Annotated in this window: 40 protein-coding genes (1 of these 40 only partly in view); 10 read left to right on the plus strand and 30 right to left on the minus strand. The window is 59.3% G+C overall.

What is annotated here, in order from left to right:
• Window positions 1-668, minus strand: the 5' portion of a protein-coding gene (locus ACTHUY_RS06965) for an RsmB/NOP family class I SAM-dependent RNA methyltransferase (RefSeq protein ID WP_441675279.1). 745 nt of this gene lie to the left of the window's left edge; the window shows 668 of its 1,413 coding nt (coding positions 1-668); the start codon lies at window positions 666-668; its stop codon lies beyond the left edge, outside the window.
• Complete coding sequence (fmt, locus tag ACTHUY_RS06970; RefSeq protein WP_441675277.1) at window positions 665-1,573, minus strand: methionyl-tRNA formyltransferase; 909 nt, start codon at window positions 1,571-1,573, stop codon at window positions 665-667. Before fmt ends, ACTHUY_RS06965 begins: the two co-directional genes overlap by 4 nt.
• A 333-nt stretch (window positions 1,574-1,906) precedes the next feature.
• Between fmt and ACTHUY_RS06975 the strand changes: the two genes are divergently transcribed.
• Window positions 1,907-2,527: a hypothetical protein gene (locus ACTHUY_RS06975; protein ID WP_441675275.1), complete on the plus strand. Its 621-nt coding sequence runs from the start codon at window positions 1,907-1,909 to the stop codon at window positions 2,525-2,527.
• Window positions 2,528-2,606: 79 nt separating this feature from the next.
• Here ACTHUY_RS06975 and ACTHUY_RS06980 read toward each other — a convergent pair whose 3' ends face one another.
• The 14 genes from ACTHUY_RS06980 to efp form a co-directional block, all read right to left on the minus strand.
• On the minus strand, window positions 2,607-4,589 hold the full coding sequence (locus ACTHUY_RS06980; RefSeq protein ID WP_441675273.1) for a hypothetical protein: 1,983 nt from the start codon (window positions 4,587-4,589) through the stop codon (window positions 2,607-2,609).
• 31 nt (window positions 4,590-4,620) lie between these two features.
• On the minus strand, window positions 4,621-5,811 hold the full coding sequence (metK, locus tag ACTHUY_RS06985) for a methionine adenosyltransferase (protein ID WP_441655735.1): 1,191 nt from the start codon (window positions 5,809-5,811) through the stop codon (window positions 4,621-4,623).
• Window positions 5,812-5,824: 13 nt separating this feature from the next.
• A complete protein-coding gene (gene coaBC / locus ACTHUY_RS06990) occupies window positions 5,825-7,066 on the minus strand; it encodes a bifunctional phosphopantothenoylcysteine decarboxylase/phosphopantothenate--cysteine ligase CoaBC (RefSeq protein WP_441655736.1) in 1,242 nt (413 codons plus the stop codon).
• Window positions 7,066-7,323 carry a DNA-directed RNA polymerase subunit omega gene (gene rpoZ / locus ACTHUY_RS06995; RefSeq protein WP_441655737.1) on the minus strand — a complete coding sequence of 86 codons (258 nt, stop codon included), beginning with the start codon at window positions 7,321-7,323 and terminating at the stop codon, window positions 7,066-7,068. Before rpoZ ends, coaBC begins: the two co-directional genes overlap by 1 nt.
• 43 nt (window positions 7,324-7,366) lie before the next feature.
• Window positions 7,367-7,918, minus strand: coding sequence for a guanylate kinase (gmk, locus tag ACTHUY_RS07000; RefSeq protein ID WP_441675271.1), 552 nt, complete (start codon window positions 7,916-7,918; stop codon window positions 7,367-7,369).
• Window positions 7,918-8,229, minus strand: coding sequence for an integration host factor, actinobacterial type (mihF, locus tag ACTHUY_RS07005; protein ID WP_441675270.1), 312 nt, complete (start codon window positions 8,227-8,229; stop codon window positions 7,918-7,920). The genes gmk and mihF overlap by 1 nt, the downstream gene beginning before the upstream one ends.
• A 98-nt stretch (window positions 8,230-8,327) precedes the next feature.
• Entirely contained in the window at window positions 8,328-9,131 is an 804-nt protein-coding gene (gene pyrF / locus ACTHUY_RS07010; protein ID WP_441675269.1) for an orotidine-5'-phosphate decarboxylase, read from the minus strand.
• On the minus strand, window positions 9,128-12,412 hold the full coding sequence (gene carB, locus ACTHUY_RS07015; RefSeq protein ID WP_441675268.1) for a carbamoyl-phosphate synthase large subunit: 3,285 nt from the start codon (window positions 12,410-12,412) through the stop codon (window positions 9,128-9,130). Before carB ends, pyrF begins: the two co-directional genes overlap by 4 nt.
• A complete protein-coding gene (carA, locus tag ACTHUY_RS07020; protein WP_441675267.1) occupies window positions 12,412-13,584 on the minus strand; it encodes a glutamine-hydrolyzing carbamoyl-phosphate synthase small subunit in 1,173 nt (390 codons plus the stop codon). Before carA ends, carB begins: the two co-directional genes overlap by 1 nt.
• Entirely contained in the window at window positions 13,581-14,867 is a 1,287-nt protein-coding gene (locus ACTHUY_RS07025) for a dihydroorotase (protein WP_441675266.1), read from the minus strand. The genes carA and ACTHUY_RS07025 overlap by 4 nt, the downstream gene beginning before the upstream one ends.
• The gene (locus tag ACTHUY_RS07030) at window positions 14,864-15,820 is read right to left on the minus strand and encodes an aspartate carbamoyltransferase catalytic subunit (protein ID WP_126703325.1); all 957 of its coding nucleotides are present in this window, start codon (window positions 15,818-15,820) and stop codon (window positions 14,864-14,866) included. The genes ACTHUY_RS07025 and ACTHUY_RS07030 overlap by 4 nt, the downstream gene beginning before the upstream one ends.
• Complete coding sequence (gene pyrR / locus ACTHUY_RS07035; RefSeq protein WP_126703324.1) at window positions 15,817-16,353, minus strand: bifunctional pyr operon transcriptional regulator/uracil phosphoribosyltransferase PyrR; 537 nt, start codon at window positions 16,351-16,353, stop codon at window positions 15,817-15,819. Before pyrR ends, ACTHUY_RS07030 begins: the two co-directional genes overlap by 4 nt.
• 154 nt (window positions 16,354-16,507) lie before the next feature.
• Entirely contained in the window at window positions 16,508-17,227 is a 720-nt protein-coding gene (locus tag ACTHUY_RS07040) for a transcription antitermination protein NusB (protein WP_441675265.1), read from the minus strand.
• Window positions 17,227-17,790: an elongation factor P gene (gene efp, locus ACTHUY_RS07045; protein ID WP_441675264.1), complete on the minus strand. Its 564-nt coding sequence runs from the start codon at window positions 17,788-17,790 to the stop codon at window positions 17,227-17,229. Before efp ends, ACTHUY_RS07040 begins: the two co-directional genes overlap by 1 nt.
• 685 nt (window positions 17,791-18,475) lie before the next feature.
• Between efp and ACTHUY_RS07050 the strand changes: the two genes are divergently transcribed.
• Window positions 18,476-18,757 (plus strand): hypothetical protein, encoded by a 282-nt coding sequence (locus ACTHUY_RS07050; RefSeq protein ID WP_441675263.1) that lies wholly within the window; start codon window positions 18,476-18,478, stop codon window positions 18,755-18,757.
• Window positions 18,758-18,943: 186 nt separating this feature from the next.
• On the opposite strand, the gene ACTHUY_RS07055 is transcribed toward ACTHUY_RS07050, so the two are convergent.
• The 11 genes from ACTHUY_RS07055 to ACTHUY_RS07105 all read right to left on the minus strand — a co-directional run bounded on the left by ACTHUY_RS07055 (window position 18,944) and on the right by ACTHUY_RS07105 (window position 30,593).
• A complete protein-coding gene (locus ACTHUY_RS07055; RefSeq protein WP_441675262.1) occupies window positions 18,944-19,459 on the minus strand; it encodes a shikimate kinase in 516 nt (171 codons plus the stop codon).
• Window positions 19,456-21,012 (minus strand): 3-dehydroquinate synthase, encoded by a 1,557-nt coding sequence (aroB, locus tag ACTHUY_RS07060; RefSeq protein WP_441675261.1) that lies wholly within the window; start codon window positions 21,010-21,012, stop codon window positions 19,456-19,458. Before aroB ends, ACTHUY_RS07055 begins: the two co-directional genes overlap by 4 nt.
• Window positions 21,009-22,211, minus strand: coding sequence for a chorismate synthase (aroC, locus tag ACTHUY_RS07065; RefSeq protein ID WP_206501779.1), 1,203 nt, complete (start codon window positions 22,209-22,211; stop codon window positions 21,009-21,011). The genes aroB and aroC overlap by 4 nt, the downstream gene beginning before the upstream one ends.
• 29 nt (window positions 22,212-22,240) lie before the next feature.
• Window positions 22,241-22,789 carry a prepilin peptidase gene (locus ACTHUY_RS07070; protein WP_441675260.1) on the minus strand — a complete coding sequence of 183 codons (549 nt, stop codon included), beginning with the start codon at window positions 22,787-22,789 and terminating at the stop codon, window positions 22,241-22,243.
• The gene (locus ACTHUY_RS07075) at window positions 22,786-23,619 is read right to left on the minus strand and encodes a shikimate dehydrogenase family protein (protein WP_441675259.1); all 834 of its coding nucleotides are present in this window, start codon (window positions 23,617-23,619) and stop codon (window positions 22,786-22,788) included. Before ACTHUY_RS07075 ends, ACTHUY_RS07070 begins: the two co-directional genes overlap by 4 nt.
• Window positions 23,616-24,848, minus strand: coding sequence for an endolytic transglycosylase MltG (gene mltG / locus ACTHUY_RS07080; RefSeq protein WP_441678234.1), 1,233 nt, complete (start codon window positions 24,846-24,848; stop codon window positions 23,616-23,618). Before mltG ends, ACTHUY_RS07075 begins: the two co-directional genes overlap by 4 nt.
• A complete protein-coding gene (gene ruvX / locus ACTHUY_RS07085) occupies window positions 24,832-25,305 on the minus strand; it encodes a Holliday junction resolvase RuvX (RefSeq protein ID WP_441655447.1) in 474 nt (157 codons plus the stop codon). Before ruvX ends, mltG begins: the two co-directional genes overlap by 17 nt.
• Before the next feature lie 14 nt (window positions 25,306-25,319).
• Window positions 25,320-27,989, minus strand: a complete 2,670-nt coding sequence (gene alaS, locus ACTHUY_RS07090) for an alanine--tRNA ligase (protein WP_441655446.1) — start codon at window positions 27,987-27,989, stop codon at window positions 25,320-25,322.
• A 126-nt stretch (window positions 27,990-28,115) separates the two neighbouring features.
• Window positions 28,116-28,457, minus strand: a complete 342-nt coding sequence (locus ACTHUY_RS07095) for a DUF948 domain-containing protein (protein WP_126703312.1) — start codon at window positions 28,455-28,457, stop codon at window positions 28,116-28,118.
• A 64-nt stretch (window positions 28,458-28,521) separates the two neighbouring features.
• Window positions 28,522-29,142, minus strand: coding sequence for a 30S ribosomal protein S4 (gene rpsD, locus ACTHUY_RS07100; protein ID WP_126703311.1), 621 nt, complete (start codon window positions 29,140-29,142; stop codon window positions 28,522-28,524).
• Between the two features lie 104 nt (window positions 29,143-29,246).
• On the minus strand, window positions 29,247-30,593 hold the full coding sequence (locus tag ACTHUY_RS07105; protein ID WP_441675256.1) for a replication-associated recombination protein A: 1,347 nt from the start codon (window positions 30,591-30,593) through the stop codon (window positions 29,247-29,249).
• Window positions 30,594-30,748: 155 nt separating this feature from the next.
• On the opposite strand from ACTHUY_RS07105, the gene ACTHUY_RS07110 reads away from it, so the two are divergent.
• The 3 genes from ACTHUY_RS07110 to wecC (ACTHUY_RS07120) all read left to right on the plus strand — a co-directional run bounded on the left by ACTHUY_RS07110 (window position 30,749) and on the right by wecC (ACTHUY_RS07120) (window position 36,185).
• Window positions 30,749-32,209 (plus strand): alanine/glycine:cation symporter family protein, encoded by a 1,461-nt coding sequence (locus ACTHUY_RS07110; protein WP_441678236.1) that lies wholly within the window; start codon window positions 30,749-30,751, stop codon window positions 32,207-32,209.
• Between the two features lie 781 nt (window positions 32,210-32,990).
• A complete protein-coding gene (locus ACTHUY_RS07115; protein ID WP_441675254.1) occupies window positions 32,991-34,898 on the plus strand; it encodes a glycosyltransferase family protein in 1,908 nt (635 codons plus the stop codon).
• A 21-nt stretch (window positions 34,899-34,919) separates the two neighbouring features.
• Window positions 34,920-36,185 (plus strand): UDP-N-acetyl-D-mannosamine dehydrogenase, encoded by a 1,266-nt coding sequence (gene wecC / locus ACTHUY_RS07120; RefSeq protein WP_441675253.1) that lies wholly within the window; start codon window positions 34,920-34,922, stop codon window positions 36,183-36,185.
• 156 nt (window positions 36,186-36,341) lie between these two features.
• On the opposite strand, the gene ACTHUY_RS07125 is transcribed toward wecC (ACTHUY_RS07120), so the two are convergent.
• The 3 genes from ACTHUY_RS07125 to wecC (ACTHUY_RS07135) are packed head-to-tail and all read right to left on the minus strand — an operon-like array spanning window position 36,342 to window position 41,281.
• Entirely contained in the window at window positions 36,342-37,850 is a 1,509-nt protein-coding gene (locus ACTHUY_RS07125; protein ID WP_441675252.1) for a hypothetical protein, read from the minus strand.
• A gap of 8 nt (window positions 37,851-37,858) precedes the next feature.
• Window positions 37,859-39,991, minus strand: a complete 2,133-nt coding sequence (locus ACTHUY_RS07130; RefSeq protein ID WP_441655440.1) for a glycosyltransferase family protein — start codon at window positions 39,989-39,991, stop codon at window positions 37,859-37,861.
• 36 nt (window positions 39,992-40,027) lie between these two features.
• A complete protein-coding gene (gene wecC, locus ACTHUY_RS07135; protein ID WP_441655439.1) occupies window positions 40,028-41,281 on the minus strand; it encodes a UDP-N-acetyl-D-mannosamine dehydrogenase in 1,254 nt (417 codons plus the stop codon).
• Window positions 41,282-41,940: 659 nt separating this feature from the next.
• Here wecC (ACTHUY_RS07135) and ACTHUY_RS07140 point away from each other — a divergent pair.
• From ACTHUY_RS07140 to ACTHUY_RS07160, 5 genes are all read left to right on the plus strand, one after another.
• Window positions 41,941-45,189 (plus strand): glycosyltransferase, encoded by a 3,249-nt coding sequence (locus ACTHUY_RS07140; RefSeq protein ID WP_441675251.1) that lies wholly within the window; start codon window positions 41,941-41,943, stop codon window positions 45,187-45,189.
• Window positions 45,190-45,293: 104 nt separating this feature from the next.
• Window positions 45,294-45,797, plus strand: a complete 504-nt coding sequence (locus ACTHUY_RS07145; protein ID WP_441655437.1) for a hypothetical protein — start codon at window positions 45,294-45,296, stop codon at window positions 45,795-45,797.
• Window positions 45,794-47,746, plus strand: a complete 1,953-nt coding sequence (locus ACTHUY_RS07150; protein WP_441675250.1) for a glycosyltransferase family 2 protein — start codon at window positions 45,794-45,796, stop codon at window positions 47,744-47,746. Before ACTHUY_RS07145 ends, ACTHUY_RS07150 begins: the two co-directional genes overlap by 4 nt.
• The gene (locus tag ACTHUY_RS07155; RefSeq protein WP_441655435.1) at window positions 47,743-48,396 is read left to right on the plus strand and encodes a hypothetical protein; all 654 of its coding nucleotides are present in this window, start codon (window positions 47,743-47,745) and stop codon (window positions 48,394-48,396) included. The genes ACTHUY_RS07150 and ACTHUY_RS07155 overlap by 4 nt, the downstream gene beginning before the upstream one ends.
• The gene (locus ACTHUY_RS07160) at window positions 48,393-49,463 is read left to right on the plus strand and encodes a glycosyltransferase family 4 protein (protein WP_441675249.1); all 1,071 of its coding nucleotides are present in this window, start codon (window positions 48,393-48,395) and stop codon (window positions 49,461-49,463) included. Before ACTHUY_RS07155 ends, ACTHUY_RS07160 begins: the two co-directional genes overlap by 4 nt.
• Window positions 49,464-49,637: the final 174 nt, after the last annotated feature.

The raw sequence follows: 49,637 nt of genomic DNA on the forward strand, positions 1-49,637 counted from the left end.
GCTTCTTCAGCATCGGCAAGAACTGTCTCGCGGGAAACAGCGCGGGCGGAAATAGCAACACGTGCGGGTTCGTTGTTGGCCGCGAGCAGGTCGCCGAGATCCTCGGTCGTGCGACCCGATGCTTCAAGGGATTTCTCGTACACGTCAAGAATCCACGCAGGGTGGGAGGTCTGTGCACCAAGAACAGCGTGAGGTCCCTCGTCTCCCAGGACTTCCGCGAGAACCTGGTCCCACTCCTCGTTTGTCCGCTCGGAAATGCGGTGCATAACGGCGTTGACGAAGCCGGAGGCACCAGAGCCAACCTCGTTGCGGGCGAGGTTCACGGTCTCGTTCATCGCGGCATGGATCGGCACGTCGAGTCCAAGGATCTGGTGGGCACCGAGCCGCAGGATGTCGACAACAAGGGGATCAATCTCATCGAAAGGACGGCCCTGAACGCACTGGGAGATAATCGCATCCCACCGCCCCTGCATGCGTAGCGTGCCATACGTTAGGTTCGTGGCAAAGCCGCGTCCCCGGCCCCGAACGTCCGCTCGTCTAAGAGTCGCGGGAAGCGCAATGTTCGCGTATGCCCCATCGCGTACCTGTTCGAGGACATCGAGGGCAACAACTCGGGCGGGATCGGATTGCATGCGCGCGGGGCGCCAGTTATCGGGGCGTTCAGTCATGAGTTCCAGACTACCGTCTCACGCACTCCACGGCCCCAGTCCCCCGCATCCATCCAGGGTTTTCCAGGAGGAGCTATCTTCTCCAAACGAAGCGCACCTTCACCAGTGCCGAGGAGAACGTCATCGCCAATCAGGATTTCACCAACGGAAAGATCAACATCCACGGGTTCAGCTGGACCAACCTTGACCCGGTCACCATTCCACGTCGTCCAACATCCCGGAGCTGGCGTAAATCCGCGGATTTGTGCGTCAAGCTCCCGAGCCGAACGAGTTAAATCAAGCCTGCCATCGGCTGCCCTCAGCTGCGGTGCGTGAGTCGGCTCCCCCTCCTGAGGAACCGGGTTTGCCGTTCCGTCTTCAATGCTCTTCATCGTTCTCGACAGCAGATCGGCGCCCTGTACCGAAAGCCTTTCCAGCAGATCTCCAGCGGTCTCTCGGTGACCGATCTCAACTTTCTCCATGTCGAAAACCGGACCAGTATCTAGGCCCTTCTCGATCTGGAAGGTCGCTATGCCCGTCTCGGACTGGCCGGCGGCAACCGCGTACTGGACCGGTGCAGCACCGCGCCACTGCGGGAGACGCGAGAAGTGTAGGTTCACCCAGCCGTGAGTAGGCACATCGAGCAGTGCCGGTGGAATTAACAAACCGTAAGCCACAACTGCCACAGCATCAGGGGCCAGTTCTTTAATGGATTCCTGAATCTCCTCATCACGGAGAGACTTGGGAGTGAGCACGTCGATGCCGAGTTCACGAGCGCGCTGCTCAACGGGAGATGGCGTGAGAACACGCTTCCGTCCAACAGGAGCAGGCGCCCTCGCCAAAACAGCAATAACCTCGTGCTCAGAGGCAAGCCGATCTAGCGATGGAACGGCGGTAACAGGTGTACCGGCAAAGATGATGCGCATGAGTTAAGTCTAATGGGCGTTCACAACTCGAAACATTTTGCCGCTCTTGGCAAGCGGTGCAAGAGCCGCTGAAACACCTGCCCAGTCATGATTGTCCACCGAAGCAATCTCCGCAACACCGGCCATTCCGCAACATAAATTTGCGTAACTCACCAAGCTCCGAATGCATCGAAGATATCCGATCGAGCAAGTCTCACCTCTGACTTAAATAGCACCTCCAAATGGGATAATCTCGGCGTATCGCAACGAGGCGAGAGTTGAAGCCTAGTCCGGGCGAGAAAGTCTAATGAGGAGGCCGCTGTGTCTGACCCAGCGTCAAAGGAGTCCAGAGAAATGAAAGTAGTATTGGCGAAGTACTGGGTCCCGATCGCAGCGGGCCTGATCATCCTCGGCCTATTACTCGGTTTCGCCGTCAACACCGGTGTCAGGAACATCTTCGGGATTGGCCAAGAGTCGCATAACACTCAGGTTGTTCACTCTCTCGACCGCGAGGAAGAGGTTGTTCTGCTAAGCCTCGGTATCCAAGGCATCGACGAGCGGCGAGAAACTCGACAGGCATTTGGACAAGATATTCCCGGCACGGGAAGAACTCTATTTCTTCAGTACAACTACCGAGCCAAGCTCGGATTAGACGGTCAGGAAGTCGTAATTGAAGAGAAAGGTGAGGACGTCCTGCTCGTCCGTATCCCCGAGTTCAAGTTCATCGGGCACGACCAGGTCGAGTTTAAGACTGCCCTCGAAGACAATGGCCTGATCAGCTGGGTCACGCCCGATATTGACACTCCAGATCTCATCACTGAACTGTTGAATGACGATGTCATGTATCAGCACGTGAATGACAACCGGGACCTTCTCGAAGAGCAGGCACGTGTTTTCTACACCGGGATCATCCATTCAGTTGATCCTGAAATTGAGATCATATTTGAGTTCGCTGATCCCACCCGGGCCGACTGAAACAAGCCATACAAAGTACATCCGCAAAGCGGCTCTCTTGTGATACCGCACTTCGGGCCTGCTGAACATCACCAGTTTTCTACAGAATCGGATCCGCCTCCACACGAACCGCAAGCTGTCCGAGGTGCTGGAATGAGTCCCTGAGTGCGCGGGCAAGTCTCTTGGATGGCGTTCTCTCATGCAGGTAGAGGCTGAGGCCGGTCTCATCCTCGGTAGGACCCACGAGGTGAATACCTTCTGCGAAGACTTGGCGGCCTCCGCCAGAAAGTAGTGCGGCGATGCCCTGCTCCGGTGGCGCTTCTCCTTCGAGCCTCGCGGCTACTTCTCCAAGCAGCCGCTGAATATCGGGTTTCTTGCCAGATACGTGGAACCACCGGTGGAACGGCGGCTGTCCAAGAACTTCCCGCTCTTCCAGTAATGGCGTGAGAAACCCTAGGTCCCTATTGGCGAGCGCATGTGCCAGGTGCGGGGGTACTCCCCCAGCTAGCAAAAGATGATCCGAAACTTTCATCGCAACCCTGGTCCACCGTCCAATCGCTTCGATCTCTGCATCGAGAGCGAGGCTTGCGAGCCGTGCCCCAGCATCAATAATCACACCAGCGGAGAACTCCCGGTCGGGTTCGGCTCCCGGGGTGGCGATGACAATCGGGGACCCCGATGATTCGGTTCCCGATCGGATCGAATCGACCTCAACACTGGGGAAAGCACGCGCAATTTCCTGGGCAAGACGCTGGGAGCCACGAGCTACGGCACGGAGTTTGGTTGAGCCGCAGGAACACCGCCACTGCCCTGTTCCGCACCGGGTACATGATGCGTTGCTTCCTGCCTTGGGCACTGCGATGGAGGAGCCGCAGTCTTGGCACACGGCTCGCTTCCCGCAACTGGCACACGCGAGGGCGGGAACGTAGCCTGCTCGGGGTGCCGAGATCAGAACAGCACCCGACTCGAGGCCCTTACGAATGGTCTCGAAGGCCGCATTGGGAAGAATGCCCCGCTGATCCCCGGCCCACTGTTCGGCACGAGTCACCTTGGGCCATTCACCGCCGGTGACAACCCCGGACTCGTTCAGCGTGAGTCTGGGAGGGTAGCTGAACCGCAGTAGCGTCCTCTCCCCCATGCCCAGATGTTCACCGATCTGTTTCCGTGCCCGGAGGACGTCATCTGCCCACAGGTACGGGCTCCTCTTGTCCCTCATGGCGCCGTTCTGTTCGTCGACAACGATCAGCAGACCAGCATTGATCGGAGTTGCCGCAGCCGCCCGCGTACCAATGACGATACGAGTGCGCCCCAGCAGCGCGGACAGGTAATGCCGGTAGCGGGTTTCCGCCGATGCGGAAGCTTCTATGAGTGCAATGGGTTCTTTGGGAAGAAGGTTCACAACTGCTTGGCGGCACTTCTTCACATCGAGGGATGTCGGGCAGACGATCAGAACCTTCACGTTCTTCGACAGCGCCAGTTGAGTGGATGCAGCTACCCGCTGCCACGTCGACCGGCCTGCCAGCAGAAGCTTCTCATGTCCATCAAGGAGATCGTGGGTGGGCAATGCTGTCGAAGAGGAAGCCTCACTTGATGAATCAGTGCTGTCGAAAGCACCACCCTGCATCTCAATTTCATCGAAGACCGGTGCCGGCAACTCGAGAATGGTCTTGGCCGCACGCGCATGACGGGGTGGAACGGCGCCCCGCAGGAAATCATGTACGGAGCAGACATTGTCGCGGGCCACCTGCTCTGCCAGCAGAAAGATCTCCTCCGTGACAACCGGCTCACCGAGGACGTTAACGAGGGGTCTGAGTCTGGGCGAATCAGTCGTGTTTGTTCGTTCCCTCAGGAAGCCGGTCAAACGCTTGGATCCAAACTCAACCCGTACGCGTGCACCGGGGAGGGCTTTCTCGTGAAGCTTCTCGGGGATCAGGTAGTCGTAGGACTTGTCCGGCCATGAGAATGGGGTATCGAGCACAACTCTCGCGACCGGGTCAGGGTGCTCCGATTCGACGGTGCGCACAGCCCGCTCTGCTTGTAACAGGGCGGGCTGGCTTGGAAGATCGAAGAGAGCGTCGGGCACCCTCCTAGTTCACCACGTTATTCGGTCAGATTCACATCGCGGCAAGGAGATCCTCAACGCGGTTGGTCTGCTCCCACGTGAACTCGGGGATCTCGCGACCAAAGTGGCCGTAGGCTGCCGTCTTCGCGTAGACCGGACGCTTGAGGTCAAGCTCATCGATAATGGCGAGTGGACGCAGGTCGAAGACCTTATTCACGGCGTTGACAATGGCATCAAGCGGTGCCTTGTTCGTGCCGAAGGCGTCAACGCGGACGGATACGGGGTTGGCCTGGCCGATCGCGTAGGCAACCTGCACCTCGCAACGCTCCGCAAGGCCGGCGGCAACAATGTTCTTTGCAACCCAGCGGGCCGCGTAGCAGGCGGAACGGTCAACCTTGGACGGATCCTTACCGGAGAAGGCACCGCCCCCGTGGCGTGCCATACCACCGTAGGTGTCGACGATGATCTTACGTCCCGTTAGTCCGGCATCGGACATGGGGCCGCCAATAACGAATCGTCCCGACGGGTTAATGAGAATCTTCATGCCGTCACGCTTCAGGTGCGAGGCGTACTTCTCGATAACCGGATTAATGACCTGCTCGGTCAACGTCTCCCTCAGCTGCTCCTGCGTAACGTCGGCGTCGTGCTGGGAGGAAACCACAATCGTGTTGATGGCGACCGGCTTATGAGCATCGTCGTAGTCGACGGTGACCTGGGTCTTGCCGTCCGGGCGCAGACCGGCAACAATGCCCTTTTGGCGGACCTCGGCAAGCCGCTCCGCAAGGCGGTGCGAGAGGAAGATCGGCATGGGCATGAGAACGTCGGTCTCGTTTGTTGCGTAACCGAACATCAGGCCCTGGTCGCCCGCACCCTCACGTTCGTATACTTCGACTTCGCCATCGGACTCGCGTGCTTCCAGCGAGTTGTGGACACCGTCGTAGATGTCCTGGGATTGCTGGCCGATTGAGACCGAGACGCCGCAGGAGCGTCCGTCGAACCCTACCTCCGAGGAGGAATAGCCGAGGTCGAGGAGAGCCTGGCGGACGATCTGAGGAATCTCCACATAGCTCTCGGTGTTCAGTTCTCCGGCGACGTGAACGAGACCGGTTGTCACCATGGTCTCGATAGCAACTCGAGCGTTCGGGTCCTTGGTAAGGATCGCGTCGAGGATTCGGTCGGAGATAAGATCGCAGACTTTGTCGGGGTGCCCGGCAGTCACAGATTCTGATGTAAAAGGTTGCACGGAACCAGTCTAATTAGGACAGGGACAAAGAAATGCTGTCGAGAACTATTCCCGCCATCTGAGACTTTGTTCCAGCTCCCTCGGTCTGAATCTCACCATCTCCATCGAGGATCGTGATTGCCGTGTCAACATCACCAAATCCGGCGGTTTCGCCGACTTTGTTGACGACGAGAAGATCCGCGCCCTTGGCCTTGGCCTTCTTCCGGCCGTAATCAAGAACACTGCCATTCTCGTCACCCGTCTCCGCAGCAAAGCCAACGACGAATGCTCCGTGAGAGCGATCTGACGCCAGGCCCTTAAGAATGTCCGGGTTCTCGACGAGCATGATGTCCGGAGTGGAGTGTCCGTCCTTCTTGAACTTCGACTCCCCGGACGTTGCGGGTCGGAAGTCAGCCACGGCGGCAGTCATGATCAGGACCTGCGCCCCATCGGCCAAATACACCATGGCCTCCTGCAACTGAGATGCTGAACCAACCGGGTGAACGGTGATTCGAGGGTGGTTCGGAAGCATGGCGCCGTCGATGTTGCAGGCCACAAGGTCGACATGTGCGCCGCGGTGAGCTGCCTGGAGTGCAAGATTGATTCCAAACCTACCCGTCGAGCGGTTACCGAGGAACCGCACGGGGTCAATCGGCTCGCGCGTGCCGCCAGCCGAGATCACAAAGCGCTTGCCCTCCAGGTCCTGCTTTTCGAGCAGTCCGAGTGCCGTCTGGGCAATCTGTTCCGGCTCGGGAAGCCGTCCGACGCCAGAATCCGCTCCGGTGAGCCTGCCTTCGGCGGGCTCGATGACGATAACGCCGCGGTTCTTTAAAGTCTGAATGTTCGCCCTGGTTGCCGGGTGGTTCCACATCTGGGTGTGCATGGCGGGCGCGATGAGAACCGGACATGTTGCGACAAGTGCGGTAGCGGTCAGCAGGTTGTCGCCGATACCGTGGGCAAGCTTTGCGATCGTGTTCGCGGTCGCGGGGGCAATGACAAGGAGGTCTGCTTCATCGCCAACCTGAACGTGCTCAACTCCCTCCGGGTCATCAAACACCGAGGTGTGCACCGGGTTACCGGATAGCGCAGCGAACGTCGACTTCCCAACCATGTTCAGCGCGGATTCGGTCGGCACGACCTGGACGTCGTGACCCGCCTTAATGAGTAGCCTGGCCAGGATCGCCGACTTGTAGGCGGCAATCCCCCCGGTCACGCCTAAAACAATGCGCGAGGGGCCCGCGGTTTGACCGTGGGCCCCAGGCTCAATGAGAGACATTAGTCTTCGGTGGGTTCGAGGACGAGCTTGTCCTCAACTACTTCGCGCAGCGCGATCGACAGCGCCTTCTCCTCCGGATCGGAGGCAACAAGCGGTCCGACGTGGACGACGTTACCGTCGGCGCTCATAAGCTCCTGACGGTAGTCGTTGATCTGTCGGGCTCGGTTCGCCGAGTAGACCGCGAGGGCATACTTCGAATCGACCTTCTCAAGAAGATCGTCGATCGGCGGGTAGGTGATGCCTTCCGGCTCTGGCACAGTTCCGTACATGTCAGCCTTTCAGATAACTCAACGACTCAGTCTACTTGACGGAAGCTATGATTGACAGGATTTCGTCCGTGGCCCTGGCCACGTCGTCATTAATGACGACCCGATCAAACTCTTCCGCCGCCGCCATCTCCATCCTCGCAGTGTCGAGCCTGCGGGCTCGTTCCTGCGGGCCCTCCGTGCCCCTCATCTCCAACCTGACCGCAAGGTCATCGAAGGTCGGGGGTGCGATGAAGATCTGGAGAGCTTCGGGTAGAGACTCGCGGATTTGGCGGGCACCCGCGAGGTCCACCTCGAGAAGAACAATCCCGCCGTCGGCGAGAGCCTTCTCAACCGGGCCGCGCGGTGTTCCGTATCGGTGAACGCCGTGGACGGTTGCCCACTCGAGCATGTTGCCCTGCTCCACCATTTCGTCAAACTCCTCGGGGCTGACAAAGAAGTAGTGCTGGGCATTGACTTCGCCCTCGCGAGGGGACCGCGTGGTCGCCGATGTGGAGAGCCAGATGGCGGGCTCCTTCGCGACGAGTTCCCGGATGATTGTCCCCTTGCCGACTGCCGTCGGCCCGCAAATGACGAAAGCCTTCATTAGCAGAACAGGGTAATGAGGGCCTCACGCTGGTGCGGGCCGAGGCCGCCGACGCGGCGGGACGGCGAAATACCGGTGCGGTCCATGATCTGGCGGGCCTTGGCGGTGCCAATCCCGGGCATTGATTCCAGAAGAGCGGAGACCCGAAGCTTCGCAACGATCTCCTCTTCCTTAGCGAGGGTAAGGACTTCGGACAACCTGGTCTCTCCTGCCTTCAGTGACTTCTTGAGATCAGCGCGTCGCTTCCGTGCGATCGCAGCTTTCTCAAGAGCAGCTTGTCTCTGTTCCGGCGAGAGGGAAGGAAGTGCCATAACAACTACTCCATGTCTATAATTTTGGCGGGGTGTGTCTCATCAATAGTTGAGGAACAACCGGGGTTACCTTACCAAATGAAAGTAACTAGGTCTCACTAGTTTTGTGCCGAATGAGCATTTTTTAATCCGGCCACGTCCGGTCCTGCACGTAAGATCGCACGCGAAACGGGAACGCACAGCAGATTGCTCCCCGCTACCACCTGAGCTTGCTGGACAGTGGCGCCTTGGGCGCCAACGCCCGGGGCTAGCACCGGACCTGCCAGTACGTTCACATCGATGCTCCAGGAGGAAATCCGCTCTCCCGCGGTGGCTCCAATGACCGCGCCGAGCGAGCCGGGCTGCCCCGGCCAGTACCTGCCATTGGCCTCCCCAAGCTCGTTTAGCACGCATTGTGCGGCCGCGGGATCTCCCGCGCCTTGCACGGATGTGCCTTCGGGGTTGGATGTAATTGCAAGAACAAATGCTCCACGGTCGTTCTCAGCAGCCTTCTCAAAGGCCGGCCTCAGTGCTCCTACTCCGAGGTAGGGGCTGAGCGTGACAGCATCCGATCCAAAGGGACCGTCCCCCAGCCACGCATCCGCATACCCCGCCATAGTCGAACCAATATCGCCGCGCTTCGCATCGGAGATCACGAGCGTCCCAGCCTCCCGGAAGGTTCCGATTAGTCCTTCCAGTGCCGCCATTCCCCTACTGCCGTGCCGTTCATAGAAGGCCACCTGAGGCTTGATCGAAGCAACCTGTCCCGCGAAGGCCTCCGCCAAGATTTCCGAAAACCGTGTGAGACCCGCCGGATTGTCGGGCAGGCCCCACGCCTCAAGGATCGAGGCGTGGGGATCCACTCCGACGCAGATCGGCCCGAAGGCCGCCTGCTGGTCCGCGAGTCGCTGCGCGAAGGTCACAGGCCCCGCCTTGCGGTGTGCTCCTGGAGGCTCGTGACACTAAAGCCGGCGCCGCTCGCCTGGAGTGCCTGGACAGCGGCTCCAAACTCCTGGACGGTTGTCATGATCGGCTTATCTGCTGCCGTTGTGGCTGCACGAATCTCGTATCCGTCGGCGCGTGTTCCCGATCCAGACGGCGTGTTAATCACCATGTCGATCTCGCCAGCCTCGATGAGATCGGAGATCGTCGGCTCACCGTTGGGACCGCGGCCCGCCGAGTTGCGGCGCACCTCGGTTGCGGGAACGCCGTACCGGCGAAGGAGTGCCGCTGTGCCAGTGGTAGCGCAAATTTCGAAGCCAAGATCAACGAGCCCAATGACCGGGAAGATGATCGAGCCCTTGTCGCGATCGGCAACGGATACGAACACCGTTCCCTTGTCGGGGAGCCCGCCATAGGCGGCTGCCTGCGCCTTGGCGAAGGCGAGCGGAAAAGTCGAATCGAGACCCATGACCTCACCCGTCGACCGCATTTCCGGGCCGAGAAGCGAATCAACGATCCGCCCATCGGTTGTCGCAAAGCGCTTGAACGGAAGGACGGCTTCCTTGACTGCCGTGACCGGATTTGCCTCGATGATCGCAGCATCCTGCTCGGGCAGAATGCCATCCGCACGGAGCTCGGCAATGGTCTTGCCGGTCATGATCAGAGTGGCGGCCTTGGCGAACGGGATTCCGGTGGCTTTAGCAACGAACGGGACCGTGCGGGATGCGCGGGGATTTGCTTCGATGACGTAGAGGACCTCGGAGACGAGTGCGAACTGGATGTTGATGAGTCCGCGGACTCCCACGCCCTTCGCGATCGCCTCGGTCGATTGCCTGATGCGGTCGATCATGGGCTGGCCCAGGGTGAGCGGAGGCAGGACACAAGCCGAGTCACCGGAGTGAATCCCGGCTTCCTCGATGTGCTCCATGATTCCGCCGAGGAAAAGCTCGGTGCCGTCGTAGAGGGCATCGACGTCGATCTCGATCGCGTCATCCAGGAACTTGTCGATAAGGAGCGGTGCGGCCTTGCGAGTCGCATCGCTCCCCTCGTGGTCGCGTCGCGACAGGTAGTCGACCAGCTGATCCCGATCGAACACGATCTCCATGCCGCGTCCGCCGAGAACATACGACGGACGAACGAGAACGGGGTAGCCGATCCGCTCAGCCGTTTCGAGAGCTTGCTGGTCAGACGTTGCCGTTCCGTACGCCGGGGCCGGAAGATTCGCGGCCTCGAGGACGTTACCGAAAATGCCGCGATCTTCGGCAGCATCGATAGCTTCGGGCGACGTGCCGAGAATCGGTACGCCTGCCGCCTTCAGGTCGGCTGCGAGCGAGAGCGGGGTCTGACCGCCAAGCTGGACGATCATGCCGGCGACGGGTCCCGCTTCGCATTCGGCGCGGTACACCTCGAGGACATCCTCGAGCGTGAGCGGCTCGAAGTAGAGCCGGTCCGACATGTCGTAGTCCGTTGACACGGTCTCCGGGTTGCAGTTGACCATGACGGTCTCGTACTCGTCACGCAGTGCGAGTGTCGCGTGCACGCAGGAGTAATCAAACTCGATTCCCTGACCGATACGGTTCGGGCCGGAGCCAAGAATGATCACTGCGGGCTTCTCGCGCTTTGTGACCTCGGTGTGGGTTTCGTACGTCGAGTAATGGTACGGAGTATCCGACTTGAACTCAGCTGCACAGGTGTCCACTGTCTTGTAGACAGGGTGCAGGCCGTATGCTGTGCGGATCTCCCGAACGGCCTCCTGGCTCATGTTCTTCAGCTCGCCGATCTGAGCATCCGAGAAGCCGTGGCGCTTGGCGTAGCCGAGCAGATCGGTGTTGAGCGAACCAGATTCCTGGATTTCCTTGGCGATCTCGTTGATGAGAACTATTTCGTCGAGGAACCAGCGGTCGATCTTCGTGATCTCATACAGCTCATCAACGGTGGCACCCAGGTGGAGTGCCTGCTGGACTGCCTGGAGGCGGTCCTCGGTCGAAATGGCTGCGGCCGCAAGAAGCTCGTCAAGCGAACGAGTGATGTTCCAGGAGAATCCCGTTGCCTTCTTGTCGATGGACCGCATGGCCTTCTGGAGTGCCTCGGTGAAGTTACGGCCAATGGCCATTGCTTCGCCCACCGACTTCATGGTGGTGGTCAGCCGGTTGTTGGCGGCGGGGAACTTCTCGAAAGCAAAGCGCGGGATCTTGCATACGACGTAGTCGATCGAGGGCTCGAACGACGCCGGGGTCGAGCCGGTGATGTCGTTCTGGATCTCGTCGAGCGTGTATCCGAGTGCCAATCGCGCTGCGATCTTGGCGATCGGGAAGCCCGTGGCCTTCGAGGCAAGAGCCGAGGAACGCGAGACGCGGGGGTTCATTTCGATGACGATGACGCGGCCGGTCTCCGGCTCCATAGCGAACTGGATGTTACAGCCACCCGTATCAACACCGACCTCGCGGATTACCGCGATGCCGATATCGCGCAAGTTCTGGTATTCGCGATCCGTGAGAGTCAACGACGGGGCAACCGTGATCGAGTCACCGGTGTGAACACCAACGGGATCGACGTTCTCGATCGTGCAAACAACCACGGCATTATCGGCCTGGTCACGCATGATCTCGAGCTCAAATTCCTTCCAGCCGAGAATGGATTCTTCGAGAAGAACCTCGTTGGTCGGCGAGTAGTGCAGTCCCGCACCGGCAATACGGCTGAGCTCTTCCTTATTCCAAGCGAAGCCGGAACCTAGCCCGCCCATGGTGAAGCTGGGGCGAACAACAACCGGGTAGCCGAGCTTATCGGCAGCGTCGAAGCACTCGTCCAAGGTGTTGCAGATGGCGGAACGTGCCGACGCGGCACCGCACTTTTCGACTACCTTCTTGAACTCTTCGCGGTCCTCGCCGGCCTGGATGGCCTCGAGGCGGGCACCGATCATTTCGACACCGTACTTGTCGAGAACTCCCAGATCGGAGAGCTCCACGGCCGCATTGAGGGCGGTCTGACCGCCAAGGGTGGGCAGGAGTGCGTCGGGGCGTTCCTTCTCGATGATCGAGGTGAGAACATCTGCGCGGATTGGCTCCACGTAGGTGGCATCCGCCATGTCCGGGTCGGTCATGATCGTTGCCGGGTTCGAGTTCACGAGGATGACTCGCAGACCCTCTTCGCGAAGGACACGGCATGCCTGGGTGCCCGAGTAGTCGAACTCGCAGGCCTGGCCAATAACGATGGGGCCGGAACCGATAACGAGAACGGACTTAATATCTGTGCGGCGTGGCATCAGTTGGCCTCCTTGATGAGGGTAATGAAGCGGTCAAAGAGGTGCTCGCCATCGTGCGGGCCAGCAGCCGCCTCCGGATGGTACTGGACCGAGAAGGCAGGGATGTCCAGGCAACGAATGCCCTCAACGACACCGTCGTTGAGACCGATGTGGGAGACCGCAACCTTGCCGTAGCGACCATCCCCATACGGGGCAAGCGTTGCTTCGTCGAGGGGCAGGTCAACCGCGAAACCGTGGTTGTGGGCCGTGATTTCTACCTTGCCGGTTTCCCTGTCGAGAACCGGCTGGTTCGCTCCCCTGTGCCCGTACTCGAGCTTGTAGGTGCCAAAGCCGAGTGCCCTGCCAAGGAGCTGGTTGCCAAAGCAGATACCAAAGTACGGGAGCCCAGCTTCGAGCACGCCGCGGAGGAGATCGATTTCGTGGTCGGCGGCTGACGGATCGCCGGGGCCGTTCGAGAAAAAGACACCATCGGGTTCGAAGGCGAGCACTTCGGCAAGCGAAATCGACTGGGGAACGACCGTCACCTTCACACCGCGCTCGGCAAACTGCCAAGGGGTCCGGTTCTTGATACCAAGATCGACGGCGACAATGTGCGCGACGGGGTCCTTGCCTTCGAAGGCGCCGCGGGGCTCCACAACGTAAGGTGCAGGGGTTGTCACATCCGCAGCAAGGTCGGCTCCCGCCATCGAAGGCGAGTCATTGACGAGGCCAATGAGAATGTCCAGAGCCTGTTCGTTGCCGTTGTCGGCGCCGAGCGGTAGTGCAGAACCGGAGAAGATACCGGCCCTCATGACGCCGCGGTCCCGCAGGTGGCGGGTAACGGCGCGGGTGTCGACCTCGCAGATACCGACAACGTCGTTCTCGACGAGGTAATCTTCGAGCTCACCGGTGGCACGCCAGGACGACGAGCGCCTCGCGGCATCGCGCACGACAACGCCCGCGGTCCATACCTTGTCCGACTCATTATCCTCCTCATTCACACCGGTGTTGCCGATGTGAGGAGCCGTCATGACAATGATCTGCTTGTGGTAAGACGGGTCGGTGAACGTCTCCTGGTAACCGGTCATGGCCGTGGAGAAGACGATCTCGCCCGTGGTTCTGCCTCGCTTGCCCCATGCCCTGCCTGGGAAGATTGATCCGTCCTCGAGCACGAGGAGTGCTGGCTCTCTCATTCGGCTACCTTTCCGCCGAGGCACGTGACCCGGCCCCGGAATACTGTGTGCATGACCCTGCCCGGCAGAGTCATCCCCTCGTAGGGGGTGTTAGAAGACTTCGTCTCCTGGTGGCGACCGCTCACTGTAGCAGGTGAGTCTGGGTCGTAGAAGCAGAGGTTCGCAGGCTGAGCAACGTCAATCGGCTGGCCCTGATCCGTCATACCGGAGATCTCTGCGGGTTTGGTCGACATGACGCGAGCAACGTCGGCCCAGTCAAGCAGACCCGGCTCCACAAGCTCCTTGTGGACCACGGCAAGGGCAGTCTCCAGCCCCGTCATACCGAAAGCACCGGCTGCCCACTCACAGTCCTTAGCCTCGGTGGGGTGCGGAGCATGGTCCGTGCCGATCGTGTCGATCGTCCCGTCGGCAAGGCCAGCCTTGAGCGCCTCGATGTCCGCGGCGGTCCGCAGCGGCGGGTTCACCTTGTAGCGAGGATCATAGGAGCGCGCTAGCGCATGATCGAGCGAGATATGGTGCGGAGTTGCCTCGGCCGTGACCTTAATGCCCTGCGCCTTTGCCCAGCGAATCAGCTCAACGGAGCCCTTGGTGGAGACGTGGAGGATGTGAAGGCGGGAACCGACGTGCTGGGCAAGCAGGCAGTCCCGGGCAATGATGGACTCTTCGGCGACCGCCGGCCATCCGGCCAGTCCAATCTCTGCCGACACGTTGCCCTCGTGCATCTGCGCGCCCTCGGTGAGACGGGGCTCCTGAGCGTGCTGCGCAATGATCCCGCCGAATGACCGCACGTATTCGAGCGCGCGGCGCATAAGAACGGGATCGGATACGCACTGGCCATCGTCAGAGAACATCGTGACGTTCGCACGGGACTCGTGCATGGCCTCAAGCTCGGCGAGCCTCTCCCCTGCCAGGCCAACCGTGACGGCACCAACCGGCTGAACGTAGGCGTAGCCGGCCTTTGCCCCAAGCTTCGCTACCTGCTCAACGACACCGGCGGTGTCCTGGACAGGAGTCGTGTTTGCCATGGCGTGAACGGCAGTAAAACCACCGGCGGCCGCGGCGCGCGTTCCAGAAAGGACGGTCTCGGCATCCTCTCGGCCCGGTTGCCGCAGGTGGGTGTGAAGATCGACAAGACCGGGAAGGGCGATCATGCCCACAGCATCAACAACGGTGGAATCTCCCGGTTCAAGTGCTGTTCCGATCTCGGTGATCAGGCCGTCTGCGATGCGGATGTCGGCGGTTTCTGTTCCGAGAATGCTGGCTCCGGTGAAGAGGGTGCTCATGCTGCCTCCTTATGGGCAAGTGTCAGGTACAGCACGGCCATCCGCACGTACACGCCGTTCTCGACCTGCTCGAGAACAACAGATCGATCTTGATCCGCCGCCTCGGCGGAGATCTCCAGTCCCCTGTTCATGGGGCCGGGGTGAAGCAGAATGGTGTGATCGGGAAGACGACCCATTCGTTCCATGTTGAGCCCGTAGAGGCGGTGGTATTCCTCCGGTGATGGGAAGAAGCCTCCCCCGCTGCCGGTCATCCGCTCGTGCTGCACGCGGAGCATCATAATCGCATCCGGACCATCGTCAATGGCCTCGTCCAGGCTGTAGGAGATCTTGGAAGCCCAGTTTTCAATTCCCACGGGAAGGAGCGTCGGGGGCGCCACGAAAGTGACTTCCGCACCCAGCGTTGTCAGGAGATCAAGGTTCGAGCGGGCCACGCGGGAGTGCAGAATGTCGCCCACGATGACAACCTTCTTACCTCTCATGTCCTTTCCGAGCCTGCCCTCACCGATCAGGTGCCGTCTCATCGTGAAAGCATCGAGAAGCGCCTGCGTGGGGTGCTGGTGGGTGCCGTCGCCGCCGTTGATGATGGGAGCATCGATCCAGCCGGATTCGGCAAGCCGCTGCGCGGCTCCCGAAGCAGAATGCCGGATAACGAAACCTTCGGCTCCCATTGCGGCCAGGGTCTGGGCCGTGTCTTTGAGCGACTCGCCCTTGGACAGGGAGGAACCCTTGGCGGAAAAGTTGAGCACATCGGCTGAAAGCCGCTTGGCTGCCGCCTCGAAAGAGAGACGGGTGCGCGTCGAGTCCTCGAAGAACATGATGGCGACCGTGCGCCCGGCAAGTGCCGGTAGTTTACGGATCGACTGCTTGTTCGTATCCCTCATTGTCTCTGCAGTGTCGAGAATCATGAGGGCCTCATCGAGGCTCAGGTCAGCTGCTGAAAGGAGATGCCTCACCGGGGATCCTCGATGATGACGCCATCGGTCTCGTCCACTTCAGCCAATTGCACGACCACCCGCTCGGAGCGGGACGTGGGCAGGTTCTTGCCCACGTAGTCGGCGCGGATGGGAAGTTCGCGGTGGCCGCGGTCCGCAAGGACGGCGAGCTGAACCGAGATGGGACGACCGATATTGGTCAGTGCATCGAGTGCCGCACGGATGGTGCGGCCGGAAAAGAACACGTCATCGACGAGCACGACAATGCGATCGTCGATCCCACCCTCGGGAATGCGTGTTGGGGATGGTGCTCGGGTCGGGTTCCGGCGCAGATCATCGCGGTACATGGTGACGTCGAGCGATCCGACGGGCACCTGCTCTCCGCTGGCCCTTTCAATGGCGGCTGCCAAGCGCTCTGCGATCGGCACTCCGCGGGACGGGATGCCGAGAAGAATGACGGAGTCGGCTCCGTGATTCCTTTCCAGCACCTCGTGCGCCATGCGCGTGATGGAGCGGGTAATATCCCCGCCATCCATAACCATTCTTCCAGTCATAATGGGACTCCTTGCCGCCTCTCTGTGCGGTAGTTAAAGGAGATCCGACCCGGTTAGGCCGGACCCGATATTCAATTGTACGTCGAGAGAATGACCGCAAAGTCCGCTCTCGACACGACAGGCAGGGAACCATGCGATCTCCTGCCTGCCATTTCTATTTCTCCTCGTCGATCGACTGATCGACCGGAAGTTCGTCGTTCGCATCATCTCCCGAGGATACAAACGAATAGTTGCTCTCAGCATCGCCGAGTCCGTCACCGGCGGACGAATCGTGTGAGGTGGAAACTGTGGACTCGGAGACCGAGGGCTCTGTCGAGCCTGGCTTGCGCGCCGACACGTCAGCGTCTGTCGAACGCTCGGAGCTTTCCATCGCGGAATCGGAGACTGACGTAGCCTCAGGAAGCGCGGAAGCATCGGCTGCCGTCAGTTCCTCAGGCGCTGATACTGCTTCTGTGGCATCGGCCTTCATCTCTTTGCCGGCGCGGTTAAAGATGGCCGTGATGAAGCGGATCGACTTCTCGTCACCGAGTTCGCGAACAATGGCGGAGTACTCTTTGACGGCAACGGCGACCTGGAGGCCCGCGAAGCAGATCTCGGCAAGGCCGAGACGGAGAACGCAACGGTCCAGCGACGCGAGACGGCGAAGCCCCCACGCAGAGTAGTCCTCGATCATGCCGTCCAGGTCGTACAGGTGGTCGGCAACAAGGTTGACGAGATCTGCTCCAGCGGCCTGAATCGGTACCTGGGCCGTGGAGACTTCTTGGCGCTCGGCAAGAAGCTCTCGAAGCAGGCCGGGCACAAGAATATCTTTCTGCTCGGCCTCGAAGACGACATCGAGAGCTCGCCTACGCTGGGTTTCGAGGTGTCGTGCCACTAGTCGGTGGCGCGACCGAGGTACTCACCCGTGCGGGTATCGACCTTGACCTTGGTGTTCTCGTTGAGGAACAGGGGAACCTGGATCTCGTAGCCGGTTTCGAGGGTAGCGGGCTTGGTGCCTGCCGAGGAGCGATCGCCCTGAAGGCCGGGCTCCGTGTAGGTGATCTCAAGAACCACGGAGGAGGGAAGCTCAATGAAGAGAACCTGGCCCTCATGCTGAGCAACAATCGCCAACTGGTTCTCGAGCAGGAAATTCTTGGCGTCGCCAACGACCTCGGGGCTGATCGGCAGCTGATCGTAGGTCTCCATGTCCATGAACACGAAGTCGGTACCGTCGTTGTAGAGGTACTGCATGTCCCTGCGGTCAACGGTCGCGGTCTCAACCTTGACGCCGGCGTTCAGTGTCTTGTCGACAGTCTTGCCGGTCAGGACGTTCTTCAGCTTCGTGCGGACGAAGGCCGGACCCTTGCCAGGCTTGACGTGCTGGAATTCGACAACGGACCAGAGCCCGTTGTCGATGACGAGCACCATGCCGTTCTTGAGATCGTTCGAGGTTGCCACAAAAACTCCTTAAGTTCAGTCAGTCCACACAATACCGCGTGCGGATAAGCCCGCCCAAGTGCACCGGGCTGATGTGAGCGAGTAGGCCGAAATAGTGACTTCCCTCCCCCGCAAGGGAATTAATCGAACATTGTCACCAAAAAGAACTAAATCGGACGGAATTATGCAAGTCGTATATAACTCACCTTGACGAGGCTATTCATTCATCGATTTCACTGCCGCCAGGCCATGTCCGCGGGTCGCACGTCTGATGTAACATACGTATCCACACTGCATACCTATGCACCTCTTTGAGTTTTGTAATGTATACGTTCAACACATGGTTTTATGGGCGCATATCGGGGAAATAGCCACCGAAACTCAGTACTATTGACAGACAAGTTTGCCTCATAGTATTCATCTACTATCGGTTTTATAAATGAGCTTTCGCTGGCTAAACGTGCCCCGCTCCAGCGTATGCAATCGGACGAGGCGCGCATACAGGCGGAAGCCAGAACAAAGCGACGTCTTCAAGCAGGCTTGAGCAAGCTCCTTGCCAGGTTTCAGAGTCCGCCGACACCCTTCTGCTTTCCGGGGTTCCAACCATGCCGATGGCTTCCCACGGCGCAACCGTCACGCTGTGGGACGAGCCGGGTGGCTCGTGTGCGCCTGTCTAGAGCCGAGCCCAAAGAACGGCTATATTGCGATGAACACTTCGGGATCGCGCTTCTTCACCGCGCACAGGGACTACGTTACCGAGAAGCCAATCCATCAGAACCTGCGGATGGCGGGACTGGAATACGGCACCCCGTTCATCATGACCTACGAGCATCGACGGTTCGGGCTCGACAAGTTTCTCCGCGAAGATTGGAGATCCAAACCTGGCCTGTACCTGTTGCACTCTAAAGACGGTTTCCCCATGAACATTTCACTCCAAAAGGCCTTTGCAGACGGGATCGCCAATCTGCTCAAGGACTACGAGCGCTAAGTCCGGCAGTCTTCTTCATCGGACAGACTTCTCACTCGGAACTGGGCCAATCGAAAGCTGAGGAGCAGGTACGCACCCCGTGACCTGCAGCATCTAACCAAACTAATCCCGCGATTTGAACCGCGGGATTAGGTCGTTATGGGCACGTATTTACTCGGCGGACCTCTTCAGAGCCCTAACCGGCCTCTATTGGCCGGTGATGCGCAATGCCAGTGCTTCCCAGTCGCCTGAACTCGTATCGACTTTCTCAGCCTCGGCAGCGTAGACAGCCTCACGGGCCTTGAGCTGAGTGAGGAACGTGGAGCGGGGCGAGCCAATCGCTACGGACCGGGGAACGTTGAGACCGGCCCTTTCCATCAACACCTTCGCCTCGGCGGTGAGGAAGTACTTCCTCGCTCCGCTGGCAACGAGTTCGGAGATCTTGGCCCGTACTTCGGTTCCCTTCTCGTCCTCGAGGGAGTTGCCAAGAGCCCCGGAGCTCAGCACGACGACGTCCTTACCGGATTCAAGGGCAGCGAGCGAGCTTTCCCGTTCAGCCTTGTTATAGGCCTCCGCACCGCGGGTGATGGAAATATCCGACAGGGACAAACCCGACGTTTCTTCGACGTGTTTGTTCGCGTCGGCAACGGTCTGACCGCGCCCACTCAGTTCATTGGCGAGTTCGTGTGCTCCACTACCGACGGGACCGACAAGAATAATCATGCTTTGACTGCCTCCCAGGAGCGTTCGATCTGCTCCGGCGTTGGTTCAACAATGGTGGGCTTCCCCTGCACGGAAAGAAGGACGAAGCGTAGCCTGCCGGCACGCACCTTCTTGTCGGAGAACATCGCATCCACGAGCGCTTGCCGGTTGCCCTTCTCATAGGTGACGGGAAGTCCTACAGCGGAAAACGACTCGATGTGCTCATCGACCCTGTCCCCCATCCCGCATTCGCGAGCCAATGCGGCCGCGAAGACGCATCCGATGGCGACAGCTTCGCCGTGACGCACCGTAAAGTTCTCGACCTTCTCGATCGCGTGAGCAAGGGTGTGGCCATAGTTCAAGAACTCGCGCGAACCGGATTCCTTGAAATCCTCGGTAACGATCCGTGCCTTGACGGAGATCGAAGAAATAATCGCCTCGCGCAGCTCCGCACTGCTGGGATCCAGGAGCTTCTCCGGCTCCTTGGTGAGCTGGAGGATGCGGGGATCCTCGATCCAGCCGCACTTGATGACTTCGCCGAGCCCCGCGCGCAGTTCATCCGCTGGCAGGGTCCACAGCGACTCGAGGTCGGCAATGACGGTGAGCGGCTTGTAGAAGGCTCCAACGAGATTCTTGCCCGCCGGGGTATCGATTCCGGTCTTGCCGCCCACGGCCGCATCAACCATGCCCAGCAGCGAGGTGGGAACCTGGATCAGCTCGACTCCGCGCAACCAGGTGGCGGCAATAAAGCCAGCAAGGTCGGTAGTTGCTCCGCCGCCGAGCCCAATCACGACACCGTCGCGTGCCATTTTCAATTGGCCAAGATGATCCCAGGCACGGATGAGCTCCGAAGAGTGCTTTTGCTCCTCACCGGAGGGAACGACGTGCCGTTCGGCAGGCACGCCCCTCAAGTCAATCTCCCGAACGATGCGCTCCGCCTTTTCGGTGAGCGCCTCGGGGTGCACGACAAGCGCCGACGAAGCGGCGGACGCTGCCTGGGCGACCCGGTGATCCAGATGGTTTCCGACGTGAACCGCGTAATCCTTAACGTCGATAACCGTTGCGTCCTGGGCCAGCTGTGCGTGGATTTCACGAGCAAGATGAATGGGTGGCCGAGTGTCGGTTTCCACCGTGAGGGTCGAGACCTTTTCGTACAGAGGTTCGCGCTCGGAGCGAAGGCTCCGAAGATTCTCGTCCGGCGAATTCAGAAGGAGGGGCCGGCGCGACGGGTTCCGTGTGACTCGCTCGAGAAGTATCTCCTGGGAGCCGGTGATGAGAACAACCCGGTGTCCGCGTAGCGCGGTGCGCACCTTGGCGGACGTGATGGCGCCGCCGCCCAGGGCGAGAACGCCCCCGAAGGAGGTGAGTGCGTCCGTGATAACGCGCTCTTCAATGGCACGGAAGCCGGGCTCCCCCACATCGTCAAAGATCTCGGGAATTGACTTCCCTTGGTCCGCGACGATGAGGTCATCGGTGTCGGCGGATTCAATGCCAATGATTTCGGCAATATGCCTCGCCATCGTCGACTTTCCCGACCCTGGAAGGCCGACGAATACGGCGTATGGGCGGCTCATGAAAGGTGCTCCGCGCGGTTGCTCAAGTAACCGGCAAGGTTACGCCGAACTTCAGCGACGGAGTCACCCCCTGTTTTGTCGAGAAGCGCCTCCGCCAGAGTCAGTGCAACCATGGCCTCGGCGATAACGGCTGCGGGAACAACCGCTGAGGTATCGGAACGCTGGTGGATAGCGGTCGTTGCCTCACCGGTCTCCGTGTCGATCGTGGCAAGAGCACGCGGCACTGTGGAGATCGGCTTGAGTGCCGCGCGGACGCGCAACACCTCACCGTTGGACATGCCGCCCTCGGTTCCACCTGCGCGGTTCGTCTTGCGAACGATACGGCCATCCTTGACCACGATCTCGTCGTGGGCTTCGGAACCTGGGCGCGTTGCGGTGGTGAAGCCGTCGCCAACCTCAACGCCCTTTACTGCTTGGATCCCCATGAGGGCCTGAGCGAGCTTGCTGTCCAGACGGGCCTTGCCGGAAATGTAGGAGCCGAGGCCGGGAGGCATGCCGTAGGCAAGGACCTCAACCACGCCGCCAAGAGTATCCCCGTCCTTCTTTGCCCGGCGGATCTCCTCCTGGATGGCCTCCGACGTCTCGGCATCAAAGCAACGGGCAGGATCGGCGTCGAGCTTCTCCACGTCGCCCGGCCACGGCTTGTCAGCATCCTCGGGAACTTCGACCGAGCCGACTCCTACAACGTGGGAGACGAGCTGAATACCGGCGGCCTGATCGAGGAAACGAGCAGCAATCTCGCCGAGAGCAACCCGGGTTGCGGTCTCTCGGGCGGAGGCGCGCTCGAGCACCGGACGGGCTTCGTCGAAGCCGTACTTCATCATGCCGACCAGGTCGGCATGTCCCGGGCGGGGGCGAGTCAGTTTCTTGTTGCGGGAGATCTCCCGCTCGTCACCCGTTCCAGCATCAATGAGAAGCTCGGCGGGATCGACGGGGTCGGGGTTCATGACCGCGGTCCACTTCGGCCATTCGCTATTACGAATGACAAGGGCAATGGGGGAACCCATGGTCTTACCGTGGCGGATACCGGCGAGTATCTCGAGCTCGTCCTGCTCGAACTTCTGGCGCGAGCCGCGGCCGGCTCCGAGCCGGCGGCGGGCAAGGGCAGAGCTAATATCCTTACTCTGAACCTCAATACCGGCGGGCAAGCCCTCCACCACTCCGACGAGTGCGGGGCCGTGCGATTCTCCTGCAGTCATCCACAACATGGGACTATCTTGCCAGAGATTCAGGACAGCCCGGTTGCCAGTATCGCCCCTAGGACCATGGCGGGACCGTACGAGGCGGTCTTCTTGCCTGTCGCGACGGCGGCAAGCACCCACACCGCACCGATTGCGACGGCGAATACAAGGGCGAGTCCCAGCGCCGTCCAACTGATGGGAAGCAACCAGCCTCCGAGAACCGCCGCTAGCTTGACGTCTCCGAGGCCCAGCTGGTTATTCGAGAGGATCCGCGTGATCGCAAAGGCACAGTAACCGATGCTTGCCCCAACGGCCGCGAGAAGAAGGATAAATCCGCCGGCAACAAGATCGCTGGTCGCCATAATCGCTATCGGGTGGAGTAGCGCGAGAGCCCCGGCGATGATCAGCCATGGATCGGGCAAGTACATCGTCTTTGCATCGATGATGAACAGGATTCCGAGCACTCCAAAGAAGAGTGTGGAGAACACGGTGGTTGCCGGAAACAGGTGACCCCATCCAACAATCAAGCCGGCAACGGCTCCGACCAGGCAGGCGACCGCGATCCACAGGACCGGGGCGCCCCGAGTCCACTTCATTCGGCCAGTGCCTTGTGAAGCGCCTCCGCCATGACATCGAAATTCGGGGTCCTATTTGTAAAGAGCCGGACCTGGGAAACGGCCTGGTGCAGCAGCATCGCCCATCCCGGAACGATTCTCGCTCCCCTGGCCCGGGTTGCTTCCACGAGCCTCGAGGGCCACGGATGGTAGATCACGTCGAGGACGGTCAGGCCCGACAGGTCCGGAGCAGCCTCGTCGATCCGGTCCGCCAGGTCATCCGCGACGCCTGCGGGCAGGGTCGAGATCAGGAGGCCGGTTCCCGGCAGTGCGCCGACAAGGTTGTCCGTGAGCTTCACAAGCGAGGGGCTCAGATCCATGCGGGAGGCCGCGGCTACCGCGGAGCCGGGACCGCCATGGTTCCGTGCCGCGATCGTCAGATGCTCCTTCGCGCCCAATTCGACGCAGGCAGCGAGTGCCGAAGAGGCAGTCGCACGCGCACCGAGGATCATGGCCGAAGGCGTGGACAGGTCGCCAGCCTCGCGAACCGACTGAGCAATGCCGTAGACATCCGTGTTAAAACCGACGATCTGGCCGCCGGTCGGTTGCACGCAGACGGTGTTGACCGCACCGACGGTCTTTGCCAGGCCGTCGACAAAGTCCAGCTTCTCAATGACGCCCTGCTTGAGCGGCATCGTGAGCGACAGGCCCGCCCACGAAGAATCCAGGTTCTTGATCAGTGAGTCGAGGTCTTCAAGCTTGGTCGGGTAGCGACCGTACTCAATATCGACCCCGAGATCCCGGTAAGCAGCATTGTGGATCTGGGGAGATAGCGAGTGGTCAACGGGGTATCCCGCTATTCCGGCTTTCATTCTTCTCCTCCTGTTCCTTCAGTCTCCTCGGCGCCATCGGTTTCGCCCCCGACCTCGGACACGTCCTCGCGTCCGTAGTTAGGGTTTTCTTCCAGCCACGCATCAAGCTGCGCCTTATTTGCGTTGTGCTCCTCAAGGGTCGCGGCGAACAGTGTCTCGCCCGTGTGGAGGTCGACCGTGACGAAGTACAACCAGTCGCCGTCCGCGGGGTTAAGCACACCTTCGATGGCGGAGATGCCGGGATTGCCGATCGGGGTGGGTGGAAGTCCCGCATACATGTACGAGTTGTAGGGGTTGTCGTTGGCAAGGTCCTCCCCGGTGGGGATGCCACCGGACTTGCCCACGCCGTACAGGACCGTGGAGTCCATCTGCAGTCTGCCGTTCACGGAGGCCGAGTCGACAAGCCGGTTTTCGATGACCCGTGCTACCTGCGAATAGTACTGTTCCGTGTTGACCTCGCGCTCGAGAATCGAAGCCTTGATGAGCAGCTCCTGACGATCCTCATCCGCAATGTCCAGCGAGTTGAGCTGGCTCACCCGTGCCGAAATCACTTCACGCAGAACAGATTCGACCTCGGCGTCCGGTGACACAAGGTACTGGCCGGGCTTGTACCAGCCCTCGGGGTTGCCTTCGGCCTCTTCTGGAAGCCCAATGGACTCGGAGTCGTCTGCCGCAGCCAGAACATCGTCGAGCGGAACGTCCATGAGGTTCGCGATCCGTTCGTGCACCTGCTGGGCGGTGAACCCCTCGGGGATTGTGATCGTCACGTCGACGCGATGGTTCTCGTAGTCCTGCAAGAGTTCAACGGCCCGCTGACCGGGGATTTTCGTGGGCAGCTCGTAGGTGCCCGGCTGGATAGAGCCGGCGCCCGTGTCGGCATTAAATGCTTCGATAAATGCCTCGGTCGACTTCACGACATCGTTGTCGTACAGCACCGTGGCCATGTCGGAGCCGGTCGAGCCAACCGGAATTGTGACGCGGGCGGGCTCCCCCTCTTCGCCTTCTTCGTAGTCTTCAACTTCGTCACCGAGAACTTCGGAGACCGGATTGTTGGAGATCCAGTCCCGCACGTTCGGCAGGACCGTGTAGGTGATGCCGGCGAGGACCGCCAAGACGAGCACGATGACAGCTGCGGCACGGCCGCGCTTCTTGCGGCGTTTCGGTTGAGCCTTCGAGCTCTCCTGGGCCTCGTCAGTGTCCTCGCTAAAGGCATCAAATATGTCCCCCATGGGGTCCCTTTCTGCTCACCTGTTCACCCGGCGGCTGGCCCGTCGTTTCTTCGATATCCAGCGCCAGTTCGAGAATCAGGATGGCAGAGACCTGGTCGACGACGGAGCGATGGGTTCGTTCCGTTCTCCCGGCCTCGTGCAGCGTGCGGTGTGCGCTGACGGTTGTCAGCCTTTCATCTACTAAACGTACCCCAATGTTACGATGTCGTAACGAAACCTGGCGAGCAAAGTTGCGTGCGTCGCGCGCAGAAATTCCCTCGGTTCCGTCCATGTTCTTTGGCAGGCCAACGATGATCTCCATGGGCTGATACTCATCAATGAGATCATCCACATCGTAGAGGTGTTCGTTACCTCTCTTGTCTCGATAGATCGTTTCGACCGGGGTACAGAGAATTGCCTGCTCATCGCAACTAGCGACGCCGATGCGCGCCCGGCCCACGTCAAAGGCTAGGCGCACACCCGGGCGCTTACTCAGAGCGCGCTCGCTATCGCATCCGATGCCGCGGAGATCTTCGTGGCATCCTGGCCACCGCCCTGCGCAACATCGTCCTTGCCGCCGCCTCCGCCGCCAAGAACACCCGATGCAACCTTGACAAGGGCACCGGCCTTCACACCGCTCTCGCGCGCGGCCTCGTTCGTAGCGACAACAACGAGCGGGCGCCCCTTCGATTGCCCGAAGATGGCAACAACGGCGGGCTCGGACTCGGCGATCTTCGAGCGGACGTCGAGAGCGAGCGTGCGCAGGTCGTCTCCGCTTACGCCGTCACCGAGGTCCTTGAACGCGTAGAGCACCTGGCCGCGGCGGGTTGCGGACTTCGCAATGTCATCGGCACCCGCCATGAGCTGTGCCGTCTTCATGGACTGGAGTTCCTTTTCTGCCGCCTTGAGGCGGGACATGAGGGAGTCGATGCGGTCGGGCAGCTCGTTCGGGCGTGCACCGAGAATCGAGGAGATCTGCGAGACAAGCGCGCGTTCCTTGGCGCCTTCGGCGTAGGCTCCCTGGCCGACAAGCGCGTCGATGCGGCGCACTCCGGAGCCGATCGAAGCCTCGCCAAGAACGGAAACGAGACCGATGGTGCCGGTTTCGGGAACGTGGGTTCCCGCGCACAGCTCCTTCGACCAGTCGCCACCGATCGAGACGACGCGAACCACGTCGCCGTACTTCTCACCAAACAGCGCGGTCGCGCCCTGCTTCTTGGCTTCGTCCAGGCTCATCTGCTCGTCGGTAACAAGGAGGTTCTCCTGGAGGCGAGCGTTCACGCGGCCCTCGATGTCGGACAGAACGTCGGTGGGAACCTGCTGGCCGTGACGGAAGTCGAAGCGTAGGCGCGACGGAGAGTTCTCGGAACCGGCCTGCGTAGCCTGGTCACCGAGGAACTCGTGGAGCGACTTGTGGACCATGTGAGTGGCCGTGTGCGCGCGGGCGATCTGGCCCCTGCGGTCCACATCGATCTCTGCGTGGACAGTGTCCTCCAGAGCAATCGATCCCTCGGTCAGGGTGCCGCGGTGAACGATCAGTCCCTTGATCGGTGACTGAACATCCTGAACGTCCACGTAGCCGCCACCGCCAACGGAAATGAAGCCGTGGTCGGCAAGCTGGCCGCCCTGCTCCGCCCAGAACGGAGTCTGGTCCAAAATGACCTCGACATCGGCGGGCGCCTCAACGGCAGGTACGGGCTGGCCGTCGACAAGAATGCCAAGAACCCGACCATCGGTCTGGGTTTCGGTGTAACCGAGGAACTGGGTCTTGCCGGCGTCGCCCAGCAGCTCGTTGTAGACGTGCACGTCGACGTGGCCGGTCTTCTTCGCCTGTGCGTCAGCGCGGGCACGGTCCTTCTGCTCCTGCATGAGCTGAGTAAAGCCGTCGGCGTCGACCTCGACACCGGCTTCCTCCGCCATCTCCAACGTCAGGTCGATCGGGAAGCCGTACGTGTCGTGCAGGGTGAAGGCATCAGATCCTGTCAGGATCGGCTTTTTGCCGGAGTCCTTGAGCTTCTTGACGGCGCCTTCGAAGATCGTGGTGCCCGAAGCGAGCGTCCTGCGGAAGGCTTCCTCCTCGGCGTAAGCGATGTCGGAGATCCGGGAGAAGTCCGTCTCGAGCTCGGGGTACGAGGCCGCCATGGAATCCTTCGATACAGGAAGGAGGGTCGGCAGGGATACCTCGTCAACGCCGAGAAGTCGCATGGAGCGGACTGCGCGGCGGATCAGGCGGCGCAGAACATAGCCGCGACCGTCGTTACCGGGGCGGACGCCGTCGCCGATGAGCATGAGTGAGGAACGGACGTGGTCGGCAATGATCCGCATCTTCACGTCGTCTTCCGCATCGGCACCATACTTCTTGCCGGTCATCTCTTCCGTGGTCGAGATGACGGGGAAGATCTCGTCGATCTCGTACATGTTCTCCTTGCCTTGGAGAAGGTACGCGATGCGCTCGAGGCCGGCGCCAGTATCAATGGCCTTCTGGTCGAGCTCGCCGAGGAGCGGGTAGTCGTTACCGGTTCCCTCGCCGCGCAAGAACTGGTCAAAGACGAGGTTCCAGATCTCCAGGTAACGGTCGCCACCCGGATCGACGTTGCCGCCGACCGCTTCAGGGCCGTACTGGGGGCCACGGTCGTAGTGGATCTCGGCGCATGGACCGGCGGGGCCGGGCTGGCCGGTCGACCAGAAGATCTCTTCGCGGGTGAGCTTCACAAGGTGCTTGGGATCAACACCAATGTTCTTCGTCAGATAGTTATAGGACTCGGCGTCCTCTTCCCACAGGGTCACCCACAGACGGTCACCATCGAGACCGTAGCCGCCCTCGTCGACAGGCGAGGTGAGCAGACCCCATGCGAGATCGATGGCGCCTTCCTTGAAGTAGTCACCGAACGAGAAGTTGCCGTTCATCTGGAAGAACGTGCCGTGACGCGTGGTGCGTCCCACGTTCTCGATATCGTTGGTGCGGATGCACTTCTGCACGGAGGCGGCACGCGGCCAAGGCGCCTTCTCGGTTCCCACGATGTAGGGGATGAATGGGACCATGCCGGCGATCGTGAACAGGATCGACGGATCCGGCGACACGAGCGGCACCGAATCGGCGATGTGGTGGTCGTGCTTGCGGAAGTAGTCAAGCCAACGGGTGCGAATCTCAGCAGTACGCATGGTTCCTCTTCGTTATGCCCGAGGGGGCGGATTATGGTCGCCCAGTGAACTCGATCAGTGGGCGGTTGTCATGGTGTGGAGCAATGCTCCGGGGCCTGCTCACGCGACGCGTGACTGCCCAATATTCTAGCGGTTTCCGCGAAGCTTTCCGACAGCGTTACGCACCGCAAGGAACGGCGCCGACACGGTCGAGGTGACGAGTGTCGTCGTGGCCGAAAGATCCTCCGCGGTACGAGCCGCAGCGGTGGTGATCGTGTCGATGCGTTCGAGCTGCGTGTTGGTCCGTGCCACGGTCTCCGCGGCGTTCGTCAGGGCCGGAATTGTCTCGTCGGTGAGTTTCTCTACCGACTTCGTCAGCTCGTCGAAGGTCTTACCAAGCTTCGTCAGCGGGCGGACCAGGAATACGACGAGTCCCACAAAGGCGAGGGCGGCGATGATGGCGGCGATTCCGCCGAGTGTGATCTCCATGGCTGCTTCTTTCGGATAGAACGAACTCCCCGAGCATATCGTGCCCGGGGAGTTGCGTTGAATATCAGCGAGAGTAGAACTCGACGACCAGCTGCACGTCACAGGCAACCGGGACCTCGGCTCGCTTGGGGCGACGCACGAGGGTGGCGTTCAGCTTCTCAAGCTGAACATCGAGGTACTCGGGGACGTCCGGCAGGACGTCGCGGTGAACGCCCTGTGCAGCCATGAGGAACTGGTCCGAGGCCTGCGACTTGGCCTTAACCTGAATGGTCTGGCCGGGCTTCACGCGGAAGGAAGGACGGTCGACGATCTTGCCGTCAACGAGGATATGGCGGTGCACAACAGCCTGGCGAGCCTGGGCGATGGTGCGTGCAAAGCCGGAGCGGAGGACGAGAGCGTCAAGACGCATCTCGAGAAGCTCAACCAGGTTCTCACCGGTCTGGCCCTCAATACGGTGTGCTTCCTTGAAGAGCGTGGCAAGCTGTGCCTCGCGAATGCCGTACTGGGCGCGCAGACGCTGTTTCTCCTTGAGACGGACCGAGTAGTCCGAGTCCTTGGTGCGGCCGCGGCCGTGCTCACCCGGACGGTAGGGGCGGCGCTGCATGTAGCGCTCAGCCTTGGGGGTCAGGGCGATGCCGAGGGCGCGGGAAAGGCGCACCTGCTTGCGGGAACGAGAGTTAGACATATTTCTCCTGTCGAATAAGCTGCACAGTCTCGAGATCTCGAGACCGCGGGGCCACCTCGTGGCTAAGGCCCCAGGGATGTCGCCGAAGCAACCGAACTAGCGTATCACTGCTCGCCATCAACTATGGAGCGGTACTTGGCTAAACGCGGCGTGATTTGCGACTCGTAGCCATTCTCCGTCGGCTCGTAGTACCGGGTGCCCGCCAGCTCATCCGGCAGGTATTGCTGGTGCACAACGTGACCCGGGAAGTCGTGAGCATACTTGTAGCCCTCCCCCGCACCCGTTTGGCGGGATGCCCACACGGAACCGTCGCGCAGGTGATTCGGGATCGAACCAACCTTGCCGTCCCGCACATCCTTGATCGCCGCGTTGATCGCGTTGTACGCCGCATTCGACTTCGGTGCGGTTGCCAGGTGAACAACTGCCTCGGCGAGAATGATCCGGGCCTCCGGCATGCCGACCAGGGCTACCGACTGGGCTGCGGCCGTGGCGGTCTGCAGAGCAGACGGGTCCGCCATCCCAATATCCTCGGCGGCCGAGATCATGAGCCTGCGGGCAACGAACCGCGGATCCTCCCCCGCCTCCAACATTCGCGCCAGGTAGTGCATGGCAGCATCAACGTTCGAACCGCGAATGGACTTGATGAACGCAGAGATCACATCGTAGTGAACATCACCATCGCGGTCGTAGGCTACTGCCGCAATGTCAATCGCTTCGGAAACATCCTCAACCGTGATCTCGGATTCACCGCGTGCCTCGGTCGTGCCGGCAGCCGCCTCAAGAACCGTCAGGCTCCTGCGAGCATCCGATCCGGCTAGCCGGACAATCATGTCTTTCGACTCCGCCGGGAGACTGAACTTCCCTGCCAGCCCACGTTCGTCACTCACAGCCCGTTCCAGAAGCTTCCCAATATCTTCGGGTCCCAAGCCGTGCAGGGTCAGCATGATTGAACGGGACAGCAACGGAGTAACGATCGAGAACGACGGATTCTCCGTTGTGGCGGCAACAAGGATGACCCAGCGGTTCTCCACCGCTGGCAGGAGAGCATCCTGCTGCGTTTTTGAGAAGCGGTGCACTTCGTCAATGAAGAGAACCGTCTCCGCACCCGATGTCGTCAGGTGCCGACGCGCTTCGGCAATAACCGCGCGGAGTTCTTTCACTCCAGCGGAAACTGCCGACAGCTCGACGAACTTACGGGCACCCGAGCGGGCAATCAAATAGGACAGTGTCGTCTTACCGGTGCCGGGAGGGCCCCAGAGAATTACCGAGGACGGGCCCGAGTCACCGGAGTCGGACTCGATGAGTCGGCGTAGCGGAGCTCCGGGAGCCAGTAAATGGTCCTGCCCCAGCACGTCGTCGATGGTACGGGGCCGCATGCGAACGGCAAGAGGCCCGCGGCTATCATTCGGAATACCAACCGTTTCCATACCAGCGTTGTCGAACAAATCCACGATGTCAGTGTAGCCCCTTCACTTTCGCGGCTCGCGTCGCACAAACCACACCCCGCTTCAGGTCACTCGTTCCACGCTTCGATACGGGGGACCAAGGGCGAACGAGGTCCCGGTTCCCCTGTGGGAAAATCCCCTTGTCGTTATAAGGAGAATGCATGAAACAGTTCGAGGATTGGCTCAACGGCGTCACGGACCCGATCACGGCGTGGCTGACCACCGTCAACGACTGGGTCTACAGCTGGATTGTCATCATTGCCCTCGTCGGCACCGGCATCTTCCTTACCTTCGTCACCAAGGGCGTGCAGTTCCGGCACGTACGCACCATGTTCCAGCACCTGAAGCGCTCGCGGCAGGGCGCCAAGGGCGGGATCACCTCATTCCAGGCCTTCGCGATCGGCATGGCTACTCGCATTGGAATCGGCAATATTACGGGCGTGGCTCTTGCCATGATTCTTGGCGGGCCGGGTGCCCTGTTCTGGATGTGGGTGGTTGCCTTTTTTGGCATGGCCACGGCGTTCTCCGAAGCAACGCTTGCCCAGCTATTCAAGCAGCGGCACCCGGATGGCACATTCCGTGGCGGACCCGCCACGTATATTCTTCACGGCACAAAGTCGCCGTTCCTCGCAAAGCTTTTCGCCGCGTTCATGGTTTTCTGCATGGTTGTTGCCATGCCCATGGTCCAGGCGAACTCCATCTCGGGCGTGCTTCAGTCCAGCCACAATGTTCCTTTGTGGATCTCCGGCGCCATTATTGCGATCGCGGCGGCAACGGTTCTTATCGGCGGCGTTCGGGGCATTGCCAAGGCAACGGAGATCATCTCCCCCGTGATGGCGCTCGTCTACATCGTCACGGCACTGGCAATTATTGTCCTCAACCTCGATGCTCTTCCGGACTTCTTCAGCGCGGTATTCCGTTCCGCGTTTGGTCTCGATGAGGCGCTCGCCGGCACGGCCGGTGGCATCTTTGCCGCCATCCTCAACGGCACCCGCCGCGGCCTGTTCTCCAACGAGGCCGGGATGGGAACAAACCCGAACGCCGCGGCAACGGCAACGGTTGACCACCCGGTGTCTCAGGGACTTATCCAGGCACTTGGCGTCTTCCTCGACACGGTGATCGTCAGCACCGCGACGGGCTTCATCATTCTCACCTCGGGTGTGGTGGATCTGAGCGGGCTTGACTCCACGGCCTCCTCCTACCTCACATCCCAGGCCGTCATGGGATCACTGGGGACGTGGATGGCGTGGCCGTTCTCGATCATGATCTTCTTCTTCGCTTTCTCGTCGATCCTGGGTGCCTACGCCTATGCGGATGCGAACATGGTCTTCCTCGGCTGGACATCGAAGATCTGGGAACGGGGCGCTCAAGCGCTTGCCGTCCTCTCCTCCGGCGTCGGCGCCATTCTCGCCGTACCCTTCGTGTGGACACTCATGGACTCCGCCATGGCATTCGTGACAGTTCTCAACCTCATTGGCGTCCTCGCGTTAACGCGGTGGATCACCGGTGCTCTGAAAGACTTCGACGAGCAACACAAGCAGGGCAACGAGCCGGTCTTTAACGAAGACACTGCTAGCCTGCCGTCACGCCTACCCACGAACGGCTGGGTCCTCACCGAATAGGGAAACGGTTGGGTGTCGACTAAATGGGCGCCGAGTGAGAAGCGACCAGAGATAGCTCCCCTACGTAGGGGATCCCTCGGCGCACAGATCGAAGGCTACGCTCTCCACCCGGCTTCTAGCGCCCGGCTTTCAGCACCCAGCCTCTCGCACCCACCTTCAACATTGGACGACCGAATTAAGCACCGGTGGTTTTCCATAAGTTGCGATAGGTGTGCCGGCGGTGTCATCGTGCGCGACCGTCAATGACGTGCACTGATATGAAAACCTGCGCCGGGCAGTGGAGAACCCCGACCATGGGCCACTCAAAGGAACAAGAACTCTATGAGTTCATTAAACACCCTCATCAACGCCAGCGGATTTCAGCACATTAGTCATCAAAAACCGATGGAAAAGGACCTAGATACCCGGATTAGCATCCACTAGGTTCATCAACCACATAGAGTTGTAGCGTCAGACCTAAAGCGCTGGGGCGGAGGCCACCCTGAACCGGCCCACGGATGTAAGGGATGACAAACCCTGGCCCTGTAGACCACGTGAACACAGGGCGAAGGTATTTCACTCCTGATCGCATATACGCTGTGAGAAGTATTAGCCCCGGTCGTGGCAACGTGGCTGTGGGAACCCTGTTAACTCATAGATCACAGCCGTCTGTCGACAACAATCAGGTGTCGACCTGGGATAGACTCGCCTGTGTTATTGATAAGCGTTCGCTGAGCGCCGCCCGGCAGGTCATCTCCGTGAGAACTCCGGCTCGAGTCTCAGCGGGAATAAGAGTTGATCGGTGAATCTCAAGTCTGTTGCGAAGCAGGTACGCACGGGACTCTGGCACCTGCGCAACGGTGGCCCGGAGCAGCTGAAGAAGTGGCAGAGCCGGAAAAAGCTCTCCGGCCCCTACTCTCTGGCGGGCCCCGGATCGGGACGAGCACGGCGTAAGGGTGCGGCTTTTGATCCGCTCGATATACCCGAATACCAAGACCTTGACCGTCCCCGCGCTTTTGAGGGCATGAGAGTCGCCGTCATCATGGACGACTTCTCCCTGCGAGCCTGGGGCCACGAGTTCACCACTGTTCAAGTAACACCAGACAATTGGCAGGCCGAACTCGATAGGGGCGTCGACCTCCTTTTTGTCGAGTCTGCCTGGAACGGCAACGGTGGGGCCTGGCAGTACCAGTTCACCGGTTCGAAGGCACCGACCGAACCGCTTCGGCAACTCGTTGCCGCCTGCAAGGACAGGGATATTCCCACGGTCTTCTGGAACAAGGAAGACCCGCCCCACTTTAATGATTTTCTCGACACCGCCAAGCTCTTCGACGTTGTCTTTACCTCGGACTCGAACAAGATTGAGGATTACAAGCGAGAGCTTGGGCACGACCGCGTTGAATCCCTGAGCTTTGCCGCTCAGCCTTCGATTCATAATCCGGTCCGAAGCCCCGAGCTACACCAGACCGGTGACATTGCATTTGGCGGCATGTATTTTGCGCACAGGTACCCGGAGCGCCGCGAACAGATGGATCTGCTTCTCGGCGCCGCCTCGAGGGTCAGCAAACGCGGATACGACTTTACGATCTATTCGCGGTTCGCAGGTGCAGACGAAAACTACCAGTTCCCCGCACCGCTCGATAAGCACGTGGTGGGTTCACTCCCCTACGACAAGATGCTGACGGCCTACCGCACCAACAAGGTGTTCCTCAACGTGAACTCGGTTGTCGATAGCCCGAGCATGTGCGCACGCCGAGTCTTCGAAATCGCAGCCTCGGGAACACCCGTTGTTTCGACCCCCTCCGTTGCGCTACAGGAGTTCTTCCCGCACGACGAGGTCCCGCTCGTCGACAATACCGAGGAAGCAGAATGGACGATCAGGGCACTCTTGCGTTCACCCCAGTTCCGCGACCGAATGGTTCACAAAGCCCAGCGCCGGATCTGGCAGAACCACACCTACACGCATCGCGCCGAGCAGGTGCTCCGTGCCGCCAGCCTGCCTGTCGAGAACAGCATTCTAAATAAGCCGTCCATTACGGCCATGGTCTCCACCAACAGGCCCCAGCAACTCGATCACATCCTGTCCCAGGTATCTCAGCAGCGGGATGTCAATGTTCAGTTGGCACTGTGCACACACGGATTCGACACCGACATTGAGTCCTTCAAGTCCAAGGCAAAGAAACTTGGATTGGAGAATGTCACGGTGCTCCGCGGAGATGAATCGTGGAAGCTTGGTGACTGCCTCAACAAGCTGGTCGAGGTAGCCGATGGAGACTTTGCGGCCAAGGTCGACGATGACGACATTTATGCACCCCAGTACTTGCGTGACCAGATTAATGCGGTCTGGTACTCGGGCGCTGATCTGGTTGGTAAGCAGGCCTGCTATCTGTACCTGGGAAGCATGGGTGCTACACTTCTTCGGTTCCCGGAACGCGAGCACCAATGGACCACCTTCGTGGCGGGCCCGACCCTTCTCGGCCCCACCGAGACGTTCAGGAACTCGCCGTTCGAAAGCCGCACCAACGGCGAAGACAGTGCCTTCCTTCGCCTCGTTGCGGACCAGGGCGGCAAGACCTACTCGACTGACCGGTTCAACTTCCTTCAAGTGCGCGGTAACACGCAGCACACGTGGCAGAGCCACGATCTCGAGTTCCTCGCGAACAGCGAGTACATCGGGACTGGCTACAACCCAGACTTCGTTGTTGCCTAACCCGGCAACTGAAAGGTAGAAATGACTAAAACCTTCTCCCCCACGGACTCTTTCCAGAGCCTCTGTGTGATCGGGCTGGGATACATCGGGCTTCCCACCGCCGCCTTCATTGCTTCCAAGGGCATTGCAGTCACCGGTATGGACACCAATCAGAGCTATGTTGACCGGATCAATGCCGGCGAGGTTCCGTTCTTCGAGCCCGACTTCGAGGAGACACTCACGCGCGTAGTCCGCGATGGTTCACTCAAGGCCTCCTCCGAGGTTCCCCACGCCGATGCCTACATCGTTGCGGTACCTACCCCGTTCAACGACAACCACGAGCTCGACCCCACCTACATCGAGTCGGCAGCGGAGTCGATCACGCCCCACTTGATGGGTGGCGAGCTCATTGTTCTCGAGTCCACATCCCCGCCCGGAACGACGAAGAAGCTGGCGGAGCACCTGATCGAGATGAGGCCGGACCTGACGCTCGAGGACGGCAAGCCCAACAGCGTCTATTTCGCCCACTGCCCCGAGCGTGTTCTGCCGGGCCGGATTATGGTTGAAATGGAAGCAAATGACCGGGTCATCGGTGGCCTCACCCCTCGCGGCACCGAGTTGGCACGAGACCTCTACGCAACGTTCTGCACTGGTGAGCTTCTGCTCACCGATGCGACAACAGCCGAGATGGCAAAACTGACCGAGAACTCGTTCCGGGACGTTAACATCGCCTTTGCAAATGAGCTCTCCGTTATTTGCGACAAGCTCGGCATTGACGTCTGGGAGCTCATTGAGCTCGCAAACCACCACCCGCGGGTCAACATCCTCCAGCCCGGCCCCGGAGTCGGTGGCCACTGCATCGCGGTCGATCCCTGGTTTATTGTCTCGGCAGCACCGGAAGAGTCGAAGCTTATTCAGGCGGCCCGTAACGTGAACGACAGCAAGCCCGAGCACGTGATGGACAAGGTGCTAGCGAAGGCCGCTCGGATCAAGAACCCGACGATTGCAGCCCTCGGCATTGCCTTTAAGCCGGATATCGACGACCTGCGCGAATCCCCTTCGCTCGAGATCGTCCGTGAGCTCGCAACGATTCTCGAAGATGGCGACATCCGCGTTGTCGAGCCTCACATCAAGGAGCTCCCGCCCAAGCTTAAGGATCTCGACAGCCTTCAGCTCCAGGACCTCGAAACGGCAATTGCCGACGCTGACATTGTTCTTGTCCTTGTCGACCATAAGCCGTTCAAGCAGTTCGACCGAGCAAAGCTGGGCGACAAGGTCATCATCGACACAAGGGGCCTGTGGCGCTAGAAAAGATTCTCAGGCTCGGAGTTAAACTCCAGCTCCCATGAAGAAAATGAATAACCGAGTGAATCGTGAGGGTGGTCTGAAAGTCGTTCGGGCCACCCTCACGCACAGGCGATTAGTTATTATTTGCGAAAGATCGGCTTGTAAAACGTCGATAAGCTACTTAATTCCCGACCGCTTCACAACTTCGGCATAAATAGCCCGGCCCACTCGCTGCTCATACGGCAGGGACAGCATGGCGAGGATGAGTCGGCGGGAGTTGAACGGCAGTGCCACGATTGCCGCAAGATCGTATTCTGCGTAGGAAGCTCCCGCCCACTTCGTCAGCCGGTGCTCCCAGTAGAACAAGTCGTGCAGATCGTATCCGTGGAGCCGGTCATCCGTGAACTGTGTGTACTCGATGTAGTCCTGAAACTTCTTGATGAGCTCCGGGTCTTCTGAGACCTTCGAATATGCGTACTTTTTCGCGAGCCACTCGGGTGTGATTGTCGACTGTTCTCGACCCGTGAAGAACACGGTTCCAATTTCACCGCCGACACCAATAAACAACGCGGAGTCTGCCTGCAATTGCTCATAGAAAGAGGAAGTGAGCGTCGGGAATCGTGCCCACGCTGGGAAGGTTGCGTTGTAGAGTGGGCCGACTTCCTTCGCCACTCCATCAATATCAATCACCTTGAACCTGAGCCCAGCATCCAACGCCATCTGGTTCGCTTTCAAAAGGTCGGTCGCTGTGGTTGCGGCGCCCTTCTTAAAGAAATGGTACGTCATGAGGGTGACGTCTTCGCTCTTGTGATTCAGAAGATCCAAACTGGCTGAGAGAATTGCGCGCGAGTCCTGCCCCGCAGTGAGAGCCAGATAAGAATGATCGGCGACGCCAAGCCATGCTTCCATGTTGAACCGCATCTCGTCCATGAAAACATCGGTCGCCTCGTCGAGACTCAAGGATTCTAGTTCGTGCTTTGGGAAATACCGTACGTGGGTGACCTTCGAGCCTTGAATACTCAAATGACAATTCGCGATCACTTCTGTGGTGCAATCGTGCGGTGCAATGAGTGCCGGGAGCGTCTTACCACCGGGATTTGAGTAATCTGGATGCCGCATGATCCAGCGGTTTTCAGTTACCTCGGTGTTGCCGGTCGCATGAGCAATCAGCGCCGAATGCGAAGCTAGGTAGGTGGTCCTCTTCCAACGCCCGGTTTGGCCCCAGAAGCAGGTCAAAGTTGCCATGGGATCGGTATACACCCTGGCTTCGCTTCCACGTATTGCTATGGCAACGTAGCGTCCGCTGGTGTCGAGAACAGTCTTTTCGAACGAGTCGAAGTTACGGTCTGCCACGAGTTTTTCATGTAGCACCGCAACCGTCTCCGCCGTCTTTGTGCTGCCGGACTTCTTGTGAAAGGCGTGACCGAGAACGAGAGTAGAACAGTTTGATTCCGAGAGGTACGAGTGTGCAAGGTCTGGCGCCATTGCAAGGTTGTAGCCCCGCTCCAGTTTCACTCGGGTCCAGCTCTCGGGTACGTAGTCTCCGATGACGCCGTTCGCGAGAATGTATCCCTTGGCGAAGGTGTTCTCGTACCTGTACTTGTCGGCAACCGTGGCAGACCGCTTATGGCGTGCGTGGTAGCGGTCCCATGCCTGCTGGAGCGTATTATCTGAAGGGCTTGTCATGGTAGCTACTAGACCTCCAGCTGGTCTTGAGCGTTCCCCATGTACTGGAGGATCCCGGTGGAGAACAGCTCTTCGTCGGCAACGGACCAGGTGTGGCGTCCCTTGTCCTCCCAACGATTCACAATGAAGTTGAACCGGTCGGTGCTATAGATCTTCCCACCATCAGCGCGGATCTGCTGGAGGAGAGCCGAGTCCTCCCCTAGGCTCTGATCACTAAACGGGTACTTGAGGAAGACCTCCCGCTTGGCTACGAAAGTCGCGCCGCGAACAAAATCGTCGATCTTGTTTTCCTTTTGCGGATAGGTGAGGACGGTGGAGTCCGTTGACTCGAAATAAATGTAGCTCGCAGCCTTACCGACAAGGGTTGCTCCCGAGAAGTCGAGGGCATGTAGCTGGTCCCGGACATAGTTCTTGCCGTACCAGTCATCATCATCCATGCGCACAAGCACATCCCCCGTCGTGTTCTCAATCGCAAGGTTGAGGTTCTGGCCGAGCGAACTCTCCGGAGCCGTATAGATCAGCTTGACGATAATGCCTGCTTCGCGAACAGCATCGAATTCGCTCTCATCGAAGTCGAAACCGTGGCTGACAATGACAACTTCCTCTGGCTGACGGACCTGTCGGAGCAGGTTCTCGGAAATATATGCGGCGGAACCGGGCACATTTGTCGAGATGAAGACGGAGACGGTGCCCCTAACATCCTGAACGTCTTGTCCGATTGTTTCGAGGATCGTATCGACACGGTGGGAGTAGGTGTTCTTCTCCCACACGATTCGCTGCGCCTCGTGGACCTTGCGGTCGCGGTACTCCGACGAGCGCGTGAGAAGGCGAATCGCCCTGGTCGCCTCGTCCTGATCGGATACGACGGACAGAGTATCGCCAAAGAAGTGGTCGATTGCTGGGCTCGGGGGTGTAACCACTGCCGTACCGCACGCGGTGGCCTCAAAGATTCGCCTGGCACACATCGTTGACGAGGTCACGACCGAGTTGACGTTCAGAACAGCCTTGTAGAGCTTGTAGGCCGTGATCATCTGCGGGTAGGCAAGAGAGCCAACAACGGCCGAGTCGTAGGGAGCCGGGAACTGGTAGGCGGGATCCTTGCCAAGCTGGCGGGAGAAGATTTCCAGCCCGAAGTCGTGCGCGGCAGGAAGAAGGTAGTCCATCTGTGCCCGGCGCTCGGGATACTTGTCCCGGAAATACATGCCACCGAAGGCAATGTTCCGTGCCCTGCCGAAACGGCTGACCTTCACGGGATTGTGAATGAGCGGTTGCGCGGCAAAGGGCAGCAGGCCGATACGATCGTGGCCCAGGCGCTTCATGTACTCGGGAATCAGATCCCCATCGGTCGTAAAAACGTAGTCGGCAAGTTTTGCGACATCGAGGAAGTCCTCGAAGTGCGGCGGATCTTCCTTGTTCCAGAACACGACAGGAATGTTCTTCGACTTTGCGTAAGCAATAGCGTCGACGACCGCCGGTCGAGGAGCAGAGGTTCCGACGAGGTGGTAGCGCCACGATCCGTCGTTACCTTCCCAGGCGCTCTCAATGAAGAAGAGATCCGGGTTCTCGTCGTCAATGATCTGCTTCCAGGTGTCCGGGGTCGGAGTCAACTGAATCCACTCGGGAGCAAATGCGGCGAGGGTAAATTCATCGGCGATGACCATGGCCTTCGTCGTGCGCTTCGGAGCAACATCCGGCATGGTGCTTTCGGGGATCATCTTCGTGTCAAGGAACGGGCGCGCCGACATTCCAGCACCGGAATCCCCCACGTCCTCACCGTCGAAGCCGGATGCATACATGTGCACGGCAGCCTCGTGGACGGTACGGATCATAGGAACGGCCTTACCGACCGAGCCCGCGGTATTGCGCGTATCCTGGGCTATGTTGCCAACGCGGTAATCAATCTTGCCGACTTGTTGCTTGGTCTGTCGCATGTCCTTGCGAACCGTCTCCACGCCGATGCGGACAAGCTCGAGAGCGATGAGGATCAACCATCCGATGAGGCCGATCAGGAGCGTTGCCGCGATCAGCTCTGCGTGGCCAGCAATAGCGACAACGATGATAGCGATCAGGGTCGCAAGGCCAACCAGCCCCGTGTAGAGCAGTCCTCGCTTTGACTTGAGCGTGCGGACGATGTTGTTCACGACATGCCTTTCTTAGGTAAGTTCAGCGCGGTCGGCTCAGCGCCACAGGCCCTTGGTGTCAATAACGATCTTCTCTTCCAACAACGCACGATCAATCGACTTGAACTTTGTGTGGTCAACCAAGACCAGAACGATGTCGGCCTCGTTGATGGCCTCGAGGGTGCCCTGCAACCGTACGTTCGAGAACTGCGCAAGGCGCGACGGTAGTTCGGAGACATGAGGTTCAACAACACGAATATCGCCTTCTTCAAGTTCACCGGCCAGCCGCTCGACGATTGACAGCGACGGCGACTCGCGCAGGTCATCGATGTCGGGCTTAAAGGCGATGCCAAGCGCAGCGATAGTCGGGTTCTTGATGCGGTACGCCTTGGCAAGCACCTTGTCGATGACGTAGCCGGGCTTCGCGTCGTTGATGTTGCGGGCAGCCTTAATGATCTTTGCCTCTTCGGGAGCCGCAGCCACGATAAACCAGGGGTCCACCGCGATGCAGTGTCCCCCCACTCCGGGGCCGGGCTGGAGGATGTTCACCCGTGGGTGGTGGTTGGCGAGCTCGATGAGCTCCCAGACATCAATTCCGAGCTTGTCGCAGATGACAGAGAGCTCGTTCGCGAACGCAATGTTGACGTCCCTAAAGGAGTTCTCCGTCAGTTTCGCCATCTCCGCCGTCTTCGCATCCGTCAGGAGGAGCTCACCAGTGCAGAACGTTGCGTAAAGCTCCCTCGCCATCTCGGTTCCGTGCGGCGTGAGACCACCGATCATTCGATCATTCGACGCGAGCTCGACCATGATGCGTCCCGGCAGGACGCGCTCTGGACAGTGCGCAAAGTAAAGCGAGTTCGGCTGACCATCCTCTAGCGTGAGGTCGGGACGCAGGGAGATCAGGTAATCGGCGAGCTTCTCCGTCGTTCCGGGCGGGGAGGTCGACTCCAGAACGACGAGTTCACCACCGGACAGTTTGTCGGCGATGCCTTCCGCAGCGGACTTGATGTACGACGGGTCAAGCTCGTGCTTGTCATTGAAAGGGGTCGGCACCGCCACGATGTAGGCGTCTGCGGCCGGGGTCTCGGTCGTCGCCGTCAGCAGGCCCCTACCAACGACATCAACGAGTGTTTCCGCAAAGTCCGGCTCAAAGAACGGGACCTCCCCAGCATTAACCCGGTTGACGAACTTTTCATTGACGTCGACGCCGATAACGTTGATGCCCTTGGAAGCCACAAACGCTGCGGTCGGGAGGCCGATATATCCCAGGCCGATGACACAGACGCTCTGAAATGTGGATGTTGCCGTCATTGCGAGGCCTTTCGTTGACGAGGAAGAGAAGCGATCAAGCGAATCATGGTAGCAGTCCAGGGAAACATACAGTCCGTTGCGCGAACCGGGTTGCCACAATCGCTCGTCGACAGCTGGGCAAAGTCAGTGTGTACTATTCCGGAGCACCTGCCAGTCGTACCTATCTCCTGAAACAGGAAATCAGCTGTCAAAATATCGCCTTTGCTTTGCCAAGGGAGGGCACGCTTCCGCCACCCAAGGCTCGTTAGTTAACCTTTTTGTAACGCGTAAATCGTAACACCTAGTAACCGGTCCTCTCGGGAACCTTCAAAGAGAGTACATAAATCAAGGTATGGCCTACCTGTGCACAACTCCATTTCCGGGCGATGAATGGGCCCGTGCGCAAAGCGAAGGAGCTTCCGAGGAAGCCTGTGTCGTCACCGGAGTTACTTCTCGGTCTCTTGGTTTATGCGGTTAGGCCGTGCCCCGAGGGGAGCCAACTGAGCCACCTGCCAACATGTGACCGTGGAATCTTTGGGGCGTGAACATGGGGGCTACTTAATCATGGAATCGGCAAGTTCAAGATACAGTTGAGCCTGGAAGTATGTCGGATGATGAAAGGGCAATGTGTGAGCTCCCGAGCGCGCGGAAACCGACGGTCAGTCACGATGCTGGGGGCGGTGGCTTCACTGGTGGTTATCGGGCTCGTCGCTGCCTTAGGTGTCTGGAAACCGCAGGTCGTGGTTCCAATTGTGGTAGCAGTTACCCTCTGCTCTTCGGTTATTCTCCTCATTCTTTCCCGCCAGTGGGCTAGGAGGCTCATCAGTCAGGTCAATCGGGTCCGTCGCCAGCTCGATGCGGCCGGTGGGACAAAAGTTACTCGGCAACCGTCCCCCACGTGGAAGGATCACCCCCGAGCAAAGGCACTTGTTGAGGCCCACATCTTTTCGCAAACCTTCTATGAACGGCTGAGCGGTAAGAGCTTTGACTCAGTTCATTTGGCGGCCGCACATTACCTCACGTACTACCTTCAAAAGCTGACGCCACCAAATCCATTTATTGACTTCCACACGTTCCCGCAAGAAATCCAGGATCAAATCCGGCGTGGGCAGATACTTCCTGTTCTTGATTACCTTGGTTCACAGAAGTCGAATAGTCTCGGCCCAGCCTTTTTCCCCAGCTTCGTGTCGAGTGACCCCGAAAGCCCAGTCTCCCCCCTGCGGCAGTTCCTGGATCGGATGGACTCCTCGACGCTTCTTTCAGTCCCGGCACATTCCCCGCTCCACGGCGTAACCGCCCAATCGTATGCGGATGCCGTCACGAACCAATTCCAGGCCCTGTTCGATGAGCAGCGTGTCAATCGTCCCCGACTCACCAGAACCTGGGATCACGCGGGCGAAGCCGCGTGGAAGGAAACCATTCTCAGCTCCCCAGAGACGTTGCGGCCACGCGTCTCGGTTGTCTTGCCGGTCAAGAACCGTCCCGTCCTCGTACGGGATGCTGTGGCATCGATACGGGAGCAGTCTTACGACAACTGGGAATTGCTCATCGTCGATGATCTCTCGACGGATGAAACCCCGGAGGTCCTCACAGAGCTTGCGAACATCGACGCTCGCATCACCGTCTTGACGAACACCGGCTCGGGAGTTTCAGCCGCCCGCAATTCCGGACTGGCTAGGGCAACCGGTGACTACATCGCATTTCTCGATTCGGACAATACCTGGACACCGGACTACCTCGAGCTCATGATCCGCGGGATGCTGTCCCAAAATATCGACTGGGCATACTCCGGTAACCGGCTTGTTGGAAACACCCCGGATGATGTTCAATACATGGCTTACGAAGGCGGAATTGAGGATCTTCTCATCCGCAATCACATCGACATGAATGTCATGGTCATCAGCGCCGACCTTATTCGAAGAGCAGGCGGATTCGACGAAACAATCAAGCGCTGGGTGGATTTCGATCTGGTCATGAGGCTCATGACCATGACGACACCGGTTCTCTTCCCGTTCATTGGTTGCAACTACGATCATTCGATGATTCAGCCGGACCGAATTACGGTCAAGGAGTCCAGCAGATGGCAGGGAGTTGTCCTCGCGAAGAACATCTTCGACTGGGAGCGGGACGAGGCCAATGAGCGGGTTCCCGGCCGAGTATCTGTCATTCTGCCTGCCTATGAAAACAGTCAAAGCACAATCGACGCCGTCGAATCGATCCTTGATAACTGTCGGTATGACGATATAGAAGTAATCGTTGTTGATGGTGGATCGACTGAGCGGCACGCCCGCCGTTATATCCAGTACTTCTCCTGCCGCGACAACATACGGCTCATCCGGCTTGCCCGAAATTTCTACAACTCCATAGGAAATAACTACGGCTACTTCGAGTCGTCCGGGGAGTTCTTGCTTTTCGTCGATCATAAGACGCGCATGAGAAGCGGAACGATCGCTGACCTTGTTAACAAGCTTCGCGATGACAGCATTGCAGGCGTGAATCCCGTCATCCTAAAACGGGACGACACGATTCACTCCGCCGGTGCTGCTTGGGTTGCACCGGGCACCCTCCCCCTGCAGTTCCTCGAGGGGCACCCAGTGGAGGATGCTCGCTACAGTACCGACCATGCTTTCGCCGCAGCATCCGCCACGGGGCTTCTCATGAGGGCGGTTGACTTCCGTGCTCTCCACGGCTTTGATGCCTCATACGTGAGTGCTATGCACGACATAGATCTTACTTTGCGAGCCGCGAAGCTGAGGCCGGGTGGTTTCCGTACAGTCCCGAGCGTTGCCATGGCGCACCTGAAAGGAAATCAAAACAGTAGCGATCAGCAACTGGTCCTTGACGGGCGAGTGTTCATGGAAACGTGGCGAAACGAGCTGCCCGCTACTGATCTTGACCTTTTCTCGACTTCGACGTTTGAAGCCGTTCGGGTCGGCCCTGATAGTAGCCTCCTCAAGCCGGAAGTTCCCACCGCAGCTGTCACGCTTGGACGTAAGGCCGGATCCCCCAGACGCTGGTCGATCAAGAACCCAGCTGATCCAGGCGTGCGCGCCGACGAATGGGGAGATACACATTTCATCAACTCGTTTGCGGCGAGCCTGAGACAACTCGACCAGGAAGTCGTCACGCTGCGGCACGGAGCGCACGCTTCCGCAAGCGGAGTACTCGATGATGTCTCGCTCGTTGTCCGCGGACTGCACCGCACCGTTCCGATTCCGGGAGCAACCAATATTCTGTGGATCATTAGCCATCCCGACAAAGTGTCGGCCGATGAGCTCGCGGGCTTCGACCTCGTCTACGCCGCCTCTCACGCCTGGGCCGAGTGGGCAACCAAAGAATACGGAATTGACGTCCGTCCGTTGCTACAGGCTACTGACGCAACCCGTTTCTTTTACGCAGATCCACCAGCATCACACACGAATGATCTGGTTTTTGTCGGCGGTAATTTTGCTAAGCGCAATCGAAAGTCGGTGGTCGATGCCGTGGAATCAGGCGTACGCCTTAAGGTTTATGGCCCCGGCTGGGAAGGTGTAGTTCCCTCCGAGATGATTGGCGGCCCCTACATTGTAAATGACCGGCTTGCCGATGTTTATCGGGATGCTCGCTTCGTGCTAGCAGATCACTGGGATCTCATGGCACGGGAAGGTTTTGTCCAGAATCGGATCTTCGATGCCGTGGCGAGCGGCTGTCGAGTGATCTCCGACAACGTCAAGGATCTCGATAAGTTGTTTGGCGAGGAAGTCCTCGTCTATCGCACACCGGACGACATCCGCCGATTCGTCGAAGAGTCGATCGCGCAGGATCATGGACAAGCAGAAGCTCGACGCCGCGAGGCATCACAGAAGGTTATCGACAATCACACCTTTGACGCACGAGCCCGGCAACTCGTTACCGATATCGAAGATTGGGAACGTCGCATGAAGTTGTAAGGGTTTCACGCTCCCGATCACAGGATTTAACCAGTAATGTGACTTACGATCACGATGGTGAGAGTTCACGGCGGAAAACGTGAGCAAACCGTTGAATCTTGAGTATGACCATAAACAAAGAGGAAGGGGGCCGCCGTATGGCTCGTCAGTCGTGGCGGAAGATTCTGCGCGCAGTCGGACTTACTTCCACGCCCCCTCCGGTCGAAGAGAAGACCCCTCCAAAGCGACACGAGCGCACGGGAACAATCAAGCTTCCAATCGAAGCGAATGAGATCTACCTGATCTTGCCAAGCACATGGCGGCCGCCGGAAAAAACCTGGATCCTCACGGTGCGGGACGCGAAGGATGCATTCGGCCAAACACCCACGGTCGTGTCGTGGCCATATTCAGGAATCGTCGAGAACCACTACCAGTACGTGCTCGGGCTCGATAACGATGCCTCACATGTTCTTGAGCCCCTGACATTTTCAAAGCCGGTCAGAACAGTCGAGATCAGCATTGTCGACTGGCAAAAGACCGCACGTGAGAACGACGTACCGAGCCGGATTCCCTGGCACGCATCAACAGAAAGCGGACGGCAAGTAGCAGGATGGCTGGACCTGGCATGACCTCAATGAGCCTGCTCCTCGATATTTCCCAAGTCCGGGATGCTTCTTTGCCCGAGAACCTATCCCTCCCCAGCATTGGTGACATTTTTCTTATCGCCAGAACTGATCAGAAGACCGAGTCCGAAGGATTTGTACCAGAGGTCAGCTGGATTCTCGTGGATCCCACCACCCCAAGAACCGACCGATTCTCGCTCGCAATGCAGTACGTGACAAGCGAATGGGTTGCTGTCTGCGAAGGCCCTTGGCCTACATCCCTCACTGTCGGCAACAGCCTGGGTCCCAGGTCCGCACTTCTCGGCGGCAGTTTTCAGACGACGGACAATGTTTCTGCCTCCGAGCATGAAGAAAAGACGGCAACGGCATTTGCTCTGCGAGTAGAGGCGTACTGCGTAGTGCAGGGCTTCAATCCCGCTATCAAGAACTTCGATAGGGCACTGGCTGAGTTTGCGTTACGTTGCCAGTTGCTTGGCTGGGAAGCCAACCTTGGTCGCACTGCCTGCACACTCATTGGACCCGCTGCGGAACCCATCGAGCATGAGGAAAACCGTCACGACGATTCTGACCACAAGCCTTCGGAGCGCGTCGATCTCATCGCCCATCTCCCCCACTGGAACCAGAAGCCCCTAGGAGCTCCTCCCCTGGTTTCGGTTGTTATCGCCACCCGCAATCGTTCGGCCTACCTGAAAGAAGCGATTAACTCCGTTCGACTGCAAACATTCCAGGATTTCGAGATTCTTATCGTCGCCGACGGTGGTAGCGATGACTCTCAGCAGATAGTTGAATCTATCGGCGATCCGCGAGTGAGATACTTCTGGCGGGAGCACGGCGGCATTGCCGCGGCACGCAACTTCGGTGCGGACCAAGCTCGCGGATACTTTACGGCCGTGCACGACTCCGATGACCTCATGCTTCCCAACCGGCTAGAGCTTGGACTCAAAGCACTCCACGACAATGCGATTGCTAGCTACGGAGCGTGGGTGAACTTCGATAACGTCACGGGCGACATGATCATGCACGTCACAAAGGAAGACTTCAATCTTGATGTGCTTTCGGTAACGAGCCAGGCAACCGGGCACCCCACCTGGCTAATCCCCACGTGGATCATTCGTGAGCTCCGGTACGACACAAGGCTGACGAGCGCTGTCGACCACAACCTTGCCACCCGTACGGCGCTTCTCGGGATCCGCTGGAAGCACGTAGGCAAGGCCGTTGTCCTCCGCAGGATCCACCCCGAGCAGGTTAGCGCCGTCGATGTAAAGAACCAGAAGCTCGGCGCACTGCTAACCCGGCAATTTGCGATCACGGGGACGACCACGGAAGCGGAGTGCACTGCTGTTCACCGTGTTAAGGAGCGACATCCGTGGGCGCAGGTCGCTGAGCGTGCGAATCTCGAGAAGAACTTCACCCAGTATCTTCCCGGACAGGAGCAGTCCCAGGCGATCATGGTGACCGGTCCGCTCGCTTCAAAGCTCGGAATTCTCACGACGTACGACCAAGAAATCATTCTCGGATCGGAAGCGGACTATCGCGGCAAAGTGGTCCGCGAACGAGCATGGCTCATGCGGCCCTCAGATGACGCATTGGCCGATCTCGCTTTCAACGGGTACTCCGTTGAACCAGTCCAAGCGTCAACCGCTGACGACCTCGAGCATGTGGCCCGGCAGTGGGTTTCGCTTCAACTACGGGACCTTCAAAGGACAATGGGAATGGCGACGGTTCTTGTCGGCGATGTACCGACTCGTCCGAATTTCACGGACGTTGGTTGTGCAAGTCTTTACCTTCGCACCTTTGACGGAACCGAGGCATGGACTGCACTTGTCCCAGTTGGTAGCGCTCGGGAAGCGACGGCAACAGCCGAAAGGCTAGCTATCGCTTCCCCCAATATCTTGGTGTCAAAGGACGTTCCGGTAACAGAGTTGATGGCGATGATCGGAGCTGAGATCGAATGACCAGGATTGAATGTGCAGTAGCGACCCACGGCAATCTTTCGATGAAACTGCTGACCGAGCAGGACGGTCGAGCACTACCCGTTGGCGAGGTCCTGCTTTCCCGTCCCCCGAGAATCGCGCTCCTCGACCCGGATCGCATCTTCTGGTCAAGCCTCATGATGTTCGGTCCGAGGCTCGACAGTCCCGTGAGCACGAACCTTGTAATCAGTGAGGATACTCGGAGCGTTGCCGAACAGATTTGGGGCCAGCCTTTCACAGTGGCGGAGAATGAGGGGTCAGCTGTTTTCTCCCCCACGCAAGAGCTCCTTCCCGAAACTGCTCGAGTCCTTGAGGTAACAACGCGGAGTTTGAGCATGGAGCGGCGGGAAACCAACGATTCCGTTCTCCAGGTCCTGCCGCTCGACCAGTTCAATGGAACTCTGGCCACCCTTTTCGATATCGCGGTGACGACGAATGCTGTTATGGAGGCGAGGAGACTGCACGGTGAAGGCTCGGAAGCACTCGGGGCAATCGCCATCGCCAGTTGCTTCACCCCCGCTCTGCAAATGACGCACCTGAATCTCCGGGACGATGTACCAGTCATTGACTTCGACGATCGGATCGAAAGTACCCTGAAGCAGCTCAACCTGACTGCGGGGTTCGGGCAGTGAGAATCCTGGTTATCGTGCACACCGTGTCGTCCTGGGGTGGTGTGCAGGAGTGGGCTCTCACCCTGATCCAGGGCCTTGCCAGCAAGGGGCATACCGTCGGGGTGATTGCACCCACTCAGCGGCTCATCGACGAAGCAAAGGAAGCTGGTGCCCGGGGGCTCCGTTCCGATCTTGCCGAGAGCGATCTGTCCGAATGCCTTGGTTGGGTTCAGGAGAGCGGTTGGGACGTCATCGTCTCCTCTCCCATGAGGTCACGTGAAGTCAGCCAATACCTGTCTCACGAGACCGGGATTCCCTTCGTTGCCACATTCCACGGGGTCTATTCTGACTACGTGCAGTCCTGGAAGGACGAAGCCGGTGCCCTGGTCGCAGTCACAGGGTTGCTGGCAAAGATGGTCCATCAAATCGGTGGCGTCCCGCTCGAACAAGTCGCCGTTATCCCTAACGGCGTCCCGGAGTCCGAGCTAGCACGCCCGGGTGTTAGCTTCGAGGACAAGATGGAAGAAGGCGTCTTGCGGATCGCCATGGCGTCACGCCTCGATATCGATAAGCTTAAGCAGCTCGAAGCGCTCGACAATCTCGTGACACAGCTTTCTGATCAGGGTGTTGAGCGCGTTCACGCAACAATCATGGGGGACGGTAGCGGACGCGGATATTTCAATTCACGCCTGCGTGAACTGAGTGAACGAAATAGCGGCTTTACCTACCGACTATCGGGCTGGCTGAGTCTTCCGGACATGCTCGCTGAGCTCGAGCATTCGACCGTGTCACTAACCGCGGGCCGAACTGCTCTTCACAGCCTTGCCGTTGGAACGCCCGTCATCGGCGTAGGCGCACGTGAGTACGTTGGCCTCTTCGTCTCATCACACGTCGACGCGATCGCCGACTCGAACTTTGGCGACTATTTTACGCCGCAAGGTTTTGAGTCCACCGCCGACCTGAGTCTTCTCCTGAATCCAGGCTCGTACGCGCAACTAGCAGCCCAGGGACGAGAATGGGTCCGCCAGGGTTATACGGCTGAATCCATGATCGAGAGCTTCGAGAACCTACTCGCACGCCTGGTCTGATCCCAGGCGGTAACCTTTCATCGCCGGGCCTCTGCATGGCTTCGTTGCGGATCTGGGTCCCTGTTGCATGTGGCAACACCTCAGACAGGGCACTTCCCTCGTCAATCGGAGGGTTTTACGGCTCTTCATAATTGAGTGTGTAGCGGGCGTTTTGCGCGTCGTGGCATGAAACGG

The sequence above is a fragment of the Flaviflexus sp. genome (assembly GCF_052087705.1).
Taxonomy (GTDB): domain Bacteria; phylum Actinomycetota; class Actinomycetes; order Actinomycetales; family Actinomycetaceae; genus Flaviflexus; species Flaviflexus ciconiae.

Excerpts from the sequence above, each read along its gene's own strand:
- fmt (WP_441675277.1), bottom strand. The coding sequence starts at position 1,573 with ATGCGCATCATCTTTGCCGGTACACCTGTTACCGCCGTTCCATCGCTA.
- ACTHUY_RS06975 (WP_441675275.1), top strand. The coding sequence starts at position 1,907 with ATGAAAGTAGTATTGGCGAAGTACTGGGTCCCGATCGCAGCGGGCCTG.
- coaBC (WP_441655736.1), bottom strand. The coding sequence starts at position 7,066 with ATGTCTCTCATTGAGCCTGGGGCCCACGGTCAAACCGCGGGCCCCTCG.
- gmk (WP_441675271.1), bottom strand. The coding sequence starts at position 7,918 with ATGAAGGCTTTCGTCATTTGCGGGCCGACGGCAGTCGGCAAGGGGACA.
- mihF (WP_441675270.1), bottom strand. The coding sequence starts at position 8,229 with ATGGCACTTCCTTCCCTCTCGCCGGAACAGAGACAAGCTGCTCTTGAG.
- carB (WP_441675268.1), bottom strand. The coding sequence starts at position 12,412 with ATGCCACGCCGCACAGATATTAAGTCCGTTCTCGTTATCGGTTCCGGC.
- carA (WP_441675267.1), bottom strand. The coding sequence starts at position 13,584 with ATGAGAGAGCCAGCACTCCTCGTGCTCGAGGACGGATCAATCTTCCCA.
- ACTHUY_RS07025 (WP_441675266.1), bottom strand. The coding sequence starts at position 14,867 with ATGAGCACCCTCTTCACCGGAGCCAGCATTCTCGGAACAGAAACCGCC.
- pyrR (WP_126703324.1), bottom strand. The coding sequence starts at position 16,353 with ATGACTGGAAGAATGGTTATGGATGGCGGGGATATTACCCGCTCCATC.
- ACTHUY_RS07050 (WP_441675263.1), top strand. The coding sequence starts at position 18,476 with ATGAACACTTCGGGATCGCGCTTCTTCACCGCGCACAGGGACTACGTT.
- ACTHUY_RS07055 (WP_441675262.1), bottom strand. The coding sequence starts at position 19,459 with ATGATTATTCTTGTCGGTCCCGTCGGTAGTGGAGCACACGAACTCGCC.
- aroB (WP_441675261.1), bottom strand. The coding sequence starts at position 21,012 with ATGAGCCGCCCATACGCCGTATTCGTCGGCCTTCCAGGGTCGGGAAAG.
- aroC (WP_206501779.1), bottom strand. The coding sequence starts at position 22,211 with ATGACTGCAGGAGAATCGCACGGCCCCGCACTCGTCGGAGTGGTGGAG.
- ACTHUY_RS07070 (WP_441675260.1), bottom strand. The coding sequence starts at position 22,789 with ATGAAGTGGACTCGGGGCGCCCCGGTCCTGTGGATCGCGGTCGCCTGC.
- ACTHUY_RS07075 (WP_441675259.1), bottom strand. The coding sequence starts at position 23,619 with ATGAAAGCCGGAATAGCGGGATACCCCGTTGACCACTCGCTATCTCCC.
- mltG (WP_441678234.1), bottom strand. The coding sequence starts at position 24,848 with ATGGGGGACATATTTGATGCCTTTAGCGAGGACACTGACGAGGCCCAG.
- alaS (WP_441655446.1), bottom strand. The coding sequence starts at position 27,989 with ATGCGTACTGCTGAGATTCGCACCCGTTGGCTTGACTACTTCCGCAAG.
- ACTHUY_RS07095 (WP_126703312.1), bottom strand. The coding sequence starts at position 28,457 with ATGGAGATCACACTCGGCGGAATCGCCGCCATCATCGCCGCCCTCGCC.
- rpsD (WP_126703311.1), bottom strand. The coding sequence starts at position 29,142 with ATGTCTAACTCTCGTTCCCGCAAGCAGGTGCGCCTTTCCCGCGCCCTC.
- ACTHUY_RS07110 (WP_441678236.1), top strand. The coding sequence starts at position 30,749 with ATGAAACAGTTCGAGGATTGGCTCAACGGCGTCACGGACCCGATCACG.
- wecC (WP_441675253.1), top strand. The coding sequence starts at position 34,920 with ATGACTAAAACCTTCTCCCCCACGGACTCTTTCCAGAGCCTCTGTGTG.
- ACTHUY_RS07125 (WP_441675252.1), bottom strand. The coding sequence starts at position 37,850 with ATGACAAGCCCTTCAGATAATACGCTCCAGCAGGCATGGGACCGCTAC.
- wecC (WP_441655439.1), bottom strand. The coding sequence starts at position 41,281 with ATGACGGCAACATCCACATTTCAGAGCGTCTGTGTCATCGGCCTGGGA.
- ACTHUY_RS07145 (WP_441655437.1), top strand. The coding sequence starts at position 45,294 with ATGACCATAAACAAAGAGGAAGGGGGCCGCCGTATGGCTCGTCAGTCG.
- ACTHUY_RS07150 (WP_441675250.1), top strand. The coding sequence starts at position 45,794 with ATGACCTCAATGAGCCTGCTCCTCGATATTTCCCAAGTCCGGGATGCT.
- ACTHUY_RS07155 (WP_441655435.1), top strand. The coding sequence starts at position 47,743 with ATGACCAGGATTGAATGTGCAGTAGCGACCCACGGCAATCTTTCGATG.